Here is a 57,671-nt window from a genome sequence, read left to right as displayed (position 1 = left end):
GCAGTTGCTCTGCTTCGCGGCGTGATTCGGCTACTTCGCTGCGCAGTGTCGCTAATTCTTCGCTATTGGCGATGGCTTGGGCATTCACGGCTGGGGCGAACTGGATGCCGGCGTCCTCCAGGCCGGCCGATTTGCGATACCAACGCAACGCGGCTTCCTTGTCTTCTGTAACGCCCAGCCCTTTTTCATAGAGATGGCCCAAGTTCAACTGTGCTTGAGAGTTACCTTGGTTGGCGGCTTTTTCGTACCACTGCGCGGCGGCTTTATAGTCGGCTTGCGTGCCCAGGCCTTTTTCGAAAATCTCGCCGACATAGAGCTGCGCGGCGGCGTCGCCTTCCTGGGCTTTGGGTAGCCAGATATTTAAGGCGCTGGCGTAGTTGGCGCGATCATATGCGACATATTCGCCGCCGCGTACTTCGCAATCGGCGGCGGTAGTCCGAATCGGGCGGCGGGCACTGAGATAGGTCATTTGCGAGCCGAGTTTGCGTACTTGGCCCGGTAACAAACAATCGACGACAAACAGTTTACTGGTATCTGCCACGATATAGCCTTCGGTAGCCTTGGCCATTTCTTCCTGGCTGACATCTCTGGCGCAGGCGGACATTAAAATGCCGCCGATTGCCAATGCGAGTGTACGATTCAATACTCTTTGTGTAGCCATGAGGTGCCGCCTTCGAATGAATGGTTTTATCCGCCAACCATAGCAGAAATCCGCTAGGCCGCAAATGACTAGGGCAGGTGCTCCAGGTGTTTTAACATCTGCGGCCAAATAGCTTGCCAGCCATGGCTGTGATCGGCATCGACGATTTGCACGTTGCTGTTGGGACGTTGCTGTAAGGCTTGTTGGAATAATGCCGGCAGAATGTTGTTATCGCGCTGCCCCAGCAGGTGCCATTCCGCAATGCCGGGTTTGACGGCGCGCGTAGCCGGGTTTAGCGAGTCGCTCAAGCGCTGATAGCCGTGATGATCGGCCCAGATATCGATGTCGTAATTTCCCGCCAGCGTCACTACGGCGACCGTTTGCGGCAAGCGCTCGGCTATCAGTAGCGCCAGCGTGCCGCCGCCGCTGTGGCCGATCAATACCACTTCGCGGTAACCTTTTAGTGTGCAGAACTCTGTTAATGCTTGGGTCATAGCCGCTACCACGCGTTCGCCGTAGCGGGCCCCGGTCCACAAGCTTTGCGAGCAGCCGGAGTCGCCGGCGTGGCCGTTGTAGCATGGCCGTCCCATGTACAAAGCCGGCTCGGGGTCGGAAGCCATTAATGACAGAGCGGTGGAGGTGCGGGTAGTCGGGTCGGCGGCCGGAAACAGTCCACGTTCCCAAGGGCGGCCGTCACCTTCGAGATAAACATGCAGGCGTTTACCGGCGGATGGTGGTAAACGGGTAAAAGATGTCAGTTTGAATCCGGCGGCTTCAGATTCTAAGGCCTGAAAGCCGAACGCCGTGGCTTGCTCATGCAGGCGCATCGCCGGTGTACTGCAAGCTGCCAGGAAAAGCAGCAGACTCAGTTTAATCAGCAAATGTAGCTGCTTGAAAGGCATGAGGAAAATGCGATTTGCAATAAACCACGCTGCTGGCGAGGCTTGCAGCGTGGTCCTGGTGCGCGGTCGATTGACAATCGACCCGGTTTATTAAATGGCTGGATTGTTTTAAAACGACAGCCGCAGACCGCTGGAAAACGCGTGGTTTGAAACGTTTTCCCGGTCGATGATGGTGTTGTAGGCCACGAAAGCCGACATGCCATCGGCAAATTGGCCAGCCACGTTGAATCCCAGTTGCATGAAATCGCGGTCCGGATTGTCGGAGCGGATGTTAAAGCCGGCATTGTTTTGCACGAAGCGTACGACGCTGACTTGGGCGTTATAACTGGATTCATGTACCCATTCGGCATTGACTTGCGGCACGATGACGCCCCAAGGCAAGCTCCAGGCATAGGAAGCCCTGGCGCCGGCTTTGGTCAGCATGGATTCTATGTTTTGTTTGCCGTAGCTGGTGCCGAAACTGGCGCCGCCGGATTCCCGATAGCCGTCCACTTCGGTTTTGGCGTAGTCGAAACCGATATATGGCCCGACCACCACCTTGTCGATGTGGTAGTTATAACCCGCGCCCAAGCTGGAGGCATACTGCATGCCTGAGGTGCTGCCTTTTGCTGAGGTGTTGAAAAAACTCATGGCCCGCTCGGATTCGTAATCGATGCCGCCAACGCTGGCCAGCGCGTCGATATAGAAATCCTGAATATTCACAGTGCTGTATAGCGAGCCGGTATAGGCTGCTGTATAGAGCTGACCGGCGCGGTTGCTGAAATCGGCTTTGTTGTGCGCGTTATTAAAGGCCAGGCCCACAAAAAAATTATCGGTGAACGCATAATCCGCTCCGACCGTGACTCCTTGGTTGTCGAAGCTGTAACCCTGTTCGTTGGCGGAGCGGTTCCGGCTACCAAAACTGCCGTCAATGTTGCCGTATATGCCCAGGCGTTGGAATATTTCCGGTAGCTCATCGCCGCTGGCGCCGCCAATTTTGGTGCCGCCCAGATTGATGCCGCCCGCATTACCGGCGCGCAAGGTGGCGATGCGATCCATTACGCTACTGAAATTCGCGCGCGAGGTGGCAACCGTGGTGGCTGCAATCGTATTGATCTCTTCCGGGGTGATCTGATCGATAACGTCGGCTTTTGCTGCGGTGCCTAGGCTGGCGATTCTGGCGCAGTCGCTAATGACCGTGGAACTGGTGGGTGAAGCGCATAAGCTGTTGATTGCCAGGGACGTGGCGCTGGCATTAGAGGTGGATTCGATAATTTGCGATTGGGAAATGACTGCGCCGCCGCTGCCGGCATAGCTAATCAATCTCGCACTGCCCGAGCCGGTGCCGGTGCCGGGAATGATCAGTCCCGAGTCGCCGACTATCAGTAACACATTGCCCGTGTCGCTGTTTATATTGGAACCCGCGATGGCGTCGGCTGACCCAAACGGGTAGTTTGCCAGCGCGACCGTATAACTGCCGGGACTCAAGGGGTAGTCGTTAATCAACGAGTTAAAATTCGGAGAAACGCCCGCCGCGCCGCAGTCTATTTGGTTACAGCCGTCGTCGTCCTGAGTGAGCACGGAGAGGCTGGTAAAGTTGCCGGTGCCGCTCAACAGGAAAATATAGGGATCTGTTGTCGGGCCGCTGGTGGCAATATCGACCAGCGTGGTCTGTGTCAGCGAAAAGGGCAGGTAGCCGACCGACCCAGTGCCGGAGCCGGTTAGATTGAATGTGCCGCTCGCGAATTCCACGCCTGCCGCGAGTGGCGACGCCAGCAGCAAAGTCACTAGCGAACTTGCGGTTAGGGATTGCCGTTTGTTCCATCGCGCAACAGCGGTTTTAGAACAGAATAGTTCAAAAAAAAACAGTGATTTCATGAGCATTTATCCGAAATAATTTTTGCAACTTATTATAGATGCATGTCGATGTTTTCAATAGTAATTAAATTTTGTTTGGAGATTCGGCATAGACCAATCGAGCTTGTTCATGCTCAATCGTGGTCAGTAAATTTCTGATGACCGTTAGGCTCGGGAAGTAGCAAATGCAGTGGTGGAACGAATTTTCCGGGCCTGGGCGGGATTTATCCCGGCCGATTTTGGGGCTGGAGGTTTTTAGACCGTAAAGGGCAATTGCAGCGACACGAACAAGCTCTTCGGCTAAAATCCTTACACTTTCCCTGACTGTTGTTTGCCATGTCCAGATTCGAGCTCGCATTGAAAGCCTTTCAGCAGGCTCAACTAGCCTATGAAGATTTATTGGCCGTGGCAGCCGCGTTAAGCGCGGAACCCGAACAGGTTTTAGATGCAGCTCGACAATTCTTGGAAAACGAATATCGGAACGGAAAAATTGGCGCGGATGTTTATCGCGGTTTGCAAGCTGCTATGCAAGACGAAACCCGGATTGCCGGCGAGCAAACCCAAATGGCGCCCTCGCGGGTATCCAATCAAGACGATGCGACCAGTATAGTTTCCGCGCCGGCTAAATCGGCGACGGTACTGCCGGTTTCACCCGCTACGCAAACACCTACATTGACGACCGAATCCTTATTGCAAGGTTTGGACCCCTCGCAGCCGCGCGCCGAGCTGACAGTCGGCAGCACCTTGAAAGGTCGTTTTGTGCTCGAAGAATTGCTCGGGGTGGGCGGCATGGGTATGGTGTTTAAAGCCACCGACTTGCGCAAAGTGGAGGCCTCGGATAAAGAGCCGTTCGTGGCTTTAAAAGTGTTGAACCAGGATTTTCAATTCAATCCGATGGCGTTGGTGGCCTTGCAGCGGGAGACCAAGCGTGCGCAAACCCTGTCTCACCCCAATATTATTAAAGTCTACGACTTTGATCGGGACGGCACTCACGTGTTTATGTCGATGGAGTACTTGCAGGGCAAGCCGCTCAGTCACTTGATCCGTGAGCATGTCGACAGCGGCTTACCCTTCAAAAAAGCCTGGCCTATCATCAGCGCGATGTCAGAAGCCTTGGCGCACGCGCATAAAAAAAATATCGTTCACTCCGACTTTAAACCGGGCAACGTGTTTGTCGGTGACGACGGCGAAATCCGCGTGCTGGATTTCGGGATCGCCTGCGCCATTGGCCGTAGTGAAAAAGACGGCCACGACGCGACGATATTTAATGCCCGGTCGCTGGGCGCGATGACCCCGGCCTATGCCAGTTTGGAACAACTGCAAAATAGCGATCCCGATCCGCGCGACGATATTTATGCCTTGGCCTGTATCACTTACGAATTGTTGAGTGGCAAGCATCCGTTTGGCCGGCTGTCGGCGGAAAAAGCCATGGAAGTCAATTTACAGCCCAAACCCATCGCTCAGCTGAAGCGGCGGCAATGGAAAGGATTGCAAAAAGCTTTGGCCTTTAGGCAGGAAGATCGCAGCGCCAATATTGATGAGTTTTTAACGGCCATAGGTCCGCATACCTCGGTATATTACGGTTTATGGTCAACAGCATTGTTTATTGCCTGTTTGATTGGCTTGAACGTCTATTGGACCTTAAACGAAAAAAATACCAATACCGAGGTTGTGAAGGTTGCCGTGGAATTAAGCCCGGAGCAAAATCAGAAAATCAAAGATTTACTGGAGTTGGCGGATATTCATTTCGATGTCGGTTATCTCACCGCGCCGACCGGTAGCAACGCGTTCTGGGCCTACCAGGAGGTTTTGAAAATCGATCCTTACAATAAAGCGGCTGTGGACGGTATCAATAAAATCGCCGATACGCTGGAACAGCAGGCGTGGGAGTTTTACGAAAAGAACGACCGCTCAGAGGCCTTGAAAAAAGTGCAAGAAGGCTTGGAAGTTAATCCTGTGCACAAGGGCTTGCAGAGTTTGCGAGATAAGCTCAGATTCAATTAACCAATCGATTAACCTCAGATATTTCGCGGTTTGTAAGCGGATTTTTCGATCATGCGCTACCCGCTGCCATGCTAGAATTCGGCGCATTATGACTTCCTATGCGCCGATTGCCAGTGGCTTCCCAATTATTCCCAGTATCCGATGATGCAACGCCCGCGCGACTGCGGGAAATTCCTTATAACTACACTTCGTTTTCCGATCGCGAGATCGTAATTCGCCTGCTGGGCGAAGACATGTGGGGGGTGCTTGATTCGTTACGCGACGAGCGGATCACCGGGCGTTCCGCGCGGATGCTTTACGAAGTATTGGGCGACATTTGGGCTGTGCAACGCAATCCTTATCTCGAAGACGACTTGCTCGACAATGGCAAAAGGCGGCGCGCCTTGCTGCAAGCCTTGCGGCATCGTTTGGGGCAGATGGAAGGCCGACAAACTGAGTTGGAGAACCAACACGCCGAGCGGGCCGAGCGCGTGGGGCAATTGATCGCCGCGGCCCATCAGGCGGTGAATGAATTCGAAGCCCATTTCGAACGCACTGCGCAATTGCGCCGCAGCGTGCTGACGCTGTTGTCGCAATACACTCGTAAAGATAATATTAGCTTCGACGGCTTCGCCCGCGTCAGTCACGTTACCGACGCCACCGACTGGCGGGTGGAGTATCCGTTTGTGGTGCTGTACCCGACCTCCGAAGACGAAGTCGGGCATTTGGTGCGCGGCTGCATCGAACTTGGCCTGACTATCATCCCCCGCGGTGGTGGTACGGGTTACACCGGCGGCGCGGTGCCTCTCAATGCTTATTCCGCAGTGATCAATACCGAAAAGCTGTTGGCGATGGGGCCGGTGGATCGACATACGCTATTGCCGGGCGTGGAGTGTTCGTATGCGACGATCCACACCGGTGCCGGTGTAGTCACCAGACGAGTAATGGAAACCGCCGAACAGGCCGGTTTGGTGTTCGCCTGCGATCCAACTTCTGCCGATGCATCTTGTATCGGCGGTAATATTGCGATGAACGCCGGTGGTAAAAAAGCTGTGCTATGGGGGACTGCTCTGGATAATCTGGCTTCCTGGCGGATGGTGACGCCGGACGGCAATTGGTTGGAAGTCGAGCGCCTGAATCACAATCTGGGCAAGATCCACGAACAAGACAAAGCCGGGTTTTTGTTGAAACGTTTCGATGCCAGCGGTAAACAATTGCTGGGTGAAGAAACGCTGGAAATTTCCGGCAGTTTTTTCCGCAAGACCGGGCTGGGTAAGGATGTGACCGACAAGTTTCTTGGTGGTCTGCCGGGGATTCAAAAAGAAGGTTGCGACGGCATCATCACCTCCGCGCGCTGGATTCTGCATGAAATGCCGCCGGTTAGCCGTACGTTTTGCCTGGAGTTTTTCGGGCAGGTGCGGGAAGCCGTGCCATCGATAGTCGAGATTCGCGATTATCTGGCTGATTTGCCGAAAGAAGGCGCCAATCGGGTCATGTTGGCGGGTTTGGAGCATCTGGACGAGCGCTATGTGAAAGCAGTGGGCTATGCCACCAAAGCCAAGCGCCACGGCAGGCCGAAGATGGTGCTGATCGGCGACATCGTTGGCGACGACGAAAATCAGGTGGCCATGGCGGCGTCGGAAGTCGTGCGAATATGCAATGCGCGCGGAGCCGAGGGCTTTATTGCCGTCAATCCGGAAACCCGTAAAAAATTCTGGCTGGATCGTGGTCGGACAGCGGCGATTGCCAGACATACCAACGCCTTTAAAATCAACGAAGATGTGGTGATCCCCTTGCCGCGCATGGGCGACTATTGCGATGGTATCGAGCGTATCAATATCGAATTGTCGCTAAACAATAAATTGCGCCTATGCCAGGCCTTAACCGAATTGCTGAGCGGCGATCTGCCGTTGCGGGCCTATGAAGAAGGCGTGAATAAGTCCGAATTGCTGGACGAGCGTCGGGCCTTGGCTTTGGATGCGGTGGGCACGGTAAAAGCGCGTTGGCAATGGATATACGACAGTCTGGATTTACCGTTGGCAGAAGCCGAAAAAGCCTTCGAGTCACACAGTATTCAGGTCGGCGAACTCAGCAATCGCGCCGCCGAGCCGGTTCTGTTTCATCGCTTGCAGGATTACTCGCTGCGGGTGTCGTGGAAGCAGGAATTACTACCACGCCTGCGGGAAATTTTTGAAGGCGATAATTTCCGGCCCATCGTCGAGCGTGTCGAGGCTTTGCATAAAGAGATATTGCGCGGCCGAGTGTTCGTGGCTTTACACATGCACGCCGGCGACGGCAATGTGCATACGAATTTGCCGGTCAACTCCGATCATTACGAAATGTTGCAAGAAGCCAATGCCGCCGTGGCGCGGATTATGGCTTTGGCGCGTTCGCTGGGCGGGGCGATTTCCGGCGAGCACGGTATTGGCATCACCAAGTACGAGTTCTTGACCGAAGATGAATTAGCAGATTTTCATGCTTATAAAAACCGTATCGATCCGGAAGGCCGTTTCAATCGCGGCAAGTTGATGCCGGGTGCGGATTTGCGCTCCGCTTACACTACCTCGTTCAGTTTGATGGGTTTCGAATCGCTGATCATGCAGCAGAGCGACATCGGCGCGATTTCCGATTCGGTGAAGGATTGTCTGCGCTGCGGCAAATGCAAGCCGGTTTGTTCAACGCATGTGCCGCCGGCCAATTTGTTGTATTCGCCGCGCAATAAAATTCTGGCGACGTCGTTATTGATCGAAGCGTTTTTGTACGAAGAACAAACCCGGCGCGGGATTTCGATTACCTATTGGAAAGAGTTTGAAGACGTTGCCGACCATTGCACGGTTTGCCACAAGTGCTTCAATCCTTGTCCGGTGGACATCGATTTCGGCGATGTGTCGATGAATATGCGCAATCTGCTGCGCAAGATGGGTAAACAAAGTTTCAATCCGGCTAAAACCATGGCCATCGCGTTTTTGACCGCATCCAGCCCGAACACGGTCAAGGCGATGCGCACGGCGATGATCGAATGGACTTACAAGGCCCAGCGCATCGGCAATACGCTGTTGAAACCGTGGAGCAAAGCGCAGATCGCCCAGCCGCCGGCCACGGTCGGCAAGCCGCCGGTGCGCGAACAGGTGATTCATTTCATGAATCGGAAAATGCCTGGCGATTTGCCGACAAAAACGGCGCGGGCGTTGCTGGACATCGAAGACGGACAAATCGTGCCCATCATTCGCGATCACGCTAAAACCCGGACCGATTCCGAAGCGGTGTTTTATTTCCCCGGCTGCGGTTCAGAGCGTTTGTTCTCGCAAGTCGGTTTGGCGACGCAGGCCATGTTGTACGAGATTGGGGTGCAAACCGTATTGCCGCCCGGCTATTTGTGCTGCGGCTATCCGCAACGCGCTGGCGGCCAGTTCGATAAGGCGCAGAAAATCACCACCGATAATCGCGTATTGTTTCATCGTGTCGCCAATACGCTGAATTATTTGGATATCAAAACCGTGGTGGTTAGTTGTGGTACTTGCCAGGACCAGTTACAGGATTACGAATTCGAGAAAATTTTTCCCGGTTGCCGCTTGATCGATATTCACGAATATCTGCTGGAAAAAGGCGTCAGGCTGGAAGGCGTGAATGGTGCGCGTTATCTCTATCACGACCCTTGTCATAGTCCGTTCAAACAGCAAGATCCGATGAAAGTGGTCAATCAGTTGATCGGTGCGCCGGTCGCCAAATCCGAGCGCTGTTGCGGCGAGTCGGGCACCTTGGCAGTGGCACGGCCGGATATTTCCACGCAGATTCGTTTTCGCAAGGCGGAAGAATTACAGAAAGATACCGCTAAATTACGGGCCGATGGCTACGACGGCGCGGTGAAAATGTTGACCTCCTGTCCGTCGTGCATGCAAGGTTTGCAGCGTTTCGAAGACGAAGTTGAGCAGATGGAAGTCGATTACATTGTCGTGGAAATCGCCAAACATGTATTGGGTGATAACTGGATGACCGGGTATCTGGATCGGGTCAGCAAAGGTGGTATTGAGCGGGTTTTGGTGTGATGTAGTGTTGTCGATGGCGGCCGGCTGATTTTTCAGTCGGCTCTGCTTTCTGATTTGTCGATGATGAGGAATGTACTTACCTTCGGACAATAAAAAAGCCGCGATAAATCGCGGCTTTTTAAATTTGGAGCGGGAAACGAGACTCGAACTCGCGACCCCGACCTTGGCAAGGTCGTGCTCTACCAACTGAGCTATTCCCGCAAAAATATAGTAATGGAGGCTGCGACCGGAATCGAACCGGTATATACGGCTTTGCAGGCCGCTGCATAACCATTTTGCTACGCAGCCTTTATAGGGACAATAAAAAAAGCCGCGATTTGCCGCGGCTTTTTAAATTTGGAGCGGGAAACGAGACTCGAACTCGCGACCCCGACCTTGGCAAGGTCGTGCTCTACCAACTGAGCTATTCCCGCTTGGCTTACTATCCTGCCTATTATAAAAAGATATTTTTTTGTGTCAACAGTTATTGCAGGTTTATTGCCGAAGTCCAGGCTTTTCGGCCTTGGCATTCGCCGGATTCAGTGATCTCTACTTCAGCCCACAGAACATTTTTATCGGTAGTATCTGCCTGAGCTTGGATCAGTTTGACAGGAGTATTAAGCGGCATGTGTTTGCACGCGCCGTCACGATCATTTTCTTCGGTATCATCGTAAGCCGCCATGGAGCCGGGGACAGCGACTAATCTGACAGTTGCATTAGGATCGTAAGTATTGGGGCTTTTCAACACGTAGTTTTGTCCGGGGACCATGGCTTTCGCTTGGTGAACCGGCAATTTGGCATCAGACCCGCCGCCCATAAACACGGCTACCACGATCAATGCAACTGCGCCGACACCGCCAAAAAATACTTTAGGGTTGGATTCTTTCAGGGCCAGCAGGTTAGCGATAATATTGCCGGCCGCATCTTTCGCCGCGGCGGCGGAATCAGAGGCTGGAGCTGTTTCCGGTTGCTTAGGCTCTTCAGCTTGATTTTGGGCTTCGGTCTCGTTGTTGTTTTCGTCAAGGCTCATGCGATGTTTCCTCTTAAGCTAGTTATTATTATGGTTAAGTGGCTAAAGTTACCACGCCGTTCGAACATTTCAAGCATTCATTTTTTAGTTATTTAGTCGTATCTTAAGGGGAACTGTAGCAAAAATGAACAAGCTGGGATAAAAAAGCTGATAGGGCTGCTGGTTTGCTGTCTTTGGATAGTGTTTGGCTATGCAATTATCGAAGTCGGCGTTGTTAGTTTAAATCCAAATTTTTTGGTTGCGGTTGTTGTGGTGCTCGGGTCTACGTTGGCTTTGTTGGCGCGGGCGCGAGCTTTGTGCCCACGCGGGGTGTGTAGGTTTGTTTGGATGATGTTTCGCTTTCGCGAGCCTTGATTTAAGGCCGGTTCTCGCACCGGCGGGCGAGATACTTTCTTTTGCTCCGCCAAAAGAAAGTATCCAAAGAAAAGGCGGCCCGGAAGCCGCTTTTCCCCTGCGTTCCTCGCTTTTGATAGGGGTTGCCGAAAGGGGCTTCCTGTCCCTTCGGCAACGTGCGGCATCCATGCCGCACCCCTAGCGGGCGATTCCTATCAAAAGCTCCGGTACTCGGCGCGGCATATGGGACAGAACCGCCCCCAAATTCATCGCTCGCTTTGGGTTTCCGCTATTGCTCCAACCAGTCTGTAGGGTGCACTAAGAACTAAAGGTCATTTAGTGGGAATACGGACGCAATATCGTTGTATATATCCTCTAATTGCCCCGCCTCTAAACCAAGAGATGCATAAAGTTTAAAATCAGCAGATTGCTCCGTCATTTCAATTTTCAAAGTGACGTGACCAAGGGATGTGGTCGCCGCAGAGAGATAGAGTTCGCCGTCGAGTGCGGACCATACCTTCTCACCTTTCCATCCTTTCCATGATTCAGCCATTTCTCGGAATAGGAGACTAGGTGGGCCCGAAAAATATGTTGTTGATTGAACTTCTCCAATGAACGGCGCGCCAGAAATCGAAGCAACAAAATCAATTGCATCGCTTGTGCTTCCCAACAGCCGAAAGCTCAATGTAGTGGAGTTATCGCATGATTTAATTGAAACAGAGTTCATATTAATCGCGACGCTCTGAGTTAACCGGCTGGCCCGGCTTTATCGCGTAACCTCCTGCTAGCTCTAGTTCCGGTTAATCGTTGGGTTAGGCGTGCAAAGCCCCATGCTATAAGCCAAAAAACAATGGTGGCAAATATACTTGTAATTACCCAGCCAACTGTAGTTGGGGTAGGAAAAATGCCATCATCTATAAACATAGGTGCGCCAAATATTTGCAGCAAAAATGCAGGAATGAAAAACAAGCCCATTGTGTAAAATAAAAAGCTTGTAATGAGCGGGCCTGGGCCGATGACAAATAACCACAAGCTAGCATAACCGCTAACAAGCAAACAAAACCAAGTTAATGTTCTAAGTGAAAACATCGTTTCAAATTGCCTAACTAGTAATTTAGGATTTCTGTGTGCCTATTTCAGGCAGGTAATACAAGGTTTTAATCCTAACAGAATTGCAGAGCAGATTTGAATCCTTCGTCCCGATTCAGGAGAAAGAATACTGTTTATGCTTAGCTTCTAAGGTCTGTTTGATAAAGCCGGTTTTGGCTAAAGCGTCACCGAAATGCATTGAAATTCCTTCTTTGCGCCATCGTCAGTTAGCAATTCGACACGATCATTCTGGCTCGGAAAAAAGAACGCTGCTTCGATATTCAAATCTCCCAGATCGATATGCTCCAGCCGCTCCAGCTCTCCTGAAGCACTATCCCATAAATACAACCAATGTTTCTCCAGCCGCTTTTCGTTAGCATGGAAAGGTCCGGCGACGATTAGGTATAGGTGGTCTTGGTGCCAGGCGATGTCGCGGATGCCTAAGCCGTCTAAATCCAATTCTATTGGCTCGGCGAATTGCGCGGCTTGGCCTTGTAGCAGTGCCAATGGATTGAGTAAGTGTACCAGGATGGCTTTGCCGTTTTTTAGGTAGCCGTTTTCGGTGTTGCCGCCGGCTAGCGGGTTTCTAAAGCCGATCAATAATCCATGTTCCGGTGTGGCTGCCAAGCCTTCTATGCTTAAGCCGCCTTTGCCTTTGGGTGGTATGCGCTCGGCTTGCTCCCAGTTATAGCGAGCAAAGCGTTTGTCCTGCTTTAGATCGTTAATCAATTGGGTATAAATCGAACCATAACGCTGGGCGCTGAAATTACCCGGTTCGTCTTCGGTTAGATGGATGCCGAATAAGCGCCGCCGAGCCGGTCGTTCGTCGCCTTCGCTATTGGTGCTGTGCGAGCCTATCCAGAAATAGACCTCGCCAATGCGCGCGCCGCCTTCCAGATCGATTTCCTGATGCTTGCCGTCTTTGATTTCGCCATCGAAAACTTCTGACAGGGCAATTGCCGGCTTTAGGGCTTTTTCTGCGTGTTTGTCGAATACGCTGAGTTCGTTGTCTTCGTCGTCCGCAACGATGAAGTAACGGTCATTTAGGGCAATGGCGCCGGATACATTCGATCGGCCTTTGTAGGTTTTTATATCCATATCGGAATCGCTGGCGAAATTTTGATTTCAAGATAGGTGGCCAGTCGGCGATGCCTGAATTAATCCGGCCCTAATATTGTCGCTCCCGCGCAGGCGGGAGCCCCGGTGCCACAATGGATTCCCACCTTCGCGGGAATGATGAAGGGTTGCTGATCTGCGCTGAACTAAGCTCGGAATTTACTCGTCTGGGCTGCCGATAAAGCGATAAACCAACGCGCCTAAAACCGCGCCAATAATCGGTGCCAGCCAGAATAGCCAGAGTTGCGCCAAGGCCCAGTCGCCGACGTAAACCGCCACACCCAGGCTGCGCGCTGGATTGACTGAAGTGTTGGTGACCGGAATGCTGATCAGGTGAATCAATGTCAGGCCCAAGCCAATCGCGACAGGCGCCAGGCCGGCTGGGGCGCGGGTGTCAGTGGCACCAAGGATGATCAGTAAAAACATCATGGTCATCACCACTTCGGTAATCAGTGCGGATAACAAGGAGTAGCCGCCTGGCGAATGTTCGCCGTAACCGTTGGAGGCAAATCCCGCCGCCACATCAAAGCCGGCCTTGCCGCTGGCGATTAAATACAAGACGCCGCCGGCGGCAATCGCACCGATCACCTGCGAGACGATGTAAGGCAACAATTGATTGGCTGGAAAGCGACCGCCCATCCACAAGCCAACCGACACCGCCGGATTGAGATGGCAACCGGAAATATGGCCGATGGCATAGGCCATGGTCAATACCGTTAAACCGAACGCCAGTGAAACGCCGAGCAAGCCAATGCCCACATTCGGAAACGCCGCCGCCAATACCGCACTTCCGCAGCCACCAAGAACTAACCAAAATGTCCCAAAGGACTCGGCAACATATTTTTTCATATGACTCTCCTGTGTGTTGTTATTGTTGTGCCTGTCATCGATCACTTGTTTTTTGTTTAATAATCAATCGGCTAGCGCACTGTATTCTGTGTCTTTGTGTGATGTCAATCACAAAAAACGGCTAGATTCTTGCTTGGTGCTTGCTATTTTTGGCTAGCGACTCGGTTGCGTGGAAGATAGTGGGTTTTGTGGCGTCAAAAATTACCGAAGAATTAGTCCGGGCAAGTCTGTTCTGTATGGCTAATTTCCCTATTCGATGTGAAAATTAGGGTTTATCACCTTGCCTGTCATTCTTGCCGGTTTATCCATGCCCGATATTTCCCAACACGGCCACAGTACCAATTTGATCGGCATGGCGACCGCTTGTATGGCCAGTCATCTATTCAATGATTATCCCAAGCCCTTACATATCGCCGGTACCCGGGAGTCGGCACCCGGACTGTTCGAACAGTTGGCCGGCCAAGCCACGTTGGCCGAGTGCGGGCGGATCTTTCAAGATTATATGTGCGTGGTATTCGGTTTCGAAACCGAGCAGCGCTTGCGCGACGATGCCGAGGGCCGGCGCCGGTATCGCAACAGTTATCTGCGCCTGATTCAGGATTGGGGGCTGGATTCCAATAATGCGCAGGGCGCGGTGTTGAAGGGTTGGGTGGAGAGTCGCTTCGGTTTGTTTCCCAGCTACCATAAGCAGCAGATCAGCAGTTTTATGAGCAAGGACTGGATTGTCTACATTGAAGAAAAGATGAACAGCCGCTATCACAACAATTGCATCTATATGCAGTTGGATTTGCTCTACGAGTTTTGCCAATGGGTGATAGAGCGTTTTCAGGTGCCGGCTGCAACCCATAAAACTCTGTATCGCGGCGTCAATGCCCTGGACGATTGGGTCGTTACCGAGCAAGACAAACAGCATAAAATCGTCCGCCTCAACAGTATTGTGTCGTTTACCGACCGCCCTAATATCGCCAGCGAATTTGGCGGGTATATATTAGAAGTGGAGGTGCCGATGGTGAAACTGGTGTTTTTTAGCGACCTGCTGCCGCATCACGCTTTGCGTGGGGAGGGCGAATACTTAGTGATTGGTGGCGATTATCGAGTAAAGGTGCAGCGATGAACGAGCAGTTAATGAATCGGGCTTTGGGGGCTTACTTGGGCTTTGCTTGCGGCGATGCATTGGGCGCGACGGTGGAATTCATGTCGCCGAAGCAAATCCAGAAACGTTACGGCGTGCATACCGAAATGATAGGTGGCGGCTGGCTCGGCTTGGAGCCTGGGCAAGTCACCGACGATACGCAAATGTCCTTGGCCTTGGGGGAAGCCATCATCGATCAGCAAGGCTGGAATTTGCGGGCGGTAGCCGACAATTTTTTGGCTTGGCTGGCAAGTGATCCGCCGGATGTCGGCAACACTTGCCGTCGCGGCATCCTGCGATATCGCGACAAAGGTTTATTGGTGGGCTTGCCGCGAGAAGATGATGCCGGCAACGGTGCCTGCATGCGCAATTTGCCGGTGGTGCTGGCAACTTTGGACCGGCCGGACGATTTCGAAGTTTGGAGCCTGGAGCAGAGTCACATCACGCATCACAACTCGTTGTCCGATGCCGCGACCCTGGCATTGGGGCGAATGACCAATCGATTGATTCACGGGCAAGGCCTTGAGGCCTGTTTGTTGGAAGCCGAACACTTGATCAATCAGCACAGCGAATTTGCCTACAATCCGTATCCGGGCAAAGCCTCGGGCTACATCGTCGATACCGTACAGACGGTGCTGCATCATTTTTTCAACACCGACAGCTTCGAATCTTGCCTGATCGCCACAGTCAATCAAGGCGGCGATGCCGATACCACCGGCGCCTTGGCGGGGATGTTGGCGGGTGCGAAGTATGGATTGGAGCGGATTCCTGAGCAGTGGTTGGAACGGTTGGATGGTGAGTTAGCAGAGCAAATACGTCAGCAAGTGACGGCACTTTTGCAAATGACTAACTGAGCAAATCCCCGGATACACTTTTCGGCTTGGTTTGTCTCAGGCGGCCACCCCAAATATAGCCCCAACTCCAGCGGTCAAGCCCATGGCCAACGCGCCCCAAAAGCTGACGCGCAATCCAGCAATCAACATTGAAGCGCCGCCAACGCGGGCGGATAGGGCGCCTAGCGATACCAACAGCAGCAAGGAGCCGCCGGCTACGGCCCAAATCAATACGGGTGCCGGCGTCCACAACACCAGCAATAAAGGCAATATTGCCCCAACGGAAAAACTGCCAGCCGATGAAAATGCTGCCAACACCGGGCGGGCGGTGGAGGTGTCGGTAATGCCAAGTTCGTCGCGGCTATGCGCGCCAAGCGCGTCGTGTGCCATCAGCTGGCGGGCAACTTCGGCGGCCAGCGCTTCGTCCAGGCCGCGTTCTACATAGATTGCGGTCATTTCCTCATGCTCGTGTTCCGGATAGGCGGCGAGTTCCCGGCGTTCGCGCTCCAGGTCGGCGTGTTCGGTGTCTGCTTGCGAGCACACCGAGACGTATTCGCCGGCGGCCATGGACATCGCGCCGGCTACCAGGCCGGCAATGCCGGCGATCAAGATATGTTTGGCATCCACGCCGGCTGCCGCGACGCCCAAAATCAGGCTGGCAGTGGACACTATGCCGTCGTTGGCGCCCAGCACGGCCGCCCGTAGCCAGCCAATGCGGTGATTTTTATGTCTTTCGATATGCATGCGGCTTCTCGTTGCCCAAGTAAGTGAGGATATGCTTGGATAGTAACCTGATTTTCCGGTCTAGGCCGAGTATTGTTGTCGGCTGTGAATGGGCTAGTTTGGTGCGTTACTTTCTGATTTATCGCAATCGGCCTAGAATAGCCGGTCAATATCTACTGTCATTGGCCATCGATGAAAGACCAGTCGTTTACTTTCGAACAAATTCATATCGAAGTCGCCCGCAACGCGTCCGACGATTTCAACCTGTTTCATGACAAGCATAAATGGTTGCAGGTCACGCATAATCCGTTTAAAGGCCCGATTGTGTTGGGCTTTCAGTTGAATACCCTGATCGAATATCAGATGCGCTTATACCGGGAAGCGCATCACGAAGACCAGATTATCGCCGACAATCAGCTGCGTTTTAGTAATTATCAGATCATCTTCGTCAATGCCTTGCGGCCGCGGCAGGCAATGACGCTGGATATCAAAAAGACGCTCATCGCGACGATACCGGAACTCACTTTAACCAATCGGATTGCGATCAAGTCGCAAGGTAAAACCATCTTGCTCGGGTATAAAAAAGAAACGAAACAGCCTTTGTTTTTAGCGGATACCGATTTAAGCGGTCTGCCGGATTTAAATGCGCTACCCGATAAAACCGTTGTGCCCGGCACCGAGTTTTTTTTGAAGCGTAAGTGGATGAATAACGGCAATGTGAAGAACTTTCTGTCGGGTTCGTTTGCGGAGCAGTCCGACTATTTCGATGAGTTGTTGCAAGTGGCACAGTATCCGGAAGTGTTTCCTTGCAGTTTGACTTCCGGCGCTTTGCTGGAGAAAGCGCAACTGGAAAACCACGATTTCAAGCGCAATCCGATGGTGTATACCTCGCACGACATATCGGTCGATCGCGTGCATTTGGCTAAGCTAAAAAACAACGACAAGCTGCATATTCTGGTTAAGCAATTGCCGGAGTCTCCGGATAAAACCCTGAATCACACCAGCATCATGTTGCGCACCTACGAATGTTTCGGGGTGTTGGAGAACAAGGCGGTTTTGTTTCGTATCAAACTGAATTTGGTGCCGTTGGAAGAAATTATTAAAAATTTGAGCGGGAAGACATAGCCTCAGGCCGCGAATCGCCTAGTCGCGGGCGAATGTTGTGAATTTTTTGGAACATAAAGTATAATCCGCGCTGTCGTTAGGCAAGGCCAGTGACGAGATTGCAAATTCAATTAATACAACACTAAAGATAAGGTAAGTGCTCGCAGTCAGGCATTTGCATTGTTCGAGGAAAAAAATATGAGTAATATCGAAGAACGAGTAAAAAAGATTGTCGCAGAACAATTAGGCGTAAAAGAAGAAATCGCGAACGATGCGTCTTTTGTTGACGATCTTGGTGCTGATTCTTTAGACACAGTTGAACTCGTCATGGCTCTGGAAGAAGAATTCGAATGCGAAATTCCAGACGAAGAAGCTGAAAAAATCACCACAGTCCAATTGGCTATCGATTATATCAACGCCAATCTGCAGTAAGTTGTTTCCAAAAGTTAGTGGGTGGTTTCCATCCACTAGCCGGTTTATCCCCCTTCTCTGGTTGTCTTCTTTTTTTACCGGTAGTTTACTGTGAGCACACGTCGAGTTGTTATAACGGGCTTAGGCGCCATTACGCCGTTAGCCAATAATGTTGCCGATACCTGGGATGGCATTGTCAACGGGAAGAGCGGCATTAGTCCGATCGATTCATTTGACATATCCCCTTTTGCAACGACGTTCGGCGGTGTCATCAGAAATTTTAATATCGGCGATTATATAGCCGATAAGGATGCCAAACGCATGGACGGCTTCGTGCATTACGGCATTGCTGCCGGTTGCCAGGCGATTGAGGATTCCGGTTTTGAAGTCACCGAAGAAAATGCCGAGCGCATCGGCGTAGCCATCGGCGCCGGTATTGGCGGTATCACCGGTATTGAAGAATGCTATGCCACCTACGTGGCGGGTGGTCCCAGACGGATTTCGCCTTTTTTTGTGCCGGGCAATATCATCAATATGATCTCCGGCAATCTGTCGATCAAATACGGTTTGAAAGGCCCTAACTTTGCCATCGTCACCGCTTGTTCGACCGGTACGCATAATATCGGCGACGCGGCGAGATTGATCAAATACGGCGACGCCGATGTGATGGTCGCCGGTGGCGCGGAACGCTGCACGACCTCGCCGACCGCGATGGGCGGATTTGCCTCGGCAAAAGCCTTGTCGCGTCGTAACGATAGTCCGACCACCGCCAGTCGGCCTTGGGATCGAGACCGTGACGGCTTCGTACTCAGTGACGGTGCCGGGGTCGTGGTGTTGGAAGAACTGGAACACGCCAAAGCGCGTGGGGCGAAAATTTATGCGGAACTGGTCGGTTACGGCATGAGCGGCGATGCTTACCACATCACCTCGCCATCCGAAGGCGGCGAAGGTGCGGCACGCTGCATGCGCAATGCGATGCGTGACGCTAAAGTGAATCCGCAAGACGTGCAATATATCAACGCGCACGGTACCTCGACACCGGCCGGCGATATTGGCGAAACGCATGCGATGAAATTAGCGCTGGGCGACTCGGCTTATAAAGTGGCTGTCAGCTCCACCAAATCGATGATTGGTCATTTGCTGGGCGCGGCAGGTGGTATCGAAGCGGTATTGACCGCCTTGGCTATTCAGCATCAAATTGCACCGCCCACCATCAATTTGGAAAATCCCGATCCCGAGTGCGATCTGGATTACGTTCCGAATACAGCCAGAAACATGAGCATCGATGTCGCCATTTCCAACTCGTTTGGATTCGGCGGTACCAATGGTTCGCTGGTTTTCAAACGTTACCAATAAGCGCTTCCGCTTCCGCAGTGTCTGGCTATGTTTTTATTAAACGGCGAGCACAGACACTGTGTCGATGTTTCTGATCGAGGTTTTCAATACGGTGACGGTCTGTTCGAGACCATCGAAGTATTGCAGGGCAAGCCGCTGTTTTTTGATCGTCATCTAAAACGCTTAGCCGAAGGTTGTCGCCGGCTGCTAATTCCGATGCCGGATAGTGCCTTGTTCGACGCTGAAGCCCGGCAATTGAGCCAGTCCAGCGAGCGAGCCGTGTTGAAGTTGATGGTGACGCGCGGCAGCGGCGGTCGCGGTTACCGGCAGCCCGATCACATTATCCCTACCAGACTATTCGGACTGCATCCTTATCCCGATTACCCCCATCACTTTCAAACAGACGGCATTGCCGCGCGTTTTTGCGACCAGCGTTTGTCTTTGAACCCGAGCTTGGCCGGCATCAAGCACATGAATCGACTCGAGCAGATTTTAGCCCGAGCGGAATGGCAGGACGCGGCGATTCAAGAGGGTTTGATGCTGGATACTCAAGATCACGTCGTGGAAGGCACGATGAGCAACCTATTCCTGGTTAAATCTGACAGTTTATACACGCCACCGCTAGGACAATGCGGCGTCGCGGGTATTGTGCGAGAGTTGATTATGGAGTTCGCGCAGCGGATCAAACTACCGTTATTTGAGCAAGCCATTGATCAAGCTGCCGTTTTGCAAGCTGACGAATTATTTGTCAGTAACTCGGTAATCGGTATTTGGCCGATCAATCGGCTGGAAGGGCAAGTTTTTAAGGTCGGTGTTATCACTCGGCGTTTGCAAGATCTGCTCAGCACAGCGCGCATGGCGGAGGTATAGCAGTGTTCAGAAGCATCATCGCATTTACATTATTAATGGTATTGGGCTTGGTGTCGATTTGGGCCGGCATGCACTATCAACTGATTCTCAAAAAGCCGGTGGTAATGACCGAAACTGTCATTGAAATTAAAAAAGGCGATACGCTGGAATCGGTGGTGAAAAATCTGCGTGCGCAGCAGGTGACGGTAAATCGCTTATGGTTTCGTTTATTTGCCTATCGGAAAAATCTCGACCATTTGTTGAAGGTGGGTGAGTATGTGTTGGCTAAAGGTTCTACCGCCGCTGACATTCTGCAACAATTGACCGACGGTAAAACCAGGAAGTATTCGATTACGTTTCCGGAAGGATGGTCCTTCAAGCAAGTGTTTAACACAATCAAGAACAACCCCAATCTGCAACACACACTGACCGATAACCAACTGGAAGACTTGATGGCGCAAATCGGCTCGGATAAGAATCATCCGGAGGGCTTGTTTTTTCCCGATACCTATTTCTTTGAAAAAAACACCTCCGATGTCGATTTACTGAAGCGCGCACACGATCGAATGCAAGCGGTATTGAACGAAGAATGGCAGAAGCGCGACGATGGCGTGCCGTTGGAAAATCCGTACGAGGCTTTGATTTTGGCATCTATCGTCGAAAAGGAGACCGGCGCCGGCGAAGAGCGGAGAAAAATCGCCGGGGTATTTGCTCGGCGCTTGAAGAAAGGCATGTTGTTGCAAACCGACCCGACTGTCATCTACGGCATGGGCGATGACTACCACGGTGATATCCGGCATAAGGATTTGCGCGAACATACACCCTACAACACCTACGTCATCGAAGGACTGCCGCCTACACCGATTGCGATGCCTGGTAAGCAAGCCATCGTTGCTGCTTTACATCCCGATAATAGCGATGCCTTGTTTTTTGTCGCCCGCGGCAATGGCCGCCATGCCTTTTCTTCGACCTTGGCGGAACACGAAAAATACGTCGATCAATATCAACGATGACACGCGGACGATTTATCACGCTGGAAGGTGGCGAAGGCGTCGGCAAGTCCACCAATCTGCAATTTATCAAGCAACTGTTGGAAGAACGGGGTATTCCCTTCGTGCTGACGCGTGAGCCGGGCGGCACCGGCATTGCCGAAAAGATTCGTGGGATTTTGTTGGAACGGCAAGCGGAAAGTTTGACCGAGCAGGCCGAGTTGTTGCTGGTATTCGCGGCCCGCGCCCAACATATTCAACAGGTGATTTTGCCAGCTTTGCAGCAAGGGCAGTGGGTGGTGTGTGACCGTTTTACTGATGCCACCTATGCCTACCAAGGTGGTGGCCGGAATATGGATCTGCAAACCATCGCTTGGTTGGAAAAAGCCGTACAAGGTACCCTGAGGCCGGATTTGACATTTGTGTTCGACGCGCCGATAGAAGTCGGTATGCTGCGCGCCAAGCACAGAGGCGAGTTGGACCGCTTCGAAACCGAACAGTTGGCGTTTTTCGACCGGGTCCGGCAAACGTATTTACAACGCGCCGCCACGGATTTGCAGCGCTATAAGATCATCGATGCCAGCTTACCGTTAAGCGAAGTGCAGCAGCAATTGCGCCGCGAGTTGGCGGGATTGTGGGGCATTAATGCCTAGCCGAATCGGGCTTTATCCCTGGCAACACGAGAACTGGCGGCAGTTGCACGGTTATATCGAACAGCAACGCATCCCGCAAGCCTTGCTGTTTTCCGGTGCGGTCGGGCAGGGCAAACAGCATTTGGCCGAGTATTATGCACGGACCTTGTTGTGTCACGCGCCGTTAGCCGATGCTAGCGCGTGCGGTCATTGTGTCGGTTGCAATTTATTCGATGCGCAAACTAATCCCGATTTTTTGATGATAGCGCCCGACGAACCCGGCAAAGCCATCGGTATCGATAAAATCAGGCAACTGATTGTGAAGCTGGCTTTGAAACCTCAGTACGATCATGCCTATAGAGTCGTGATCATTCAGCCGGCTGACGCATTGAACACAGCTTCGGCGAATGCGTTTTTGAAGTGTCTGGAAGAGCCGACCGAACGGACTTGTTTGTTGTTGATCAGCGAGCAACCGAGCCGATTGCCGGCGACAATCCGTAGCCGTTGCCAGAAAATCGATTGCGCAACGCCCGCGCGCGAACTGGCGATGCTATGGTTGCAGCAGCAGGGTGTCGGAGAACAAACCGAGTTGTTATTAAAACTGGCCCAAGGCTCGCCGCTGTTGGCTAAGCATTACGCCGAACAGAATATGATTCAGCTCAGGCAGCAGTATTTCGAGGCTTGGTTGCAGATTGCGCAAGGCAAGGAAAATTTGTTGACGGTAGCCGAGCTCTGGCAAAAGCAGGAAAAAATCGATTTGGCAGTGGTTTTGCTGTGGATGGCAAGCTGGGTCGCGGACATAGTCAAATACGCGTACCGGGCGGAATCGCCGGCGCTTGCCAATCCGGATCTGAAAAATGCCTTGCAAGCCCTTGCCGAGCGGCTAGAATTGAAACGCCTATATCGGTTTTACGATAATGTGCTTACCACCAAGTCGCAACTGAACACGCAACTTAATAAACAATTGATGGTCGAGCAGCTATTGATTAGTTGGTCGCAACTGAATAGACAATAAGCGTATGGCAGAATCAGCAGCACCCAGACAAGGTATCTTGTCCTTATCGATCAAGGATAAAAATGCGCTGTATGCGGCGTACATGCCGTTCGTGAAAAACGGCGGTTTGTTTATTCCGACCAAGCGCGAATACGAGATGGGTGAGGAAGTGTTCATGTTGCTGAACTTAATGGACGAAACCGAGCGCTTGCCGATTGCCGGCAAAATTATCTGGAAGACCCCGGCGGGTGCCGAGGGCTACCGTGCAGCCGGCATTGGCGTGCAATTTAGTGATCAGGATGGCGGTGCGGCGCGTAACAAAATTGAAACCTATTTGGCTGGCGCATTAGAATCTGATCGTTCCACGCATACCATGTAAACTGTTTGGCGGGCGGGCTTTGCCGCTGTCTTTACTTTCCTAAACTCATGTTTATCGACTCACACTGTCATCTCGACCGTATCGATTTAGCGCCCTACGCTAATGATTTCAATACCTTTGTGCAAGCGGCTCGCGCGGCCAAGGTCCGGCATATGCTGTGTATTGCCATCGATATGGAAGCCTATCCGGCCATGCTGGAGCAAGTCATGCCGTATTCGGATATCTCCTTGTCGGTGGGCGTGCATCCTAATGTTCATGATGGGCGTGAGCCCACGCTAGATGATTTGCTACAGTTGGCCGATAACGAAAAAGTGATCGCCATTGGTGAGACGGGACTGGACTATTTTCGTAGCGAAGGCGATCTGGAATGGCAGTTTGAACGGTTTCGCACCCATATTGCCGCAGCCAAGACACTCAACAAGCCTTTAATTATACATACCCGCGAAGCTGGCCACGATTCCTTGGATGTGCTGCGGGAAGAAGGCGCGGATCAGGTTGGGGGCATCATTCACTGCTTTACCGAGGATTGGGCGTATGCGGAAAAAGCTTTGGATTTGAATTTCTATATCTCTTTTTCAGGCATCGTGACCTTCAAGAACGCGGAAGCCATCAAGGATGTGGCGCGTAAAATACCAGCCGACCGTTTTCTGATTGAAACCGACTCGCCGTATCTCGCGCCGGTGCCGTATCGCGGTAAACCGAATTATCCGACCTATGTCCGCTATGTGGCGGAACATATTGCTGATTTGCGCGGGACCTCTGTCGAAGCTATTGCCGAGCAGTCAACCGAAAACTTTTATCGCCTATTTGCCGGATCTTCGGCGGATAAGCTACGTCAGGCCAGCTAAAAAAAACGGCCGGCCCCATGTGTGATGGAGCGGCCGTTTAGAGAGGTGGGGTATAACTCTCATTCCCCAAACGGGGCGCATACAAGAGTTGCTTGCAGTTTACTGAAGCGGCACAGTCCTGAAAATGTGGCATATTGCCGCGTGGCAAATTGTCGCTGGCCTGGTGGTTAACATAATTCCTTGAAATGCCGTCATTACATCAATCTGCCTTTTATGTCCTGGGTTATAGCAAAGTTATTTTTCTCGCAATATGGATCTGGAATTAGCTAGTCCGCTAGGAAATTTTCAACTCCAGCGCTTACCGTTTCGCAAAAACGAATTGTTGCGGGCGTGGGACGCCGCAGACGAATATCTGTTGAATCAATTGGCTGCCGCAGGCATTGCCGAGCATGCCAATATCGTCATCCTCAACGATAGCTTCGGCGCGTTGGCGGTTTCACTAAGCGCTTATCGACCAACCGCCGTTTCCGATTCCTGGCTTTCGCAGCAGGCGACGCGTATTAATCTGGCATTGAATGACATTGACCACGAGCGAGTGCGGTTGCTGGATAGCTTGTCGCTACCGGAAGCCGGCATTGATTACCTGCTGATTAAAATCCCCAAAACTCTGGCGTTGCTGGAATATCAGCTACACGCGCTCAAGCCTTTGTTAAAAGCCGATTGCCAACTGATAGCCGCCGGCATGGTGAAGAGTTTGCCGCCCACCGCATGGATATTGCTGGAACGTTTGATCGGGCCTACGCAACCTTCCTTGGCGGTAAAAAAAGCCCGACTGATTTTTGCCCGGTTGGATCCAAATCTGCAATTACCTGCAAACCCTTACCCGACGCGGTATCCATTGGAGAACAGCGATCTTACGTTTTGTAATCATGCCAATGTGTTTTCCCGCGATAGTCTGGATATAGGCACGCGTTTTTTATTAGAGCATCTACCGCAGAATTCCGAATATTACGATTTTATCGATTTGGGGTGCGGCAATGGGATTGTCGGCGTGATGTTGGCAAAACAAAACCCAAGCGCGCGAATTGGGTTTATCGATGAATCGTTTATGGCTATCGCCTCAGCCAGGGAAAATTTTGCGGCAGCTTTTGCCGATAGTCGGCAGGCCGATTTTTTAGTCGCCGATTGTTTAAGCGATTACCCGGAGAACAGTGCAGACTGCATAGTCTGTAATCCGCCGTTCCATCAACAGCACACCATAGGCGATCATATTGCCTGGCAGATGTTCCGGCAGGCGCATAAGGTCTTGCGTCAGGGCGGTGAGTTACGGGTAATCGGCAATCGCCATTTAAATTACCATCTGCCCTTGAAGAAGCTGTTCGGAAATTGCCGGCAGGTCGCAGCCAATGCTAAATTCGTGATTTTCAGCTGTATAAAGAGCTGAGTTATTCGATATTTTTATAATGCAGTGAGGATATTTGTTCGGACACAATGCCGATTAGAAAAATAAATAAAGACGACAAAAACAGTACCGCGCTCATATTGGTAAACCGGTTTTCCGTAAAATAGGTATAGCCGTAATAGCCTGCGCCCAAGCTAAACACTATGCTGCTGATGGGTAAAAATAGCCGCATCGGCGAGAACAGTACCCCGATCCGTAAGATAATAATAAAAAATCGAAAACCGTCATGCATCAGCCGGATATGGCTTTTGCCGCTACGTTTACCGGCGTGGATGGGAATGTACGCCACCGGGAAGCCGGAACGAAAAAATGCCATCGTGCTGGTGGTTGGATAAGAAAAACCGTTGGGTAATAGGTAAAGAAATTTACGGAATTTGTTGGCCCGAGCTGCACGAAATCCGGAGGTAAGATCTTCTATTTTGTGTCCGGTCATCATTGATGCCAGTTTGTTGTAAAAGTTATTTGCCAGACGTCGGAATAACGAGGCGTGGCTACCGGCGTTTCGGGCGCCGACTACCATGTCATAGCCGTCGTTCAGTTTGTTAAGCAATGCCGGAATGTCGCCGGGATCGTGTTGGCCATCGGCATCCATAAATACCAAAATATCGTTTTTTGCATGTCTGGCGCCGGTTTTGATAGCCGCGCCGTTGCCCATGCTGTAAGGATGATCAATAACCGTGACACCGGCCGCGCGCGCGATGGCGGCGGTATCGTCTGTCGAGCCATCGTTTATCAGCAGAATCTCCGCATCCGGATAGAGCAGGTGCAACATCGGTAAAAAGGACGGCAGATTTTTCGACTCGTTTTTCGCAGGGATTACGATGCTGATCGACGGGGTATTATTCATGAAAATCCAAAGGTTGGCAGGGAAACATGCCGAAATGTGGAAAACAGTCTAGCAGAATTAAATATTATCGACAGCTGGGCCAGACTTATTGAAACTGGTCTTTCAAAAGGCGTAATTGCCTAAAAACCGCTAAGTCTGATTGTTCTGTCATGTCGATCTTGTGGCGAATGCCAGTATCGTGTTCTCTAAAAAAGGGATTGGTCGCCAGCTCAAGGCCAATAGTAGATGGGATGGAGGGGAGATTTTGTCTGCGCAATTCGACAACCTGCGTAATGCGCTGCTGTAATTGTGGATTGTCTGCGTCAATCGACAGCGCAAAACGGCCATTGGCGGCGGTATATTCGTGAGCGCAGTAGATGCGGGTTTCGGCAGGCAAGGCTTTCAGTTTTTGCAACGAATACCACATCTGTTCCGCGCTGCCTTCGAACAATCGACCGCAACCGAGCGAAAACAAAGTGTCGCCGCAAAACAAAGCCTGACTATCGGCGCTGTAATAAACGATATGCCCTACGGTATGGCCGGGTGTGTCGATGACCTGAAAGCTCTGATTGCCGAGTTTTACGACATCCCCGTCGCTAAGCATGATATCAATGCCCGGAATACGCGCTTGGTCTGCTGCCGAGCCAACGATCTTGCAGCCGGTTTGTTGCTTGAGTTGCAAATTGGCGCCAACATGGTCGCCGTGGTGATGGGTGTTAAAAATGTAATCAAGTTGCCAGTCCTGCTGCTGAAGCGCATCAACCACTGGCGCGGAAACAGCTGGATCGACTACTGCTGTTTCGCCGCTGTTTGGTTCGTGTAGCAGGTAAATATAATTATCGTTTAAGGCGGGGACGAGAAGAATGCTCAGCATGGTATAACCCCCAGGTTGCTAAATAACGAAATCTAACACCTTACCCACACGCGTTTTAAAATTGCAGCGCGGGTTGCTTAACCTGAAAGGCGTGTCAGTGCTAAAAGCTGATACGCCTTTCCGATATTTACGCACAAACCGCCTGAATTTTCGCCAGGATACCCTTCGTATCCAGCCCGCACAGCGCCAGCAATTCCTCGCGGCTGCCTTGCTCGACGAAGTGATCGGGCAAACCGATATTCAACACCGGCATTAAAATCTGTTGCGCCTGTAAAAACTCATTCACCGCACTACCCGCGCCACCAGCTATGACGTTTTCCTCCACGGTGACGATGACATCATGGCTTTTCGCCATCTCTAAAATCAAGGCTTCATCGAGCGGTTTCACAAAACGCATATTCACCACCGTGGCGCCCAGTTGTTTGCCGGCTTCCACTGCCGGTGTGACCATGCTGCCCCAGGCCAGAATCGCAATGCGGCTGCCTTGATGTCTGATCTCGCCCTTGCCGATAGGTAGCTCGGTCAAAGCCTTGTCGACCGTCGCCCCCGGCCCCTTACCGCGCGGATAGCGTACCGAGGCCGGTCCCGGGTGATGGAAACCGGTGGTCAGCATCTGCCGGCACTCGTTCTCGTCGGCCGGCGCCATCACCAGCATATTCGGGATACAGCGCATATAACTGTAATCAAACGCCCCGGCATGAGTCGGACCGTCCGGTCCCACCAAGCCCGCTCTATCCAGCGCAAACAACACATCCAGATTTTGCAAAGCCACATCGTGAATCAATTGATCATACGCCCGCTGTAAAAACGTCGAATAAATCGCCACCACCGGCTTGGCACCCTGACAGGCCTGACCCGCCGCCAAGGTCACCGCATGCTGCTCGGCAATCGCCACATCGAAATAGCGTTTGGGAAACTGCTGGGAAAACGCCACCAGACCCGAACCTTCGCGCATCGCCGGCGTAATCCCCAGCAGCCGCTCATCCTGCTTAGCCATATCGCATAACCAGTTACCAAACACTTCCGTATAAGTCGGATGCGGCGACGGTGCGGCTTTAGGCAAATAATCCTTAGTCGGATCGAAGGCCGGCACCCCGTGATAGGCCAAGGGGTCTTTCTCCGCCGGTGCATAGCCTTTGCCTTTTTTCGTGACCACGTGCAAAAACACCGGTCCCGACAAATCCTTCAACTTCTCTAAAGTCGAAACCAACATCTCCACATCGTGACCGTCAATCGGCCCGAAATAATTAAAGCCCAACTCCTCGAACAGCGTCCCCGGCACAATCATGCCCTTCACATGTTCTTCGGTCTTCCGGGCCAATTCCCAGACCGACGGCATACTGGCCAAAGCCTTCTTACTCTCTTCCCGTACCGAGGAATAAAACTTACTCGATAACACTTTAGTCAGATAATTATTCATCGCCCCGACCGGCGGCGAAATCGACATATCGTTATCGTTCAAAATCACCAACAGATTGGCATTCACATCGCCGGCATGATTCATTGCCTCGTAAGCCATCCCGCCAGTAATCGACCCGTCGCCGATGATCGCCACCATCTTCTTGTCTTCCCCGCGCAACTGCGAGGCAATCGCCATCCCCAGTGCGGCACTGATCGACGTCGAAGAATGACCCACGCCAAAGGCGTCGTACTCGCTCTCCGAGCGGCAGGGAAACGCCGACACTCCACCCAAAGTCCGAATCGTCGGCATTCTGTCCTTGCGGCCGGTCAAAATCTTATGCGGATAAGCCTGATGGCCCACATCCCACACCAACTGATCGGACGGCGTATCGAACACATAATGCAGCGCCACCGTCAGTTCCACCGTACCCAGGCCGGCCGAGAAATGGCCGCCGGAGATGCTGACCGTATGCGTCAGATAGCGACGCAATTCATCGGCCAGCGGTTCGAGTTGTTCCGGTTTGAGTGCGCGAACGTCAGCGGGGGACTGGATGGTTTCTAACAGCGGAAATTCGTTAGTCTGTTTCATAATCAGTACAGGGGTTCACGATAGAACATCAGGATGACGCCTATCTGGAATAAGGCGAATACTGAGATAAATCCGGCAACGTTTTTGCCGGGCGAATCCAGCTTAAGTTCCAGCCAGCGGCCGCAAGCCAGGATTAGCGAAAATACGCCCATCATGGTATGGCCCACTTGAATCAAGAAGGCGGATTTGGCCTCGAAACCGACATGCGAATGCGCCAGCAGCATCATGCCGCCAAACGCAGCGAGCAATGGAAACATGTAGGGCATGAAGCCGCTATTATTGTTTAGCCGTGCTCTGACTTCGATCAAGCCCAGCACAAATACCAGCAAGGTGGCGATGCGATGCTGCAAAATTTCGCCGTTGTTAAAGGTGCTTTCCCAGAAGCCGATAGGACCGAGCGGCCAGCTTTCCGCGTCGCTACGGAAAAACAGAAATACGCCCAATGCCATGAAACCGACTGGCCAAAAGCGCGCCCAGCGATGGAAGCGGTTGGAGAACGACAACATGGCAAAAAAGCTCATCGTCGTCAGGAAAATACCGGAGATATTGTGGTTGTAGTCCGACCAAGCGGTGGCAGCTTCCGATGGGATCTGGCCGACAATCGCTACCCGTCCGGCTTCGCCGGCGATCAAAGCCTCATGCGTCGGCGACTCCCAGCGCGGTATGCGCGGATGGAACATGTTCAAGACTTCTTCGAAGCTCGCGGTCAGGTGCGGAATATCGACTGCGGGCGGTTGCGATGCCAAACTAGCGGCGGTGAACAGGATGGTCAGCAGAATCAGGGTTTCTGCTTCGATGTAATAGGGTACGCGCGCGGTAAGCGCATAGAGGCTACGGCTGGTGAAATAGGCATTTACAGCTTGGCGATTCAACCAGGCAAAGCCCAGCGCCAGACCCAGCATGATAATTTTTACCAATAACAGATTGCCGTAACCCGCACCAATAAAGCCTTGGAAGGTGCGGATGTAATACCAAGCCAGCGGTGTGCCGGTAGCTAGTAAAACAACGACGGCGCTGATACCCACTATCGAGAAACGTTTTAATAATAACGGCCAAACTTCGACAGCGATCAAATTGCGTTTTTTCAGCCCCCATAAAGCCAGGATCTGAAAAATACCGCCCACCCAAGTGGCGGCGGCCATTTGATGAGTGACGGTCAGTGTCATCAGCAGACCGCGATCTTCTAAACGACTGGCGCCATGCACCAGCCAAGCTGCAGAGATGACCAGCGGCACGATAATCGCTGTCGATAGCACCCAGGATTGTTTGGAACGAGGGTTACTTTTTAGCGTTTGTCTGATGAACAGGGCCAGGATAAATGCACAAGTCGCTCGCGCCAAACCCGCTTGAAACTGCACGGTTTGGAAAAATGCCGGAAACGGCGATTTCCCCAAGGTCGCCGCCATCAACCAAATCTTCAGGCCGATTTTCGACAATTGAGTGATGATCAGCGCTTTGCTGCCGAAATGGATCAGGTTGACGGTTTTGCTCAGTAAAGCCGAGTTATAGAGCGCCTCTTCATGCCAGGGGCGCAACACGAACAGTCCCCATAGCAAGCCACCGATAGTGATGGAGTAAAACGTGAGATCGACGCCGCCTATCAGTGAGTCTAAATAATTTGCAATGCCTTCCATGAGGATCACTTCGCCTGTTTAACGAAAAAACGCAGCAGGTCTTCACTGAGATGACCGTCAGCTGCAAATATTTTTAATTTGATTGCATATTCTCCCGGCTCCAGGGCAGGGAGATGCAGCAATACTTGGCCGGGTTTTTCACCTGGCGTGGCAGTAATGGTTTGCATTTTGTCGCCGGCACTGACCAGGAAGACTTCCGATAAATCCAATTCCACTTTGGAATTGAACGATAGCTCCACTTGGCTGGCCAAGTTGACCGGTACCGGGTTGAGTTTTAAAGAATTATGCGTGACGACTGCGTGGCCGAAAGCGGTGTTACTGGCGACCAGTGCCAATGCGAACAAAGCAGGTTTGAAAAAATTCATATATGGCACCTTATTTTTTGTTTTTCAGAGCGTGGCCGGCCAGGTTTTTACCCAGCGTCCAGATCGAACCGGTGACGTTGTGCGTATCGGCGATGGTTTTCTCCACGGAATTGACAATCCAATCGCGATCTTTTTGAGTCAGTGTCAGGGGAGGTAAAAACTTGACCACGTTCATGCCGTGACCGGCCACTTGCGCCAGTACCCGGTGTTCCTTGAACAACGGGATCAGGATCATTTGGCAGAACAGGCCTTTATTGGCCGCTTCCAGCATGGCCCAGGCGGCCTTTAATCCCAAACTTTTCGGGGCATGGAATTCGATGGCGATCATTGAGCCTTTGCCGCGCGCTTCCTTCAGGAATTCGTATTTGGGCGCCATGGCGTTGATGGTAGCGATGATGTCTTCGCCGACCTTGGCACTGTTTTCGACCAGTTTTTCTTCGTGAACTACATGCAATGCGGACAGGCCGGCAGCCATTGCCATATTGTTTTTCGAGAAGGTCGAGCCATGCACGACGGCTCTATCCATACGGTTGAACACGGTGTCCATGATATGGGTGGTCATGGCGACACCGCCGACCGGGATGAAGCCGCCGGACAAGGCTTTCGCCATCAGAATCATGTCGGGTTTAACCCCCCAGTGCTCGATAGCCCAAAACTTGCCGGTGCGGCCTATGCCGGTCTGGATTTCGTCGGCCACGAATAAAGTGCCGTATTTTTTGCACAAGCGCTCCACTTCCGGCAGGTAGTTATCGTCCGGGATGTTGACGCCTTTGCCTTGGATGGGCTCGACAATGAAAGCCGCCACATCTTTGCTGCTCAAGGCTTCCTCCAGTGCTGCCAAGTCATTGAACGGCACCGACGTGCATTCCGGCAGCAGCGGGCCGAAGCCTTCGCGGAAGATGTGCTCTCCGGTCAGTGATAGCGAGCCCATGGTCAAACCGTGATAGCCGTGGTCGCAATGCACGATACGCGAACGTTTGGTAGTGTAGCGGGCGAATTTGATGGCCGCTTCTACTGCTTCGGTGCCGGAATTGCAGAAAAACATTTTTTCCAGATTATCCGGGCAGGTAGCTAGAATTTCCTTGGCCAGCAGACCGCTAAGCAAGGACACATCCATCTGTACCAGGCTGGGTAATTCCAAGGTCAGGGTTTCTTGCAGCGCTTTGATAATGGTTGGGTGGTTGCGGCCCATCGCAAACACGCCGAAGCCGCTCAGCAAGTCCAAGTATTCGTTACCGTCTTCGTCGTAAAGATATTGGCCGATTGCTTTTTTATAGTTTCTGTCGTAACCGATAGTCCGTAAAACGCGCACCATCTGGTTGTTCAGGTGACGCTCATGCAAGTCGAATTTCTCGTCGAAGTGCTGAGTAAAAAGATCGGCAATGCTAAAAGACATGTAATACCTCGTAAGTGCTTGGTTTATTTCCGGATTACGCTATGTTCCCGCTGCTTAACCCTTCAATAATTCATGGTTTTCTGCTAAAAAACGATGATTTCGTTTAGTTGTTTGGCAATGATTTTCAAGGTTTTTTGCGCGGCATGAAAATGTAATCCCAGCTTGATCAGGCTGGGTGCTTCCCATGGGTGGGTTGCCAAAAAACGCAAGAGTTTGCTGGTTTCTACCTGCCCCTGACCATTCAAGGCCTGAGTAACTGCTTGGGGTAGGCTCATGCTTACAGGATCGGCAATCGTACGAATTGCCAGACAAGGTAAGTTTGATTGCTCGGCAATTTTGGCCATGGCGCAGCTTTCCATGTCCAAGGCAATCGCACCGGTTTGCCGGTATATATTGTGCTTATCGCTACTGTTGCTGACGATATGACTGCTTTCAGCCAACTTGCCATTGGAAATCGGAAACTGCTTATCCAGCAACTCATGCAGACGCTTACGCCAGCGGGGGTCGGTATCGAACACCTGTTGTTGCTCCGATAACAGCTGCTCGGCCAACATCAGATCGCCCGGTTTCAATTGCGGCGACAATGCGGCCGCGCAGCCCCAACTGATCAGTTTTTTGGCGCCTTTGGCGATTAACAGATGCGTGGCTCGTTCCGCGTTGACCGGTCCGGCACCGGCAAATGCTAAGAGAACGTTATCGGCGATGCTGACGCAATCACCCTGGACCAACTTTAGGCGGGTCAGGGTGGAGAGCTCTTCCGGTAAAGCAACAAGAATTCCTATGGTCACTGTTTGGCTAATTCGTTACGGTATCTAGCCAAAGCCCACAAGGGGAAGAACTTGTCATAGCCGTGATACTTCAAATAAAACACTTTTGGAAAGCCCGGTGCGGTAAAGCAAGGGTCATTCCATACGCCATCGGCTTGTTGACTGCGCAGCAGGAAGTCGATGCCGGCTTTGACTTCCTGGCTGTGGACTTCGCCGGCGGCGATCAAACCCAGCACGGCCCAGGCAGTTTGGAAGGCGGTGCTGAAATGGTAGCGGCCGCGAAATTTTTTATCGTCGTGATAACTCAAGTTGTCTTCGCCCCAGCCGCCGTCTTCGCGTTGGACGCTTTTTAACCATGCCGCCGCTTTGGTGTACATCGGGTCGGTTTTCGGTACATTGGTTTGCTCCAGGCCCAGCAAGGCAGACCAGGTGCCGTAAATGTAATTGGTACCCCAACGGCCGAACCAGGAGCCGTCGGCTTCTTGATCGCCACGGATGTATTCGATGGTGCGTTCCAGAGCAGGTAAATATTCGTCGTGATCTTTCGCAACTCGGGCCATCAACATCGCACAGCGGGCGCTGACGTCGACAGTGGGTGGGTCAAGTAGAGCGCCGTGGTCGGCGAACGGAATTTCGTTCAAATAGTAATAAGTGTTATCGACATCGAAGGCACCGTAGCCGCCATTTTGCGATTGCATACCGACGATCCAGCGCGTCGCTCTGTGAATAGACTCATCTAGTTCAGGCAGATTGGAATCGGCCATGGCAAAGCCTACTACAGCAGTGTCGTCAACATCGGGGTAATGCGGATTGGCGAATTGAAATGCCCAGCCGCCGCCAGCCAGATTGGGGCGGCGTACTCGCCAGTCGCCCGGCTCGTCGGACAATTGCACGCTTTTTAGCCAATCGTAAGCTTTAGTAAGGCTGGGTGTATTTGCTGCCTTATCGGATTCTTGCAATGCTAGCGCTGCAAGCGCCGTATCCCAAACCGGCGACAGGCAAGGTTGGCAATAGGCATAATCGTCTTTGACCACCAGAAGTTTGTCGATGGACTGGCGGGCGATCAAGACATTGGGGTGGTCTTTTGGGAAACCCAACAGTAACATTGATTGATAGGCGTTAACCATGGCTGGGAAAATGCCGCCCAAACCATCTTCGCCATTCAGCCGTTCGGTAAACCAATCCACGGCTTTTTGGATGGCGTGTTCGCGCATGCGTTGTGGAATCAACGGCTCAGTAACGCGGCCCAGTTTATCCAGGCCCAGGAAGAATTTATTCAGCAGAGTCCGTTCCGGAAAGTAATGTTTTTCCTCGTCCGGATGAACAACAAACAATTCCAAGACATTGACCTTGTGCGGATTTTTGGCTTTGGCCTTTAAGGTACACATGATGAACAGCGGTACCATCACGGTGCGCGACCAATAGGATACTTTGTCCAGGTGAAACGGAAACCAGCTGGGCAGCAGCATAATTTCCACCGGAATATAGGGTACGCCGCGCCACGGCAATTGTTCGAATATCGCCAGCGCGATACGAGTGAAGACATTGGCGCGCGCGGCGCCGCCTTGGCTGAGTATCCAGTCGCGCAATTTAACCATATGTGGCGCGTCGATGGAGTCGCCCGCCATTTTCAAAGCGTAATAAGTTTTCACGCTACCGCTGATGTCGCCGGGGCCGCCGGTAAATAGCGGATAGCTACCGTCTTCGGCTTGGCGGCTACGCAAGTAAACGGCGATTTTGCGCTGCAATTCTTCGTCGATGTCGTCCAGGTAGTGCATCATCATGATGTATTCGGACGGGATGGTGCAGTCGGCTTCCAGTTCAAATACCCAATAACCTTCCGGGCTTTGCAAACTGAGTAATTTGGCTTGGGCGCGTTCGATGGCGGCATTCAGTAAGCCAAGGCCGGTCGTTTTGCCGGTATTGGCATTGCTGATGTCTTGGCTGCTGGTATCTATATGGGCTTCAGTAAACATAGTGATTCCTTATTGTCCAGTGTGCGATATAGGTGAATAGTGCCAATCCGGCGATTTCAAATTACGGCTGGTCAGGTTAAACAGTAGGGATAGCAGCATATTGCTGCGCACGGTCAACTTGGTGACGACAATAGTGGCTTTGACGCTGTTGCGACTGATTTTGACCTGATTGGATTCGTTGAAATTAAGGTTTGCCTTGATTTTCTTCAAGGTGAGCACGGCCATGCCTAAGGCCCACAAGCAAAAATTGCGGATGCCGGTTTCATGGCTGGGCAGGAGTTGGGTGTAAGTTAATGCATTCTGCAAGTGCCCATGAGCGATAGCCACTAGGTGGCTCAGGCCGAGGCGGAAACGCTCGTCGTCGGTCGCTGGCGTCAGTTCGGCCAGGTTGAAGCCGGTTTCGGTGAAAATGTCTTGCGGTAACCAGCACACGCCGCGTTTGGCATCGTCCCAAATATCTTTCAGGATATTGGTCATTTGCAGGCCTTGACCAAAGGAGACTGAGAGCCTTAGTAGCTCCTCGCGATGCGCGGCAATTTCCGGCGAATAATGGCAGAACAACTTGGCCAGCATCTCACCGACGCAGCCGGCGACGTAATAGCAGTAGTCATCCATGTCTTTCATGGTTTTCAAGCCGGCATGCAAATCCAGTGCTTGATACACCGGCATGCCGTTCGCCATCGTTTTCACGCAACACGCTAGGGCTTCGATTTGCGGAGCGTCCAGTGAGCGGGTTATTGCAATCACGCGAGGCACCAGCTGGATCAAGCTATGTTCGGCCGGAATGGTTTGCGCCGAGAGCAGTGGGGCTAGCTCGGCACTGAATACGTCTGCGTTATTGCCGGTGTTGACTATGTCTATAAAAGCGCTGCAAAAGTATTTTTTTTGTTCGGCGCTAAGGGATATTTCGTCTTCTATGGTGTCTACGATGCGGCACAGCAAATAAGCATTGGCCACGGCCGGATATAGCTCTCCGGGGAGTTGCGGAATAGTTAGCGCAAACGTGCGCGACACGCCTTCAAGCAGGGTGGCTTGCAGTTCGGCGTCGGGTAGTTGTCTGAGCAACTCCGGATTGTTGATTAGTGTTTGAGATCCGTTCATCTGTATCAAGGCTAACTATTAGTTGCCCAAATGATAGACTGTTTGTTGGTGTTTTGCAAAGTGATGTTGCTTTATGGCAAATTTGTCGAAATGCTGCTGTCAAAAGCAATGTGCGAGTTCGAGCTTCCGGTCTTTGTTGTTGTTTTAGAAAAATAATTATGGTTTTTTGGTGGCCATGCTTTCTTGTGGTTGCTAAGCGGCTTTGTGTGGCTTTCAGGAAATGTGCGCATGTTCTTGTTGTTTTTTGCGTATTTTATCTGGAGTATGTTGTTGGAAAGTGGTATTCTGACCACATCTAATTGTGCGCCTCGAGCCTCATTGATGGTCTAAATAGGCCGCAGCAGGTGTCACTACTAGGATGGTTATCGGTTTGCGGCTGTTGTTTTTTTGTAACAGCAGTGGTCGCTGGATGTCGTGATAGTTTTTGGAGAATAATGCTGTGAGTGTTCCTTTACGTCAGCAATTGGCTGTAGGTAGTTATCTGATCAAGCAAAAAATCAAAGGTGTAAAAAAGTACCCTTTGGTTTTGATGCTGGAGCCCCTGTTCAGATGCAATTTAGCATGCGCGGGCTGCGGTAAAATCGATTATCCCGATGATATTCTGGACAAGCGACTCTCTGTTGAGGAATGTTTGGCTGCGGTTGATGAGTGCGGCGCGCCCATGGTGTCCATTCCAGGCGGCGAACCCTTGATTCATAAAGAAATGCCGCAGATTGTGGCCGGCATCGTTGCCAGAAAGAAATTTGTTTATCTGTGCACCAACGCCTTGTTGTTAAGAAAACGGATTAACGATTACACGCCGTCGCCTTATCTGACGTTTTCCGTGCATCTTGATGGTTTAAAAGATCGACATGATGCTTCGGTTTGTCAGGAAGGCGTTTTCGACATCGCTGTCGAAGCGATCAAGTTGGCCTTGAGTAAAGGTTTTAGGGTCACCGTTAACTGCACCTTGTTCCAAGGGGAAACCCCGGAAGAAGTGGCGGAATTTCTGGATTATGCGATGGAGTTGGGCGTAGAAGGTATCACTATAGCGCCTGGATTCAGCTACGAGCGCGCGCCTAAGCAAGATGTGTTTATCAAAGGTCTTGACGTTAAAAACCTGTTTCGCGGTATTTTCAAAATTGGCAAGACCCGTAAGTGGAAATTAAACCATTCGTCGTTGTATTTGGATTATTTGGCCGGCAATCAGAATTACGACTGTACGCCATGGGGTAATCCAACGCGCAACGTGTTTGGCTGGCAAAAACCTTGCTACTTGTTAGCTGACGAAGGTAATGCTAACTCTTTTCAGGAATTGCTGGATGATACGCCTTGGGACAAATACGGCACGGTGAAAAACCCTAAGTGCGCTAACTGCATGGCACATTGCGGCTATGAGGCAACGGCGGTTGAGGATACCTTGGCGCATCCATTGAAAGCACTTTGGGCTGCGGTGCGCGGCCCCAAAACCTCCGGTGAAATGGTTGCCGAAAAGCAGCCGGAGTTTATTGCTTCTTTCAAAAAATCGGCAATTTCCGAGATTCCAGTAAAAGTAGAGTCTTAAGACGAACCCAGGAAGTCATCCTCATTAACAGGTTTTCATAACGGCTATGTTTAAAAAATTGTATTTCGGTCTTAGTTTGCTAATGCTTGTCTGTCTGTCTTCCTTAGCTAATGCTGAAGAGATTTCTGCGCGTCAGGTCGTCGAGGAGTTTCAAAACCAGTTGCTGAGCGTAATGAAGGCGGGTAAAGAGCTTGGCTTTCAAGGGCGCTACGACAAGCTGGATGTGGCGGTAAAGAAGAGTCATGATCTGCCTAAAATCGCCAGAATCGTGGTAGGAAAGCAATGGGAAGAATTGACAACCGAGCAGCAGAACAAACTGGAAAGCGTATTCAGCAAGCTCAGTGTGTCAGCGTATGCTCATAACTTTAAAGACTATTCGGGCGAATCGTTTACTTTTGCATCCGAAGAGGAAACCGGCAGGGGTGGCGTGGTGATTCACACCAACTTGCATATTCCCGGCGAAAAGGATGTGAAGTTCGATTATATGATGAAGAAAAAAGACGATGGCTGGCAAATTATCAATATAATAGCCGATGGCGTCAGTGATTTGGCATTGAAAAGATCGGATTACACTAGTGTGCTAAGCCGTGATGGCTTTGATGCCTTGATCGTTAAAATCACTGAGAAAATTGAAAGTTACGCAAAACAATAAGTTTGTTAGGAATCGTCAGTAATGTATAGCCCTCGTTATCTAGGCAACAGCCAGGCATCCCTGTTCTGGGTGGTGTTATTTTCAAGCGCATTATCGGTAACCGGGTGTGCTACTACGGATAAGCATCCGGTTGATGCTAACAGAGCCTCTAAAGCTAAGTCAGACGCAGCTGATCCTTACGAGGGCTTCAATCGCTCCATGTACGGTTTTAACATGGGCTTGGATAAGCATTTGCTGAAGCCCATCGCTAATGGCTATAAGACTGTAACGCCCAATTTTATGCAAACTGGCGTCAGCAACTTTTTTACTAATCTTAAAGGTATCAATGTTGTCTTGAACGATGTGCTGCAAGGTAAGTTTGAACAAGGTGCTTCCGACACTGGGCGCTTCTTGACCAACTCCACAGTTGGTTTGCTCGGGTTGTTTGATGTGGCCAGCGACCTGGGATTGCAAAGCAATGTCGAAGATTTTGGTCAAACACTCGCGGTCTGGGGTGTCGATCAAGGCCCGTACTTGGTCTTGCCGATTTTAGGTCCAACTACTATCCGTGACGGTGCGGCAATTGTGGTCGACAAAGCTGCCAATCCAGGAACTTACGTGCCGGGGACGGGTATTGTCGAGGGTATTAACGACAGAGCAAATGCCGAAGGCGCTTTGAATTTTATCGACGAAGCGGCGTTGGATCCTTATGTGTTTACCCGTGAGTCATTTTTACAATACCGCAAAAACTTGATCAATGACGGTAAGAGTAATTCGACTGACTATGATCTGGACATAGACGCGGATGTCGATGTCGGCGAAATTTCTTCAGCAAAGCCTAAAGAAACTAATGCGACGCAAAAACCAAAAGCCGATACGGCTAAAAAACTACCCGGCCACGTGCAAAATAGCATTGAGGTAGGTCCTGGCAGCGCAAAGGCAGGTAGCGCTGCGTTCGATAGCATGTCCAAATCGTTCGATAATGCTGCTTTGGAATTTGAAAAAGCCTCGGACAAAATGGACCAAATGAGTAAAAAAAAAAGACCGCTTAAGCGCCATTAATTTTGTTTGAAGAGACGCAGGGAAGCGTCTCCGTAGTATTTCTCAGTAATGCAATAAGGAATGCACTTCGTAGTTCCCCAGTTTTTCCCGCCCTTGCAAGAAGTCCAGTTCCACCACAAAAGCGCAGGCTACCACGGTAGCGCCCAGCTTTTCGATCAGATCGCAACTCGCCTTGGCGGTGCCGCCGGTGGCCAGTAAATCGTCGATTAACAATACCTTATCGTTGCTGTCTACCGCATCGATATGCACTTCCAGTTCCGCCGAACCGTATTCCAGATCGTAAGATACACTTTGCACGTCATAAGGCAGTTTGCCAGGCTTTCTGAGCGGTATAAAGGGAATGCCCAGTTCCCATGCCACCAGCGAACCGAAGATAAAGCCGCGCGCTTCCATGCCGGCTACTGCGGTGATGTCGCGGCCTAAAAAAGGATGCAGCAGTTGGTGCACGGCCAAGCGCAGCGCTGCCGGGTCTTTGACCAACGGCGTTATGTCTTTGAAAATGATGCCGGGTTTTGGAAAATCCGGAATATCCCGAATCTTGTTTCTCAATCTATCCATTTCTGCTCTCCAGCTTTACGCACAAACCGCTTCAATCTTAGCCAAGATGCCCTTGGCATCAAGTCCTACCAGTGCCAGCAACTCTTCGCGACTGCCTTGCTCGACGAAGCGATCCGGCAAGCCGATATTCAACACCGGCATTAAAATCTGCTGCGCTTGCAAGAACTCATTCACCGCGCTGCCCGCGCCACCGGCAATCACGTTCTCTTCGACCGTGATGATGACATCATGGCTTTTCGCCATCTCTAAAATCAAGGCTTCATCCAGCGGTTTCACAAAACGCATGTTCACCACCGTGGCGCCCAGTTGTTTGCCGGCTTCCACAGACGGTGTCACCATGCTGCCCCAGGCCAGAATCGCAATGCGGCTGCCTTGATGTCTGATTTCGCCCTTGCCGATAGGTAGCTCGGTCAAAGCCTTGTCGACCGTCGCCCCCGGCCCCTTACCGCGCGGATAGCGTACCGAGGCCGGTCCCGGGTGATGGAAACCGGTGGTCAGCATCTGCCGGCACTCGTTCTCGTCGGCCGGCGCCATCACCAGCATATTCGGGATACAGCGCATATAACTGTAATCAAACGCCCCGGCATGAGTCGGACCGTCCGGTCCCACCAAGCCCGCTCTATCCAGCGCAAACAACACATCCAGATTTTGCAAAGCCACATCGTGAATCAATTGATCATACGCCCGCTGTAAAAACGTCGAATAAATCGCCACCACCGGCTTGGCACCCTGACAGGCCTGACCCGCCGCCAAGGTCACCGCATGCTGCTCGGCAATCGCCACATCGAAATAGCGTTTGGGAAACTGCTGGGAAAACGCCACCAGACCCGAACCTTCGCGCATCGCCGGCGTAATCCCCAGCAGCCGCTCATCCTGCTTAGCCATATCGCATAACCAGTTACCAAACACTTCCGTATAAGTCGGATGCGGCGACGGTGCGGCTTTAGGCAAATAATCCTTAGTCGGATCGAAGGCCGGCACCCCGTGATAGGCCAAGGGGTCTTTCTCCGCCGGTGCATAGCCTTTGCCTTTTTTCGTGACCACGTGCAAAAACACCGGTCCCGACAAATCCTTCAACTTCTCTAAAGTCGAAACCAACATCTCCACATCGTGACCGTCAATCGGCCCGAAATAATTAAAGCCCAACTCCTCGAACAGCGTCCCCGGCACAATCATGCCCTTCACATGTTCTTCGGTCTTCCGGGCCAATTCCCAGACCGACGGCATACTGGCCAAAGCCTTCTTACTCTCTTCCCGTACCGAGGAATAAAACTTACTCGATAACACTTTAGTCAGATAATTATTCATCGCCCCGACCGGCGGCGAAATCGACATATCGTTATCGTTCAAAATCACCAACAGATTGGCATTCACATCGCCGGCATGATTCATTGCCTCGTAAGCCATCCCGCCAGTAATCGACCCGTCGCCGATGATCGCCACCATCTTCTTGTCTTCCCCGCGCAACTGCGAGGCAATCGCCATCCCCAGTGCGGCACTGATCGACGTCGAAGAATGACCCACGCCAAAGGCGTCGTACTCGCTCTCCGAGCGACACGGAAACGCCGACACTCCACCCAAGGTACGAATCGTCGGCATCCTATCTTTCCGCCCCGTCAAAATCTTATGCGGATAAGCCTGATGACCCACATCCCAGACCAACTGGTCCGATGGCGTATCGAACACATAATGCAGCGCCACCGTCAGTTCCACCGTACCCAGGCCGGCCGAAAAATGGCCGCCAGAGATGCTGACCGTATGCGTCAGATAGCGACGCAACTCATTGGCCAGCGGCTCGAGTTGTTCAGGTTTCAGTGCGCGAACGTCGGCAGGGCTGTTGATGGTGTTGAGAAGCGGAAAGTCAGAGACTGTCATGGGTTAATAAATTCCTTTATATGTTTGCGTCACAATATTCCGCGCCCGCTAAACAGGCGCAAGGCTAAGGCCGGAAAGATTGTGGAGCAAGAAGTATAAATCGTGCTCGCAACGCTTAGTGCGTACGTTCGATGATATACAGCGACAGATCACGTAATAAATCCGCTTCGCTGCCAAAACCGGCCAAGCTGGCGACAGCTTGTTCATGTAGTTCCTGGGCTTTTTCCTTGGCGCCGGCCATTCCCAACAATGCTGGATAAGTCGGTTTGTCGTTATCGACGTCCTTGCCCTGAGTTTTGCCCAAGGTGGCGGTGTCGCTTTCGACATCCAGAATGTCGTCTTTAACTTGGAATGACAGGCCTATGCATTTGGCGTAGTGATCCAGTTTTTTTGCCACATCCGCATCAAGGTCCGGTTTGGACAGCGAAGCCAGATTAACGCTGGCGCGAATTAACGCGCCGGTCTTGTGGATGTGCATATTTTCCAGTTCCGGCAAAGTCAGCTTGCGCCCAACCGAACCCAAATCGATAGCTTGCCCGCCGACCATGCCCTGCGAACCGCTGGCTCTGGTCAGCGCGGCGATCATTTTTACTCGGGCTTCCGCACCGGCCAGAATGGCTGAGTCGTTGGCCAACACGTCAAATGCCAGGGCTTGCAATGCATCGCCGGCCAGAATGGCGGTGGCTTCGTCGAATGCCTTGTGACAAGTCGGTTTGCCGCGGCGCAAATCGTCATTGTCCATTGCCGGCAAGTCGTCATGGATCAATGAATAGACATGAATAAATTCCACCGCGCAAGCTTGGGCATCCAGCAGGTCTTCACTCAAGCCCAAAGCCTGACCGGTTGCATAAGTCAGCAACGGGCGGGTGCGTTTGCCGCCGTCCAGTACGCTGTAACGCATGGCTTGGTGCAGGGTTTGCGGCAGGATGTTCTCGCCGGGCAACCTGGCATCCAGCGCCCGTTCGACGCGGTTTTGACAGGCAGTAAGGTAGGCTTTTAAGTTACTCATCGGTGAATGGCTCCAAAGTTTGCTGGCCGTTTTTTTCTAATAAAATTTGGACTTTCTGCTCGGCGTCTTGCAGTGCTTGCTGGCAGGTGCGGGTTAATCTGATACCGCGTTCGAAGGATTTTAAGGACTCTTCCAGAGAAATATCGCCGCGTTCCATTTGTTCGACCAATTTCTCCAGTTCTTCCATCGCTTCCTCAAATTGGGATGCGCTTTTACGTCTCGACATATAAAGTGGCTTGCGGTGCTCAAAAATGACCGAGCATTATAGTATGTTTTGCGAAACGCAGAACTTTATAGAACATTAGCGATAAAAAACAATAAAAAACAAGGACATAAAGCCAGGCTTAACGGCCATTATAGAACCTTATAGAACTATAAAAAGGCCATTTTTTGGACACGACGACGCAAGCGTAAACGAGCACAACGAATTACACGCGAAAGCCTAAAAACTAGAACAGGATTGAACCAGAAACGACGACGAGCAAGGAGAAGGCGATAAACGAGCCAGTAAGCTTGATCGTCAAGAGCAGAACCGATATAAGCAGGAGAGCGAAAAAACACCATATCAATGCAAAGCCTCAATTTTTTCAGCAAGTAGAACCATAACATCATCTTCAGTTTTGCCGCGCCTTCGATACATATCACAAAGGAGATCGAACAAGCCGGAATTGACTAAGCACTGAGAAGCTTTAGCAAAAGTCAGTTTTCGCTTACGGTATATAGAGCAGAGCTGCCCGAAGCAGATCGAAACGGAGCGATCATTAGGCAAACCATCAGCAGACGCGGCTTTATAGTTGCGCTGGTAATCAATATCGAGCTTTTGATGATGTTCAAAGCAAAGATCATCGCGCAGCCATTGCCAAAAAGGGTTGATGTAAGTCTTAGAGTCATCTAAGCGAAAATTGTTTAAAGCATAGCGCCATAGGCCCGTGAAATGCGGGATTAAATCGGCGAGTGAATTAGCCACGAAGCCAGAACCACGGGCGAACTGGTGAATAACTTGATGATGAAACCGCGCCTCAAATCGCCAAATCGGTGAATCCTCGTCTAGTTCATCGCATTGCGACCAGACCGGCATCCAGAGAGGCAATTCTCCCTTGTCTTTGACCGCTTTTAGCTTGTCATAACAGGCAAATTGAACAGAACCGGCTTTGCCAAACGTGAAACTTTGAGACTTGCCATAGTTTATTACTATGTCGTTACCGTCAAATTCCATAGCCGAAATCCCGGAAGCCTTATAAACACGGTGCGCTCGGGTTGTTATACGTGCATCCAGATCAGAGGGCGGAATGTAGCCCTGGACATCTGCACACAAATGGACAGCAACACCAGAAGCAACCAATTGATCGACAAAAAGACGGGCAATAGCGTCTAAATGCCTAGATATTTCATCGGCAGACCGAGAAAGCAAGAATACAGGAGAACATTGTATTTTTAGGTGCGGCCCGTTGTATTTTGATTCTGTGAAGGCTGAGCCAAGGAACACGATCACGCCTAAATCGTCTTGATGAAGCTTGCATTTATAACCAGACTTGCCGCCATGACTAACCACCCATTCCATTTCATCTATTTCGATAGACTCACCATAACCGCGATCATAAGCAGCTTGGATACGACTAAAAACCAGGAAATCAGGAAGACAGTTATACAACTGGCGAACTGTATCAAGGCCATGATGAACGACAGAACAGTTAGAGGAATCCCAAAGCGAACCATCAGCAGCGGTGAATAATTCACCTGGAACACCATCAGGAAGAGGATATAAAGAACCACGCGGACAATCCTTAACAATTCGAGCCATTTTTTTTCCTATACTGTTGTTTTTTCTATATTGTTATGCATTGTTCTACAATGCATAACACTAACTACTTTTATATAGACGTGCTACAAGGCCGTCCACTATTGAGTTACTGCTTGTATAGCCTGCTTGAAAAAGCCGGGATTCTCACCCCCGGCCCCACTTGCAGCGGCGCCGGTGGCGGAAGAATCCGGCAAATCACAAGAAACGCTCAATTTACATTCGCCTTTAGATACCGTCATTAAGCAGTTACTAATACTTGTTACGGCATAGCCCATCGAAACAATTTTTTTACTTGTCAGCGAGTCATCACCATTGCGGAGGGTGTAAACGATACATTTGTGAGCTTACCCTGGTTTACTCGGGTTCCTAAGCTCCAGCTCCCTAGCCATTCAAAAACTCCGAACCAGCTCGCTCAAGCGGGTTACATCCGAAATTTCAAGTTGCTATGAAGTAGTTTAAGCGGGCAATGCCTCTTTATGAGCTTGGGTTTTCTTTGGTCCCTATCTGGTTTCCGCAAGAACCGCTCCTCTGTTACGCAAATATTCGACGGCTTTGATGCTGCTCTGCACGAGCGGTCCGCAATCCAGACCGGCTGTCTTTCGATGTTTTACGATATTTCGTGTAAAAACGATATGCCGTGGGCTACAGGTTGTATTGGCGGCGCTGTGTGTCTATAGAGGTCTATAAATAGTGTTTTTTATTCAATGAGTTACCTCGTTGTTATCCGGGTTCGCGGAAAATGGCATTCCATTTGCTGATACAAATCGAAGTTCATCGATTTTTACGACAGATTGTTTAAACATCGGATCGGTGGCTTTCTTCTAACCCAAATTATCTAACCGTTCGGCCGCCGTTTAGGCTCAACCGAAGCAAACTTTTTGAGGATATGTCATGAAAACAACCAGCCGTTTTATCAGCGTTTTATTAGGTGCAGTCGTGGTCTCGTCAGCTAGCGGCGGCGCCGTTGAGAATGTCATAGACAATCCCGCTCCATTGGTTTTTTACGAATTCAACGCCGGCGGTGTCACCACCTATTTCACCGATTGCAAAGGCATGGGTTCGCAGAACGAAGTGGAGCAGAGGGTTAGCCCGCGTGGGGAGTTCATTCCGAGTAAGATACCCGGACGTTTGTCGGTTAAAAATCTTACCTGTAGCAAAGGTTTGACTAAATCGATGGATTTTTGGACTTGGCGACAACAGTTTGTCAACGGTAGGTCGGGCCGGTCGCGGGTCGATGCGACGCTGATCGCCTACGACCAGGCTATGACGCCCATCGCGGAGTGGAGCTTCGGTGGCGTTTGGCCGGCATCGATCGATTTCAACGAAACAACGCCCGGCAAAGAAACTATCGTGTTCGCCGCCGACCAAGTTCAACGGCTGCGCTGATCGAAACCGGGGCTGCCGTCAAACAGGTGGTTTGTTGTCAAAAACGGCAGCAGTGCCCTGGAAAACGCCGTGGGTCCGGCTTTTTCAGCGGATAGATAATTTCAGATGGAGCTTGCGGAAGTTGAGGTGTGGTGAGCCGGGTGATAAGGACCGGCTTTCCGGAGCCTCCTTGGCGCCCGTTGCTGACATATAATGGTCAGCTGACACTCTGTTATCACCTATTACGAGACATCATGACCCAAGAATATAACGCGGCTGCCATAGAAGTACTGAGCGGCCTGGACCCGGTGCGCAAACGCCCCGGCATGTATACCGACACCACCCGTCCTAACCACTTGGTGCAAGAAGTGGTGGACAACAGCGTCGACGAGGCGCTGGCTGGGCATGCCGATACCATCAATGTCGTGCTTTATAAAGACGGTTCGGTACGGGTGGACGATAACGGCAGGGGCATGCCGGTGGATATTCATCCCGAGCAGGGCATCCCTGGTGTGGAAGTGATCCTGACGCAGTTGCATGCCGGCGGTAAATTCTCTAATAAAAACTATCAATTTTCCGGCGGTCTGCACGGTGTCGGCGTGTCTGTGGTCAATGCCTTATCGGAAAAGTTACTGGTCGAAATCAAGCGCGGCGCTGGCGTGTATCAAATGGAGTTCGCCGGCGGCGACAAGGTCAGCGACTTGCAACAGAGCGGCACGGTCGGTAAAAACAACACCGGCACCAGCGTGCATTTCTGGCCGGACGGTAAATATTTCGATTCCAATCGGGTGTCGGTCAGCAAGCTTAAGCATGTGCTGCGGGCCAAGGCGGTATTGTGCCCTGGGCTAAAAATCACCCTTAATTCGGAACTCAGCGACGAGCAATTCGAGTGGTGTTATCAGAACGGCTTGCAGGAATATCTGCTGGACCGGGTCGGCGACGCCGAAATCTTTCCGCAACCGCCATTCATGGCCAACATGGCTGCCAGCAACGAAGCGGTGGAGTGGGGCATCGTCTGGACGCCCGACAGCCTGCCGGAAACCATCGCCGAAAGTTATGTGAATCTGGTGCCGACTGCCCAAGGCGGTACTCACGTCAATGGCTTGCGCGCCGGCTTGACCGAGGCGATGCGCGAGTTTCTGGATTTTCGTAACCTCTTGCCGCGCGGTGTGAAGATCGCCCCTGAAGACGTTTGGGAAAGTTGCCATTTCGTATTATCGGTAAAACTGGAAGACCCGCAGTTTTCCGGCCAAACCAAGGAACGGCTCAGTTCGCGCGAATGCGTGACCTTTGTGTCCGGCGTTGCCAAGGATACGTTCAGCTTATGGTTGAATCAGCATCCGCAGGAAGGCGAGAAGATCGCCGAAATCATCTTGGCTAGTGCACAGAAACGCCTTAGAGCCGGCAAGAAAATCGTCCGCAAAAAAATCACCAGCGGCCCGGCCCTGCCCGGTAAGCTGGCGGATTGTTCCGGTCAGGATCTCAGCAGAACAGAATTGTTTTTGGTCGAAGGCGACTCGGCTGGCGGCTCGGCCAAGCAAGCGCGCGACCGTGAGTTTCAGGCCATCATGCCCTTAAGAGGGAAAATTCTGAATACCTGGGAAGTCGATTCCGGGGAAGTCATGGCTTCGCAGGAAGTGCACGACATCGCCGTGGCTCTAGGCATAGAGCCGGACAGTAACGACTTGCAAAATCTGCGCTACGGCAAGATCTGCATCCTGGCCGATGCGGACTCCGACGGCAATCACATTGCCACCTTGATTTGCGCGCTGTTTTACCAGCATTTCAATGCCTTGGTGAGAGCCGGGCATGTGTTCGTGGCGATGCCGCCGCTGTATCGGATCGACGTGGGCAAGAAAGTGTTTTACGCGCTAGACGAATCGGAACGCTTGGGCGTGTTGGCGCGGATCGAAGCGGAAAAACTCACCGGCAAGATCAACATTCAGCGCTTTAAAGGTTTGGGCGAGATGAATCCGTCGCAATTGCGGGAAACCACGATGAATCCCGATACCCGCCGCTTGGTGCAGTTGACCATCGAAGAAAACGACGACACCCGCGAGCAGATGGATTTATTGCTGGCCAAGAAGCGCGCCGGGGACCGGAAAAGTTGGCTGGAAGATCGGGGTAACTTAGCGCAAATATAAGCGACACGCCGGCCGGAGTTAGCGTGCTCCGGCTGGTAATCCTTAGTTTTTAGATGTCCATCAACAGCATCGGTATGCCGTAAGTCAGCACGAAATAACTAAAGGCATAAACCACACTGACGCTGGTTGGGTAGCTGAAGAAAGCGCGAAAGATATAGCTGACGATGGAGATATACCAAATCACCAAAAATAGCGCGATGCCGATGCCGATTTCCTCGCGGTAGGGGTGGTGATTGAGTACCAGCCAGTAGTCGAGTGCTTCCCCGCTGACCGCCAATGTCATGATGAAATTCTCGCAGACGAATATCGAGGTGTACAACTGGTTGAAGCAGCCCCATTTTTTTTCCATCAGCAATAAGATCGCCACCGAGCCGAAAGCCATGGTGGTGCGGCCCAAAACTTCCAACGAGCCATCAGCCGGGTCGGCGATCAAGCCTTCAACGATGATGCCGGAAATCAGATAGAACGCCACGTTTTTCCACATAAACGAGGTAGGCGGGACTAAATCCGAGGGATTGTTCAGAAACCAGCAAGAGGACAGGTACTTCAGGAGTAGATTCATAATCGGCACGTATATTCGATAAAAGCAGGATTTATCAAATCGAAAAAACCGTCCATTATAGACGGGCGGCAGAATAACGGGGTTTTGACTTCGTTTTGCGTGTGTATCGTGACCTTTGGCAAGTTGTACAAGGCCCGGCCGTATAAGGAGAAGCGGTCTGCCGTTTTACCGATTCGTTTGTATAATAGCCCTTCATTTCTCCGCGTGCGGCCAGCAAGTGCCGACGCCCATGCCCATCAAACTCCGGAATCTTCATGATCGAACTAGGCAAATTCAACACTTTAACCGTCGTCAGCCAGCGTGATAATCAGTATGGTCTGGATGGTGGAGAGCTTGGCGAGATTGGGTTGGTAGACCAAGATGCACCGGATAATCTAAAGGTCGGCGATACCGTAAACGCCTTTGTCTACATTGACGGTAAGAATCAAACCATCGCTACCCTGCAAACGCCGCTTGCCCAAGTCGATCAGGTGGCTTGGTTAAAATGTATATCGCTCAGCCATGCCGGTGCGTTTTTGGGATGGGGATTGCCTAAGGATTTGTTGCTGCCGTTTAGCGAACAAAAGGGGAAAGTCGTCGAAGGGCGTTCTTATCTGGTGCGTCTGTTTTTAGACGAAAACAACCGCATCGCCGCGACGATGATGCTGGATGATTTCATTCAAGACCAAGCGTTTTATTATAAGGACGGCCAAGCGGTGCAACTTATCATCGCTGACGAAACTGACTTGGGCTTTAAAGCGGTGGTGGACAATCAATACTGGGGCGTGTTGTATAAAAGCGAGACTTTTCAGCCCTTGCAAAAAGGCCAAACTTTGACCGGATTTATTAAAAAAGTCCGCCCCGACAACAAGCTGGATTTGATCCTGAGCCAGGAAAAATACGGCCAGAAAGTCGATGCCACGTCAGAGAAGATTTTGGCGATACTGGCTAAGCGCGGCGGTTATGTGGCGCTAACCGACAAAAGTGCACCGGAGATTATTTACGACACCTTTGGCGTCAGCAAAAAGGTCTTCAAGCAAGCGATAGGCGGCTTGTACAAACAACGGCGGATCGTGATAGAAGAAGCTGGTATCCGCCTGGTCGATCAAGCTTAAGGCAAATGGAGAGACGCGTAGTTTGCGTCTCTCCTGAGGATCAGCCGCAGAGCCTAAGGCCGATACTGGGAAAACACATAATCGGTTTTTTGCTCGGACGCATGGCAGGCAAAGCACGAAGTGCCGCTGTCTTTCACCAGCCGCTCGGTTTTGCTATTGCCGGCAAAGCCTTCAAACCCCCAGCCGCCGGTTGCGGCAAACTTTTTCGCGTCTTTCAGCATCACGCCCACTAGTTTGCGCTCGCCTTCCTGGATGGTTTTATCCTTCTCTTGATACTGCATTAAATCGAATACCAGCACCGAGCCGTCCGCGTACTTACCGGTCTTCAAGCCGGACTCAGCTTGTTTATTAGCATAGACATGATGCAGGCCTTGAAACGGATTCTCCAGGGCGTGGCCAGGTTGAATCAACATGCTTTTAGCGTGCAGCCAATTACGATAGCCCTCCGGAAACGGCACGGCCTGATCGGCGGCTAACGTGGTAACGGCAACGGTGCTTAGCAGGCCCATCAGCAGTATCGAAATGCTTTTTTTCATGATCGTATCCCCCACAAAAGTAAATGCATAAATAATTTCGAATCGAAACTATGTGGTCTTTTTAAGCGGATTTGCGGATTTTGTCAAACAAATAGTGATGCGCTATTAGTTTGCTTGGCGAGGTGTTGCTGGATGCTAGGGGCGGTGTTAAGCGGGAATGGCGGTTAAGACGACAGCAGGGGCGAGAAAGATGGCTTGGTGTTGGGCTGCAAAAGGCTTGCAACCCAAGTGACCAGACAATTAAATCTTGCCGTCCAACCCCATCTGAAAATACTTGTGGGTGATTTTTTCCTGGTTTTCCAGCAGCCAATCAATATCCGGTGTGTTGGTCATGGCCTTATGAATGGCTTTGGCCATGGCCTCGCGGTGGATGTTGAACAAAATTTGATGATCCAGATTGTCGTCTTTGATCACGCAAGGATTCAGCCAGACCGAGCAAATAATCCCCAAGTCGTTGGCTTTTTCCTTGGGAATATCACCCGCGCGCACGGCATCCAATACGCCGTTGGCAATCGCCGCTTGCACGGTGCCCATTAAAATATTGGTGTAACGGCTGTTCTTGACAGTCACCTTGCTGACCATCAGCGTGACCGGGCGCACCTGAATATCGGTATTTAAAATCGCGAATACCCGAGTGTGGCCCTGAACTTGATCGCCGGTTAAAGTGGCAATCGCGGTGCCGACCGGCCCGTCCAGTTCGCCGATGATGATTTCCGGTTCCGCTGCCGTACCTGCCGGTCCGCCCGCTACCAGGGCTTCGCCGGTGCGCATAATGATTCTTTCGCTCATGTTGGTCTCCAATTTCAAGTGAGTGTTTCGGATTGTGTTTGTCGTTCCCCTCTTTGCAAAAGAGGGGCTAGGGGAGATTTGTTTAGAATAAATCCCCCTCGATCCCCTTTATGCCCGGCGGGTACTTTTTCAAAGGGGGAGGTTTAGAGCTCAAGCTTCACCGCTCAACACCATCGCCCCATACTCTTCCGGCGTAATAACCCCGCCCAGACTCTCGGCAACTTGCTTATCGCCAGCCGGCAACACATCCTGCACCGCATCGATACGCTTCCATTGCGGCAACGGCGTGTCTTGATGGGCTTGCGGGACGTATTTTGAGCGGGAAACGCGACTCATCCTGTGGATATAACGCGGGCAATTGATAAAAATCTCGCTAATCGCCACCCTTACGATCAGCTCCGCGCCAGGATATTCCGCCAGTAACGGATCGTTGGTTTCAATTTGGGCGTCGCCATGCACTCGAATCCGATGCGGTGTTTCGAAGTCGATGAACAACATGCCGATTTTCGGATTGCCGTTGATATTGCCCATCGACAAAAACATGCCGTTGCCGTCGTAACTGGGAAACGCCAGTTCCTGCGGACCAACAACCTTCACCAGTCCGGGATTACCGCCCTTGTAAGAGCAAGTTGGATAGCCGCGCTGATCTATCGTGGTCAGAAAGAAAAAATCCCGGCTCTCGATAAACGGCTGATGCTGCTCGCTTACCTGCTGTTCGACGATGATTTGTTCCAAGCGATCCGCCAGCTTGACGGTGTCGTGTTGCTCTTGCAATTGTCGGTGTTGCGGGCTGTAAAAGTCGCTCATGGGCGATGCTCCTTGATGGGGTAGTGCGGCGATTCTAACAGGAATGATGGCTAGTCAGGTTTTACGGTTGCATGAAACAGAACGCCGGTTCGGATTGCTTCGAGGAGCGTAGGAACGATAAAAGACGCCTTATTTTCTCAGCCAGTTGAACGCCGCGCTTAATTTGCGCTTAGCGTCGTTTTCGATGATTTGGTCGTGAGCCAGCACAATCCGCTCAACATCCAGCGCCAGCAGCGCATCGACCGAGCGCGCCAATGCGGTTTTATCTTTAACCAGCAGTTTCATGGTTCGCGACATTGCCAGTTGATCGTAGACGCCGAGCAGCCTCGCCACCACGCGCGCTAATCCGATGTGTTCAGCGCCGAAGCAAAACAGCAGATCGGTAAGAATCAAAGTACCCGTTGCGCTGTGAAACCAAACCGTCTCGTTGATGATGGGCAGGCCTTCAACGAAGGCAGCGATTAATTCGTCCGCCCATGCCGGCGTTTCCAATGGTGACAGCACCGGGTAAGCGCTAAGGTCCGGCCGCTTTTCTGCTAGCCCTAGAGCGATAAAGCCCTCGGCATTCGGGAATGCCTTCATGAATGGTGTAAAAAACAGGTGGTGGCTCTTGTTCGGTGCAAGCACATAACGCACTGGGCCGATTTCGGCAATTTCAGCCACTAGTTGGGGTGACGGCTCGATCGGCGAATGCACCCAAATCGAGCCGTCCCGCAGTTTGACGAAAGTGGCTCTGGTGCTTAGATTTAACGGACCGAATTGAATGGCTTGTTGCGCATACCAGATTTGGCCGGGAACGAGAGTTTTTAGGAGCACTTGGTCTTGGGGGCTAAGTAAAACTGGATATGCTAAAAGACGAAAAGTACGGTGTCAAAGCCTTGAATGGACTAGAAGAGTTAGTCCGCGTGGGCACAAAAACCGAGCCCACCCTTATATCTCGATTCTGACCGAAAAAAGCGGCAGAATCCCCGACTGATCATCGGGGGGCGATGGGGAAGACGTGCCCACCCTGAGGCTTGAAAGCCTGCCTTGTAGATAGTTCTCTCCATCGCCCGCACTCACTTTAAAGTTCGAACGGTATTCTAAGGGCTTGGTTCGCCTTGACCCTGTATTCATAAGGCTGAACTTTGCGAGTGTCCATTCTGATCAAGCAGTCTAAGTTTGTCATTTTTACCCAGAGATAGCGCTCATGACTTCTACTATCATCGGCATCGATATTGCCAAGCTCAAATTCGACGTAGCCCGGCTCGCCGAAGGCAAATATAAACATGCCAAGTTCGCCAACAACCTCGAGGGCTTTGCCGCGTTCGCCGCTTGGCTAGACGGTTTTGGCGACACCGACCGGCGCCTTTGCCTGGAAGCCACTGGCGCTTACGGCCTGCCCCTGGCAGAGTTTCTCGCCGACGGTGGCTACTTCGTCAGCGTGGTGAACCCCGCTCAAATTCATGCCTTCGGAAAAAGCGAGCTGAGCCGCGCCAAAACCGATAAGGCCGACGCCAAGCTGATTGCCCGCTATGCCCTGCAAGCCGACTTGGTTGCCTGGAAGCCGCTACCCGCGAATCTGCGCCAGTTGCAAGCCCTCACGCGTCGCTTGGAGCACTTGCTGGAGATGCAGCGCATGGAGCAAAACCGACTGGAGACAGCTGATACCGCTATTGTCCCTTCCATCAACACGGTACTGGCAACATTGGCGGCCGAACTGAAGGCTACCCGTCAAGCCATCCAAGACCATGTCGACAAGGATCCCGATCTCAAGCAGCAAAGCGATCTGCTGACCTCCATTCCGGGTATCGGCCCCGCCACGACCGCCTATTTGCTCGTGGCCTTAAGTCCTCACCATGGCTACGCCAACGCCAAACAAGTCGTGGCCCAAGCCGGCCTCGCACCCGCCATCCGACAGTCAGGACAATGGCAGGGCAAAACGCGTATTGCCAAGACCGGTGACGCTCGGTTGCGCAAAGCGCTTTATCTACCCGCTTTGGTCGCCTGGCAACATAATCCAGCCATTCGCGTCCAATGCCAACGACTAAAAGCTAATGGCAAAAACGGCAAGCTCATTGTCTGCGCCGCCATGCGTAAGCTCATTCATCTGGCTTTCGCTATCTTGAAATCCGGTAAACCTTTTGATCCTAATTTTTCCCTTGCATGAGCGGGTTTAAGACGGTATCTACGCAGCTGGTTTTACAGTTGGATGACGCAGAGCGTATGAACGATAAATTAAAGTTAAGTTAGTCTATTCAAGAAAGTAGCTTCAAAAACATGACCACGGTGAATACCAAATTAACCCCGATTGTCCACTTGAGCGTCTTAAACTCCTGTTCCGTGTACATTTGATATTTCAGCATCTGTTTCTGTACAAAATGCAGACGGTTTTCCTTGCTGTGCTGTTGGATGGCTTCCACAGCTTTGATTGCTTTACACTCGCTGACGCCAGCATTTTTAAGCAGTTCGTAGACTTCTGTGGCGATCTTTGACATGTTTTAACTCCGAAATCGTGCAGGGTTTTCTCCCGTATGCCGCGCCGAGTACCGGAGCTTTCGCCGGGAACAGCCCGAAGGGGCGATGCAGGGATGCATCACGTTGCCGTAAGGGGCAGGAAGCCCCTTACGGCAAACCCCGGCGAAAGTGAGGAACGTAGGAGATAAGCGGCGTCCGGGTGTCTTTTCTTTTGGATACTTTTCTTTGGACAAGCAAAGAAAAGTATCTCGGTTGTCGGTCCGAGAACCGACATTAAAATATTCGTCGCGATAGCGACACAAAACCCGAGCTCCGCGCGGAAACAAAAAGCCGTTCCCGCCCTACGAAATTGTTTTTAGATTTGACAAGTCATTGGGCTTCAATTTTTCGAGAATCGATCCAAAAGCCATTCTTAAATATGACTTGGGCTTCGACTGGCATTGAAGGGCAGCAAAGAGAGTCATGTTTAAAATCAAATTCCTTAGCGGAGTACCAAAGCTGATTGTCCTTAACATAAAGTTTATTGATAAACCGCGGAAAGTCATCCGAGGTTGTAGAAGGCATCGAGTATTCTGGGACTATATGAAAGTTTTGACTGTAGTCCCGTCTGAGAGCAGCAAATGCAGGCCTACTCATCGCTGTGCCTCCACTACATTGTCTGTCAATATCGTATAGCGCTACGACATATTCCGTATCGGGTTTGTCGTCAATTTGAAATCGGATGATATTTTGTTCATCCATATGAATCAAGCATCCAACAGAGTTTGCGTATGCAGATATTGTTGCTGCAATTTGTTTGGTGGGGAGCACCGTTTCGTCTGCGGCAGTCCCAATAGAGACACAGATAAGTAAAGCCAACAGAATGTGTTTCATCATCTGAAAAGATTTCTTGATTAGTTTTTAATTTCGCAAACTAGAAACTAGCCTGAACGACGCAACGTAATCGAGGAGTTGTTTGCTTTCACTACGTTGCAGTTGAGACTAAGATTTTACATTCCCCCCATGCAACCCGCATTCCTTCTTCGCCGCATCCTCCCACCACCAACGCCCCGCGCGCTCGTGCTGATTAGGTAAAACCGGCCGGGTGCAAGGCTCGCAGCCGATGCTGATGTAGCCGTGTTTGTGTAGTTCGTTGAACGGTACCTGATAGGCTTCGATGTAGTCCCATACTTGCGCGGACGACCAGTTCAGCAGCGGGTTGAATTTGATCAATTGTTTGCCGGGGCCGGAGAAGCCGGCATCGAGTTGCACTTCCGGGATATCACCGCGGGTGTCCAGGCTTTGGTCCTTGCGCTGGCCGGTAATCCAGGCGTCCAGCGTCGCCAGTTTGCGTTTCAGTGGCTCAACTTTGCGGATGCCGCAGCATTGTTGGTGGCCATCGTCGTAAAAGCTGAACAGGCCTTTTTCTTTCACAAAGGCATCCAGTTGTTCGCGATCCGGGTTCAAGATGTCGATGTTGATGCCGTAATGCTTGCGCACTTGTTCCAGGAAACGGTAAGTTTCTGGATGCAGACGACCGGTATCCAATGAAAACACCTGGATGTCTTTGCGGATTTGCAGGGCCATGTCCAGCAGCACCACGTCTTCCGCACCGCTGAAAGAGATGGCAATGTTTTCAAAATTAGCCAGTGCGACTTTTAAAATGGTGCGCGGATTTTTGCCTTGCAGCTCGGATTGGGCGGTGCTTAAGTCGAATTCAGTCATGGATTTAGCTCTGGGCAAAGTAACGGGATAAATACTCGTCAAAGTCCAACTTGTCGTTGGCTTCGATGTCGGCTTGTTTTTGCAGGGACGCGGCAGCCATGTCCTCGAATTGCCGTTGAGTTTCATCGTCCAGGGGTTCGGCGTTGAAATAATGTTTATGCAAGGCCGAGGTGTTACTGGCGAAGCAGCCAAACTCCTGGCCGTTCTCGCGCATGCAGGCCAGAATCCGTGCCGATGGCGTCAGCGCCGGGTTGTCCACTACTGCCAACTGATGTTGCAAAGCCAATTGGTAGGGGCGTTCCAAGCTGCCTCTATCCAGTACCGCGCAGATAGGTTGCATGGCATACAGGATGCTATGTGCCCATTGCTGTAAGGTGACGGTGTCGCCGTTGCGGTTTAACTGTAAACCGGGGCGGCGGCCCTCATTCGCGACCAGCAATTGGTTGCTGTTGTTTATCTGGAATTCGTCTGGGCCTTGCGGGGGGCTGTCCTGCAATAGGCAGTACAACAAAAACGCCTCGACAAAGCGGGCGGTGCTTTCGTCGATGCCGATCGGATTTAGCAGATTCAAGTCTAGTGAGCGCATTTCCACATACAGCACGCCGCGCCGTTTCAGCGCCAGCGTCGGCTTCTCGCCGGATTTGGCGATCTGCTTGGGGCGCATGGTGCTGTAAAACTCGTTTTCGATTTGCAGGATGTTGGCGTTCAACTGCTGATACTCACTGTCCACTTTCACGCCGATGGCTTCGTAGTCCGGATACGGGGTGTTGATGGCTGCGCTCAGGCTGTCCACGTAGCCGTCCAGCGAGTTGTAATCGATCTTCAAGCCCGCCTGGTTCTTGCTCTTGTAACCGATGTCGCTCATTCGCAGCGAGGTCGCATAGGGGTGGAACACGGTGTGTTCGTCGAATTCCTTGAATTGCTCCATCAATTGCGGGCGGCTTTTGAAAAAGGTTTTGCAAATGGCCGGCGAGGCGCCAAACAGATACAGAATCAGCCAGCCTTGGCGGTGGAAGTTACGGATCAAACCGAAATAAGCGTTTGAGATAAAGTCTTCCAGGCCGGTCGTGCAGCCGCTTTGCTTGTAAAGCGCCGGCCACAGCGCCTCCGGCACCGAATAATTGAAATGGATGCCGGCAATGGCTTGCATGGTGCGACCGTAACGGTGCCACAAACCTTTACGGTAAACGTGCTTCATCTTGCCGATATTGGATTTGCCGTACTCGGCGATGGGGATGCTCAAGTCGCCGTCGATACCGCAGGGCATGCTGGTGGCCAGCAGCATTTCCTCGCCTAGATGCGGATAGACAAACTGGTGGAGCTGGTGCATGTAATCCAGGGTTTGGCGGATGTCGGCAAACGGCGGGGTGA

Annotated in this window: 53 protein-coding genes and 3 tRNA genes (2 of these 56 running past the window's edge); 21 read left to right on the top strand and 35 right to left on the bottom strand. The window is 51.6% G+C overall.

Annotation, left to right across the window (positions count from 1 at the left end):
• The 3 genes from ACR64Q_RS16305 to ACR64Q_RS16295 all read right to left on the bottom strand — a co-directional run.
• Positions 1–661 carry the 5' portion of a caspase family protein gene (locus tag ACR64Q_RS16305; protein WP_313732448.1) on the bottom strand. It extends 1,601 nt beyond the left edge of the window, so 661 of the gene's 2,262 nt are visible here — the first part of the coding sequence; the start codon lies at positions 659–661; its stop codon lies beyond the left edge, outside the window.
• 68 nt (positions 662–729) lie between these two features.
• Complete coding sequence (locus tag ACR64Q_RS16300) at positions 730–1,521, bottom strand: alpha/beta fold hydrolase (protein ID WP_483823347.1); 792 nt, start codon at positions 1,519–1,521, stop codon at positions 730–732.
• 129 nt (positions 1,522–1,650) lie between these two features.
• On the bottom strand, positions 1,651–3,399 hold the full coding sequence (locus ACR64Q_RS16295) for a DVUA0089 family protein (protein WP_313732446.1): 1,749 nt from the start codon (positions 3,397–3,399) through the stop codon (positions 1,651–1,653).
• Between the two features lie 315 nt (positions 3,400–3,714).
• On the opposite strand from ACR64Q_RS16295, the gene ACR64Q_RS16290 reads away from it, so the two are divergent.
• Positions 3,715–5,382, top strand: a complete 1,668-nt coding sequence (locus ACR64Q_RS16290; protein ID WP_313732445.1) for a serine/threonine-protein kinase — start codon at positions 3,715–3,717, stop codon at positions 5,380–5,382.
• Positions 5,383–5,480: 98 nt separating this feature from the next.
• The gene (locus ACR64Q_RS16285; protein WP_313732444.1) at positions 5,481–9,407 is read left to right on the top strand and encodes a DUF3683 domain-containing protein; all 3,927 of its coding nucleotides are present in this window, start codon (positions 5,481–5,483) and stop codon (positions 9,405–9,407) included.
• 125 nt (positions 9,408–9,532) lie between these two features.
• On the opposite strand, the gene ACR64Q_RS16280 is transcribed toward ACR64Q_RS16285, so the two are convergent.
• The 8 genes from ACR64Q_RS16280 to aqpZ all read right to left on the bottom strand — a co-directional run bounded on the left by ACR64Q_RS16280 (position 9,533) and on the right by aqpZ (position 13,803).
• Positions 9,533–9,608 (bottom strand) — tRNA-Gly (locus ACR64Q_RS16280).
• Positions 9,609–9,621: 13 nt separating this feature from the next.
• A tRNA-Cys gene (locus ACR64Q_RS16275) sits at positions 9,622–9,695 on the bottom strand.
• A gap of 49 nt (positions 9,696–9,744) precedes the next feature.
• Positions 9,745–9,820: transfer RNA gene (locus ACR64Q_RS16270), tRNA-Gly, on the bottom strand.
• Between the two features lie 50 nt (positions 9,821–9,870).
• Positions 9,871–10,416, bottom strand: a complete 546-nt coding sequence (locus ACR64Q_RS16265; protein WP_020484912.1) for a hypothetical protein — start codon at positions 10,414–10,416, stop codon at positions 9,871–9,873.
• Positions 10,417–11,074: 658 nt separating this feature from the next.
• Complete coding sequence (locus tag ACR64Q_RS16260) at positions 11,075–11,476, bottom strand: DUF6228 family protein (protein ID WP_152428974.1); 402 nt, start codon at positions 11,474–11,476, stop codon at positions 11,075–11,077.
• Positions 11,477–11,496: 20 nt separating this feature from the next.
• The gene (locus tag ACR64Q_RS16255; RefSeq protein ID WP_152428975.1) at positions 11,497–11,838 is read right to left on the bottom strand and encodes a hypothetical protein; all 342 of its coding nucleotides are present in this window, start codon (positions 11,836–11,838) and stop codon (positions 11,497–11,499) included.
• A 177-nt stretch (positions 11,839–12,015) separates the two neighbouring features.
• Positions 12,016–12,936 carry a DUF3616 domain-containing protein gene (locus ACR64Q_RS16250; protein ID WP_313732443.1) on the bottom strand — a complete coding sequence of 307 codons (921 nt, stop codon included), beginning with the start codon at positions 12,934–12,936 and terminating at the stop codon, positions 12,016–12,018.
• A 177-nt stretch (positions 12,937–13,113) separates the two neighbouring features.
• Positions 13,114–13,803 carry an aquaporin Z gene (gene aqpZ / locus ACR64Q_RS16245; protein ID WP_020484916.1) on the bottom strand — a complete coding sequence of 230 codons (690 nt, stop codon included), beginning with the start codon at positions 13,801–13,803 and terminating at the stop codon, positions 13,114–13,116.
• A gap of 307 nt (positions 13,804–14,110) precedes the next feature.
• On the opposite strand from aqpZ, the gene ACR64Q_RS16240 reads away from it, so the two are divergent.
• On the top strand, positions 14,111–14,917 hold the full coding sequence (locus ACR64Q_RS16240) for an NAD(+)--dinitrogen-reductase ADP-D-ribosyltransferase (RefSeq protein WP_026602029.1): 807 nt from the start codon (positions 14,111–14,113) through the stop codon (positions 14,915–14,917).
• Positions 14,914–15,789 carry an ADP-ribosyl-[dinitrogen reductase] hydrolase gene (gene draG / locus ACR64Q_RS16235; protein ID WP_026602028.1) on the top strand — a complete coding sequence of 292 codons (876 nt, stop codon included), beginning with the start codon at positions 14,914–14,916 and terminating at the stop codon, positions 15,787–15,789. The genes ACR64Q_RS16240 and draG overlap by 4 nt, the downstream gene beginning before the upstream one ends.
• 36 nt (positions 15,790–15,825) lie before the next feature.
• Here draG and ACR64Q_RS16230 read toward each other — a convergent pair whose 3' ends face one another.
• Positions 15,826–16,512 (bottom strand): VIT1/CCC1 transporter family protein, encoded by a 687-nt coding sequence (locus ACR64Q_RS16230; RefSeq protein ID WP_026602027.1) that lies wholly within the window; start codon positions 16,510–16,512, stop codon positions 15,826–15,828.
• Positions 16,513–16,683: 171 nt separating this feature from the next.
• Between ACR64Q_RS16230 and ACR64Q_RS16225 the strand changes: the two genes are divergently transcribed.
• The 10 genes from ACR64Q_RS16225 (at position 16,684) to ACR64Q_RS16180 (ending at position 25,416) form a co-directional block, all read left to right on the top strand.
• A complete protein-coding gene (locus ACR64Q_RS16225) occupies positions 16,684–17,616 on the top strand; it encodes a hypothetical protein (protein ID WP_020484920.1) in 933 nt (310 codons plus the stop codon).
• Positions 17,617–17,793: 177 nt separating this feature from the next.
• A complete protein-coding gene (gene acpP, locus ACR64Q_RS16220; RefSeq protein WP_013820083.1) occupies positions 17,794–18,027 on the top strand; it encodes an acyl carrier protein in 234 nt (77 codons plus the stop codon).
• A 90-nt stretch (positions 18,028–18,117) separates the two neighbouring features.
• On the top strand, positions 18,118–19,362 hold the full coding sequence (gene fabF, locus ACR64Q_RS16215) for a beta-ketoacyl-ACP synthase II (RefSeq protein ID WP_026602026.1): 1,245 nt from the start codon (positions 18,118–18,120) through the stop codon (positions 19,360–19,362).
• A gap of 27 nt (positions 19,363–19,389) precedes the next feature.
• The gene (gene pabC, locus ACR64Q_RS16210; protein ID WP_313732442.1) at positions 19,390–20,211 is read left to right on the top strand and encodes an aminodeoxychorismate lyase; all 822 of its coding nucleotides are present in this window, start codon (positions 19,390–19,392) and stop codon (positions 20,209–20,211) included.
• 2 nt (positions 20,212–20,213) lie between these two features.
• Positions 20,214–21,203 (top strand): endolytic transglycosylase MltG, encoded by a 990-nt coding sequence (mltG, locus tag ACR64Q_RS16205; RefSeq protein ID WP_026602024.1) that lies wholly within the window; start codon positions 20,214–20,216, stop codon positions 21,201–21,203.
• Positions 21,200–21,832, top strand: a complete 633-nt coding sequence (tmk, locus tag ACR64Q_RS16200; protein ID WP_026602023.1) for a dTMP kinase — start codon at positions 21,200–21,202, stop codon at positions 21,830–21,832. The genes mltG and tmk overlap by 4 nt, the downstream gene beginning before the upstream one ends.
• Complete coding sequence (locus ACR64Q_RS16195; protein WP_026602022.1) at positions 21,825–22,826, top strand: DNA polymerase III subunit delta'; 1,002 nt, start codon at positions 21,825–21,827, stop codon at positions 22,824–22,826. The genes tmk and ACR64Q_RS16195 overlap by 8 nt, the downstream gene beginning before the upstream one ends.
• Before the next feature lie 4 nt (positions 22,827–22,830).
• Positions 22,831–23,184 (top strand): PilZ domain-containing protein, encoded by a 354-nt coding sequence (locus tag ACR64Q_RS16190; protein WP_020484926.1) that lies wholly within the window; start codon positions 22,831–22,833, stop codon positions 23,182–23,184.
• A gap of 47 nt (positions 23,185–23,231) precedes the next feature.
• Positions 23,232–24,032 carry a TatD family hydrolase gene (locus ACR64Q_RS16185; protein WP_026602021.1) on the top strand — a complete coding sequence of 267 codons (801 nt, stop codon included), beginning with the start codon at positions 23,232–23,234 and terminating at the stop codon, positions 24,030–24,032.
• A 250-nt stretch (positions 24,033–24,282) separates the two neighbouring features.
• On the top strand, positions 24,283–25,416 hold the full coding sequence (locus ACR64Q_RS16180) for a methyltransferase (protein ID WP_026602020.1): 1,134 nt from the start codon (positions 24,283–24,285) through the stop codon (positions 25,414–25,416).
• A gap of 1 nt (position 25,417) precedes the next feature.
• On the opposite strand, the gene ACR64Q_RS16175 is transcribed toward ACR64Q_RS16180, so the two are convergent.
• The 9 genes from ACR64Q_RS16175 to ACR64Q_RS16135 form a co-directional block, all read right to left on the bottom strand.
• The gene (locus tag ACR64Q_RS16175; RefSeq protein ID WP_020484929.1) at positions 25,418–26,281 is read right to left on the bottom strand and encodes a glycosyltransferase family 2 protein; all 864 of its coding nucleotides are present in this window, start codon (positions 26,279–26,281) and stop codon (positions 25,418–25,420) included.
• An 85-nt stretch (positions 26,282–26,366) separates the two neighbouring features.
• Positions 26,367–27,134 (bottom strand): hydroxyacylglutathione hydrolase, encoded by a 768-nt coding sequence (gloB, locus tag ACR64Q_RS16170; RefSeq protein ID WP_026602019.1) that lies wholly within the window; start codon positions 27,132–27,134, stop codon positions 26,367–26,369.
• Positions 27,135–27,261: 127 nt separating this feature from the next.
• Positions 27,262–29,124: a 1-deoxy-D-xylulose-5-phosphate synthase gene (gene dxs, locus ACR64Q_RS16165; RefSeq protein WP_026602018.1), complete on the bottom strand. Its 1,863-nt coding sequence runs from the start codon at positions 29,122–29,124 to the stop codon at positions 27,262–27,264.
• Between the two features lie 2 nt (positions 29,125–29,126).
• On the bottom strand, positions 29,127–30,758 hold the full coding sequence (locus ACR64Q_RS16160) for a copper resistance D family protein (protein WP_026602017.1): 1,632 nt from the start codon (positions 30,756–30,758) through the stop codon (positions 29,127–29,129).
• Positions 30,759–30,763: 5 nt separating this feature from the next.
• On the bottom strand, positions 30,764–31,123 hold the full coding sequence (locus tag ACR64Q_RS16155) for a copper resistance CopC family protein (RefSeq protein WP_026602016.1): 360 nt from the start codon (positions 31,121–31,123) through the stop codon (positions 30,764–30,766).
• A gap of 10 nt (positions 31,124–31,133) precedes the next feature.
• A complete protein-coding gene (locus ACR64Q_RS16150) occupies positions 31,134–32,519 on the bottom strand; it encodes an aspartate aminotransferase family protein (RefSeq protein WP_026602015.1) in 1,386 nt (461 codons plus the stop codon).
• An 83-nt stretch (positions 32,520–32,602) separates the two neighbouring features.
• Positions 32,603–33,307 (bottom strand): phosphorylase family protein, encoded by a 705-nt coding sequence (locus ACR64Q_RS16145; protein ID WP_020484935.1) that lies wholly within the window; start codon positions 33,305–33,307, stop codon positions 32,603–32,605.
• Entirely contained in the window at positions 33,304–35,262 is a 1,959-nt protein-coding gene (shc, locus tag ACR64Q_RS16140; protein ID WP_020484936.1) for a squalene--hopene cyclase, read from the bottom strand. Before shc ends, ACR64Q_RS16145 begins: the two co-directional genes overlap by 4 nt.
• Positions 35,263–35,271: 9 nt before the next feature.
• Entirely contained in the window at positions 35,272–36,363 is a 1,092-nt protein-coding gene (locus tag ACR64Q_RS16135) for a phytoene/squalene synthase family protein (RefSeq protein WP_026602014.1), read from the bottom strand.
• 439 nt (positions 36,364–36,802) lie between these two features.
• Here ACR64Q_RS16135 and hpnH point away from each other — a divergent pair, with 439 nt between their 5' ends.
• The 3 genes from hpnH to ACR64Q_RS16120 are packed head-to-tail and all read left to right on the top strand — an operon-like array spanning position 36,803 to position 39,599.
• Positions 36,803–37,906, top strand: a complete 1,104-nt coding sequence (gene hpnH, locus ACR64Q_RS16130; RefSeq protein WP_026602013.1) for an adenosyl-hopene transferase HpnH — start codon at positions 36,803–36,805, stop codon at positions 37,904–37,906.
• Positions 37,907–37,952: 46 nt separating this feature from the next.
• Positions 37,953–38,558: an ABC transporter substrate-binding protein gene (locus tag ACR64Q_RS16125; RefSeq protein ID WP_026602012.1), complete on the top strand. Its 606-nt coding sequence runs from the start codon at positions 37,953–37,955 to the stop codon at positions 38,556–38,558.
• 21 nt (positions 38,559–38,579) lie between these two features.
• On the top strand, positions 38,580–39,599 hold the full coding sequence (locus tag ACR64Q_RS16120) for an MlaA family lipoprotein (RefSeq protein WP_036275827.1): 1,020 nt from the start codon (positions 38,580–38,582) through the stop codon (positions 39,597–39,599).
• Between the two features lie 42 nt (positions 39,600–39,641).
• Here the strand turns inward: ACR64Q_RS16120 and ACR64Q_RS16115 are convergent, their stop codons facing one another.
• From ACR64Q_RS16115 to ACR64Q_RS16095, 5 genes are all read right to left on the bottom strand, one after another.
• Entirely contained in the window at positions 39,642–40,157 is a 516-nt protein-coding gene (locus ACR64Q_RS16115; RefSeq protein ID WP_026602010.1) for an adenine phosphoribosyltransferase, read from the bottom strand.
• Positions 40,158–40,172: 15 nt separating this feature from the next.
• Positions 40,173–42,032 (bottom strand): 1-deoxy-D-xylulose-5-phosphate synthase, encoded by a 1,860-nt coding sequence (gene dxs, locus ACR64Q_RS16110; RefSeq protein WP_313732441.1) that lies wholly within the window; start codon positions 42,030–42,032, stop codon positions 40,173–40,175.
• A 115-nt stretch (positions 42,033–42,147) separates the two neighbouring features.
• Positions 42,148–43,041, bottom strand: coding sequence for a (2E,6E)-farnesyl diphosphate synthase (ispA, locus tag ACR64Q_RS16105; RefSeq protein ID WP_313732440.1), 894 nt, complete (start codon positions 43,039–43,041; stop codon positions 42,148–42,150).
• Positions 43,034–43,267 carry an exodeoxyribonuclease VII small subunit gene (locus ACR64Q_RS16100; RefSeq protein WP_020484945.1) on the bottom strand — a complete coding sequence of 78 codons (234 nt, stop codon included), beginning with the start codon at positions 43,265–43,267 and terminating at the stop codon, positions 43,034–43,036. The genes ispA and ACR64Q_RS16100 overlap by 8 nt, the downstream gene beginning before the upstream one ends.
• A gap of 339 nt (positions 43,268–43,606) precedes the next feature.
• Positions 43,607–44,842, bottom strand: coding sequence for a hypothetical protein (locus ACR64Q_RS16095; protein ID WP_313732439.1), 1,236 nt, complete (start codon positions 44,840–44,842; stop codon positions 43,607–43,609).
• Between the two features lie 891 nt (positions 44,843–45,733).
• Between ACR64Q_RS16095 and ACR64Q_RS16090 the strand changes: the two genes are divergently transcribed.
• Together ACR64Q_RS16090 and parE are read left to right on the top strand one after the other, a co-directional pair.
• Complete coding sequence (locus ACR64Q_RS16090) at positions 45,734–46,228, top strand: phage tail protein (RefSeq protein ID WP_026602004.1); 495 nt, start codon at positions 45,734–45,736, stop codon at positions 46,226–46,228.
• A gap of 233 nt (positions 46,229–46,461) precedes the next feature.
• Positions 46,462–48,351 carry a DNA topoisomerase IV subunit B gene (gene parE, locus ACR64Q_RS16085; RefSeq protein WP_026602003.1) on the top strand — a complete coding sequence of 630 codons (1,890 nt, stop codon included), beginning with the start codon at positions 46,462–46,464 and terminating at the stop codon, positions 48,349–48,351.
• A gap of 49 nt (positions 48,352–48,400) precedes the next feature.
• Here parE and ACR64Q_RS16080 read toward each other — a convergent pair whose 3' ends face one another.
• On the bottom strand, positions 48,401–48,913 hold the full coding sequence (locus tag ACR64Q_RS16080; protein ID WP_036275824.1) for a hypothetical protein: 513 nt from the start codon (positions 48,911–48,913) through the stop codon (positions 48,401–48,403).
• A 254-nt stretch (positions 48,914–49,167) separates the two neighbouring features.
• On the opposite strand from ACR64Q_RS16080, the gene ACR64Q_RS16075 reads away from it, so the two are divergent.
• The gene (locus tag ACR64Q_RS16075) at positions 49,168–50,007 is read left to right on the top strand and encodes a CvfB family protein (protein ID WP_026602001.1); all 840 of its coding nucleotides are present in this window, start codon (positions 49,168–49,170) and stop codon (positions 50,005–50,007) included.
• Positions 50,008–50,060: 53 nt separating this feature from the next.
• Here the strand turns inward: ACR64Q_RS16075 and ACR64Q_RS16070 are convergent, their stop codons facing one another.
• From ACR64Q_RS16070 to ACR64Q_RS16055, 4 genes are all read right to left on the bottom strand, one after another.
• Positions 50,061–50,543: a cytochrome P460 family protein gene (locus tag ACR64Q_RS16070; RefSeq protein WP_026602000.1), complete on the bottom strand. Its 483-nt coding sequence runs from the start codon at positions 50,541–50,543 to the stop codon at positions 50,061–50,063.
• A 240-nt stretch (positions 50,544–50,783) separates the two neighbouring features.
• Positions 50,784–51,332, bottom strand: a complete 549-nt coding sequence (fae, locus tag ACR64Q_RS16065; protein ID WP_026601999.1) for a formaldehyde-activating enzyme — start codon at positions 51,330–51,332, stop codon at positions 50,784–50,786.
• Positions 51,333–51,482: 150 nt separating this feature from the next.
• Positions 51,483–52,139, bottom strand: coding sequence for a pyridoxamine 5'-phosphate oxidase family protein (locus ACR64Q_RS16060; RefSeq protein ID WP_026601998.1), 657 nt, complete (start codon positions 52,137–52,139; stop codon positions 51,483–51,485).
• 129 nt (positions 52,140–52,268) lie between these two features.
• On the bottom strand, positions 52,269–52,955 hold the full coding sequence (locus ACR64Q_RS16055) for a DUF4336 domain-containing protein (RefSeq protein WP_313732438.1): 687 nt from the start codon (positions 52,953–52,955) through the stop codon (positions 52,269–52,271).
• Between the two features lie 373 nt (positions 52,956–53,328).
• Here ACR64Q_RS16055 and ACR64Q_RS16050 point away from each other — a divergent pair, with 373 nt between their 5' ends.
• Positions 53,329–54,288, top strand: a complete 960-nt coding sequence (locus ACR64Q_RS16050) for an IS110 family RNA-guided transposase (protein WP_026601506.1) — start codon at positions 53,329–53,331, stop codon at positions 54,286–54,288.
• Between the two features lie 88 nt (positions 54,289–54,376).
• Here the strand turns inward: ACR64Q_RS16050 and ACR64Q_RS16045 are convergent, their stop codons facing one another.
• From ACR64Q_RS16045 to gshA, 4 genes are all read right to left on the bottom strand, one after another.
• The gene (locus tag ACR64Q_RS16045; RefSeq protein WP_026601995.1) at positions 54,377–54,616 is read right to left on the bottom strand and encodes a hypothetical protein; all 240 of its coding nucleotides are present in this window, start codon (positions 54,614–54,616) and stop codon (positions 54,377–54,379) included.
• A gap of 349 nt (positions 54,617–54,965) precedes the next feature.
• Positions 54,966–55,472 (bottom strand): hypothetical protein, encoded by a 507-nt coding sequence (locus ACR64Q_RS16040; RefSeq protein ID WP_026601994.1) that lies wholly within the window; start codon positions 55,470–55,472, stop codon positions 54,966–54,968.
• 105 nt (positions 55,473–55,577) lie between these two features.
• Positions 55,578–56,300 carry a phosphoadenylyl-sulfate reductase gene (locus tag ACR64Q_RS16035; RefSeq protein ID WP_313732437.1) on the bottom strand — a complete coding sequence of 241 codons (723 nt, stop codon included), beginning with the start codon at positions 56,298–56,300 and terminating at the stop codon, positions 55,578–55,580.
• 4 nt (positions 56,301–56,304) lie between these two features.
• On the bottom strand, positions 56,305–57,671 hold the 3' portion of the coding sequence (gene gshA / locus ACR64Q_RS16030; RefSeq protein WP_313732436.1) for a glutamate--cysteine ligase. The gene runs 220 nt beyond the window's last position; the window shows 1,367 of its 1,587 coding nt (coding positions 221–1,587); its start codon lies beyond the right edge, outside the window; its stop codon occupies positions 56,305–56,307.

It is taken from the genome of Methylomonas sp. 2F7, assembly GCF_057126975.1.
The sequence above is the reverse complement of the archived record's forward strand: the minus strand, read 5'-3'. Positions and strand labels throughout refer to the sequence as shown.

Coding starts and splice junctions, on each gene's coding strand:
- shc (WP_020484936.1), bottom strand. CDS start 35,262: ATGTTTACTGAAGCCCATATAGATACCAGCAGCCAAGACATCAGCAAT.
- ACR64Q_RS16120 (WP_036275827.1), top strand. CDS start 38,580: ATGTATAGCCCTCGTTATCTAGGCAACAGCCAGGCATCCCTGTTCTGG.
- ACR64Q_RS16250 (WP_313732443.1), bottom strand. CDS start 12,936: ATGGATATAAAAACCTACAAAGGCCGATCGAATGTATCCGGCGCCATT.
- ACR64Q_RS16295 (WP_313732446.1), bottom strand. CDS start 3,399: ATGAAATCACTGTTTTTTTTTGAACTATTCTGTTCTAAAACCGCTGTT.
- ACR64Q_RS16255 (WP_152428975.1), bottom strand. CDS start 11,838: ATGTTTTCACTTAGAACATTAACTTGGTTTTGTTTGCTTGTTAGCGGT.
- tmk (WP_026602023.1), top strand. CDS start 21,200: ATGACACGCGGACGATTTATCACGCTGGAAGGTGGCGAAGGCGTCGGC.
- ACR64Q_RS16100 (WP_020484945.1), bottom strand. CDS start 43,267: ATGTCGAGACGTAAAAGCGCATCCCAATTTGAGGAAGCGATGGAAGAA.
- ACR64Q_RS16060 (WP_026601998.1), bottom strand. CDS start 52,139: ATGAGCGACTTTTACAGCCCGCAACACCGACAATTGCAAGAGCAACAC.
- ACR64Q_RS16080 (WP_036275824.1), bottom strand. CDS start 48,913: ATGAATCTACTCCTGAAGTACCTGTCCTCTTGCTGGTTTCTGAACAAT.
- ACR64Q_RS16075 (WP_026602001.1), top strand. CDS start 49,168: ATGATCGAACTAGGCAAATTCAACACTTTAACCGTCGTCAGCCAGCGT.
- fae (WP_026601999.1), bottom strand. CDS start 51,332: ATGAGCGAAAGAATCATTATGCGCACCGGCGAAGCCCTGGTAGCGGGC.
- ACR64Q_RS16285 (WP_313732444.1), top strand. CDS start 5,481: ATGCGCCGATTGCCAGTGGCTTCCCAATTATTCCCAGTATCCGATGAT.
- ACR64Q_RS16095 (WP_313732439.1), bottom strand. CDS start 44,842: ATGGCTCGAATTGTTAAGGATTGTCCGCGTGGTTCTTTATATCCTCTT.
- ACR64Q_RS16175 (WP_020484929.1), bottom strand. CDS start 26,281: ATGAATAATACCCCGTCGATCAGCATCGTAATCCCTGCGAAAAACGAG.
- ispA (WP_313732440.1), bottom strand. CDS start 43,041: ATGAGTAACTTAAAAGCCTACCTTACTGCCTGTCAAAACCGCGTCGAA.
- ACR64Q_RS16160 (WP_026602017.1), bottom strand. CDS start 30,758: ATGGAAGGCATTGCAAATTATTTAGACTCACTGATAGGCGGCGTCGAT.
- ACR64Q_RS16155 (WP_026602016.1), bottom strand. CDS start 31,123: ATGAATTTTTTCAAACCTGCTTTGTTCGCATTGGCACTGGTCGCCAGT.
- ACR64Q_RS16185 (WP_026602021.1), top strand. CDS start 23,232: ATGTTTATCGACTCACACTGTCATCTCGACCGTATCGATTTAGCGCCC.
- gloB (WP_026602019.1), bottom strand. CDS start 27,134: ATGCTGAGCATTCTTCTCGTCCCCGCCTTAAACGATAATTATATTTAC.
- ACR64Q_RS16240 (WP_026602029.1), top strand. CDS start 14,111: ATGCCCGATATTTCCCAACACGGCCACAGTACCAATTTGATCGGCATG.
- ACR64Q_RS16260 (WP_152428974.1), bottom strand. CDS start 11,476: ATGAACTCTGTTTCAATTAAATCATGCGATAACTCCACTACATTGAGC.
- ACR64Q_RS16045 (WP_026601995.1), bottom strand. CDS start 54,616: ATGTCAAAGATCGCCACAGAAGTCTACGAACTGCTTAAAAATGCTGGC.
- ACR64Q_RS16290 (WP_313732445.1), top strand. CDS start 3,715: ATGTCCAGATTCGAGCTCGCATTGAAAGCCTTTCAGCAGGCTCAACTA.
- ACR64Q_RS16225 (WP_020484920.1), top strand. CDS start 16,684: ATGAAAGACCAGTCGTTTACTTTCGAACAAATTCATATCGAAGTCGCC.
- ACR64Q_RS16195 (WP_026602022.1), top strand. CDS start 21,825: ATGCCTAGCCGAATCGGGCTTTATCCCTGGCAACACGAGAACTGGCGG.
- ACR64Q_RS16070 (WP_026602000.1), bottom strand. CDS start 50,543: ATGAAAAAAAGCATTTCGATACTGCTGATGGGCCTGCTAAGCACCGTT.
- ACR64Q_RS16180 (WP_026602020.1), top strand. CDS start 24,283: ATGGATCTGGAATTAGCTAGTCCGCTAGGAAATTTTCAACTCCAGCGC.
- ACR64Q_RS16230 (WP_026602027.1), bottom strand. CDS start 16,512: ATGCATATCGAAAGACATAAAAATCACCGCATTGGCTGGCTACGGGCG.
- draG (WP_026602028.1), top strand. CDS start 14,914: ATGAACGAGCAGTTAATGAATCGGGCTTTGGGGGCTTACTTGGGCTTT.
- dxs (WP_313732441.1), bottom strand. CDS start 42,032: ATGACAGTCTCTGACTTTCCGCTTCTCAACACCATCAACAGCCCTGCC.
- ACR64Q_RS16035 (WP_313732437.1), bottom strand. CDS start 56,300: ATGACTGAATTCGACTTAAGCACCGCCCAATCCGAGCTGCAAGGCAAA.
- aqpZ (WP_020484916.1), bottom strand. CDS start 13,803: ATGAAAAAATATGTTGCCGAGTCCTTTGGGACATTTTGGTTAGTTCTT.
- ACR64Q_RS16125 (WP_026602012.1), top strand. CDS start 37,953: ATGTTTAAAAAATTGTATTTCGGTCTTAGTTTGCTAATGCTTGTCTGT.
- ACR64Q_RS16190 (WP_020484926.1), top strand. CDS start 22,831: ATGGCAGAATCAGCAGCACCCAGACAAGGTATCTTGTCCTTATCGATC.
- ACR64Q_RS16050 (WP_026601506.1), top strand. CDS start 53,329: ATGACTTCTACTATCATCGGCATCGATATTGCCAAGCTCAAATTCGAC.
- ACR64Q_RS16265 (WP_020484912.1), bottom strand. CDS start 10,416: ATGAGCCTTGACGAAAACAACAACGAGACCGAAGCCCAAAATCAAGCT.
- dxs (WP_026602018.1), bottom strand. CDS start 29,124: ATGAAACAGACTAACGAATTTCCGCTGTTAGAAACCATCCAGTCCCCC.
- ACR64Q_RS16135 (WP_026602014.1), bottom strand. CDS start 36,363: ATGAACGGATCTCAAACACTAATCAACAATCCGGAGTTGCTCAGACAA.
- parE (WP_026602003.1), top strand. CDS start 46,462: ATGACCCAAGAATATAACGCGGCTGCCATAGAAGTACTGAGCGGCCTG.
- ACR64Q_RS16040 (WP_026601994.1), bottom strand. CDS start 55,472: ATGATGAAACACATTCTGTTGGCTTTACTTATCTGTGTCTCTATTGGG.
- acpP (WP_013820083.1), top strand. CDS start 17,794: ATGAGTAATATCGAAGAACGAGTAAAAAAGATTGTCGCAGAACAATTA.
- pabC (WP_313732442.1), top strand. CDS start 19,390: ATGTTTTTATTAAACGGCGAGCACAGACACTGTGTCGATGTTTCTGAT.
- ACR64Q_RS16115 (WP_026602010.1), bottom strand. CDS start 40,157: ATGGATAGATTGAGAAACAAGATTCGGGATATTCCGGATTTTCCAAAA.
- ACR64Q_RS16090 (WP_026602004.1), top strand. CDS start 45,734: ATGAAAACAACCAGCCGTTTTATCAGCGTTTTATTAGGTGCAGTCGTG.
- ACR64Q_RS16150 (WP_026602015.1), bottom strand. CDS start 32,519: ATGTCTTTTAGCATTGCCGATCTTTTTACTCAGCACTTCGACGAGAAA.